Genomic DNA, 55,854 nt, shown 5'->3' with positions numbered 1-55,854 from the left:
GCAGCTTCAAGCCATTCCGAGAAAGCCGTGGCCGGTTGATGCCGGCCCGCCGTCAAGCAGCCTATTCCTTCTCCTGCGTGTGCGCTTCGAGGAACCACAGCAATTTGTCGAGCGAACGCGAATAGGCGGTGAAGATGTCGGCGGTGTCGGCGTCGCCAGCATCCGCTGCCTCGTCGATCGCCGCGCGGGTCAGCTTGGCAGCCGCCGCATAGCGGTCGATCAGCGCCGCCAGATGATCCTTGGTCTTGTGGATGTCAGTCGGATAGGGCTTCAGCTTGGTGGCCCTCGCCACCTCCTGCGACGTGCCATGCGCGGTGCCGCCGAGCTGCGCGGCACGCTCGGCGATAATGTCGACATGGCCGTCGATCTCCTCGCGAAACGTATCCAGCATTTCATGGATGGCGATGAATTGCGGCCCCTTGACGTTCCAGTGCGCCTGCTTGGTGATCAGCGCCAGGTCGATGGCGTCGGCGAGGCGGGCGTTGAGCAGATCGATCGACTCCTTCTTGGCGTCGGATTTCAGATCGTTTTTGGTGACGATGGCGTCCATGACTGGCTCCTGTGGGGGTGAGGTCCGTGTGTGCGGAAGCTGGGCGAAATGATCTCGAATGGCGGTCGCAGGCTGGGCTTGCCATCGCGCGGCCGCCAGAGCCCAAAACGGCATTGGGTGGCTTTCGTTCCGCGAAAGCCACCCACATCGGAACTCGGGTATGATCCCCGCTCACAGCTGCTCCTCGCTTTGTTCGTTTCACAAATGGCCAGGGACAGTGTTTCCTGCGCACCTTTCAACATGGCGGACTTCATCACATGGACATATTGAGAATTGCGGCCTTTTCGGACGGCGACACCGGCGGCAATCCTGCGGGCGTGGTGATAAGCGATGCCGTGCCCGATGCCGCCACAATGCAGCGCGTCGCGGCCGAGGTCGGATTTTCGGAAACCGCCTTTGCCGCTCCCGAGGGCGACGGCTGGCGGGTCCGTTATTTTTCGCCGGAAACCGAGGTTCCCTTTTGCGGTCATGCCACGATCGCACTCGGCGCAGGCCTCGTCCGGCAATTCGGGGACGGGATTTTTGCACTGATCCTGAACCAGGCCAGAATCTCCGTCGAAGGGTTTCGCGACGGTACAAACATCGCCGCCGCGCTGCAGTCTCCGCCGACGCGCAGCAAGCCGGCTCCGCCCGAGCTTATCGCCGAGACGCTGGCGCTGTTCGGCTACGCGGCTGAGGATATCGACCCGGTCATTGCGCCGGCATTGATCCATGGCGGCGCCGACCATCTCGTCCTGGCGCTGAAGTCGCGCGAAGCACTGGCTGCCATGGCTTATGATTTGAAAGCCGGACAAGAACTGATGAGGCGCGAAGGGTTGGTGACGATCCTGCTCGCCTATGCCGAGGCGCCGCGCCTCTTCCATACCCGCAATCCGTTTGCGTCGGGCGGCGTCTACGAGGACCCGGCGACGGGTGCGGCGACCGCTGCCTTCGCCGGTTATCTGCGCGACATTGGCTGGCCGCATGGCAGCGCCATCGATATCGTGCAGGGCGAGGACATGGGCATGCGTTCGCGCCTCCATGCCGATATCCCGCCAACGCCGGGCAGTTCGATCAGGGTCTCCGGAACCGCCCGGATGATGGAGGGCTGAGGCGTTTCACACCGGCCGTTTCAGGCCGAGATGGTCGCGCAAGGTGCGGCCTTCGTATTCCTCCCGGAACAGCCCGCGCTGCTGCAGTTCAGGTACGACGAGCGTGGCAAAGGCATCGAGCTCGCCGGGGAACCAGGATGGCATGACGTTGAAGCCGTCCGCGGCGCCGCCTTCGAAGCGCGCCTGCAATTCATCGGCAATCTGCGCCGGCGTGCCGACGACGCGCCAGTGGCCGCGCGCGCCGGCGAAGTGGCGGGCAAGGTCGCGGATAGAAAGATTGTCGCGGCGCGACTGCTCGATGACCAGGGCCTGCCGGCTCTTCATGCCTTCGCTGGGCGGCAGTTCCGGCAGCGGTCCGTCGATCGGATAGCGCCAGAGATCGGAGATGCTGAGATAGCTGGACAGCAGCGCCACGCCGACATCGTCGGGGATCAGCTCCTGCAATTGCTCATATTTCTCGCGTGCTTCCGCTTCCGTTTCGGACACCACCGGCGCTACGCCGGGCATGATCTTGACGTCGTCCGGCTCGCGTCCATAGGCAGCCAGCCGCCCCTTGAGATCGTCGTAAAAGGCTTTCGCTTCCTCGAATGTCTGTGCTGCGCTGAACACGACATCGGCGGTCCTGGCCGCAAGGTCCTTGCCGTCCTCCGATGCTCCCGCCTGGACCATGACCGGCGCTCCCTGCGGCGAGCGCGGCAGATCGAGCGCGTCCTTGACCGAGAAGCTCTGGCCGTCATGGTTGAGGGCTTCCGCACCGCGCCAGAGGCCAGCGACCACGGCGGCGAATTCACGTGCCCGCTCGTAGCGGTCGGCATGCGGGCGAAGGCCCGTCGAACCGAAATTGGCGGCCTCGATATGGCTCGCCGAGGTGACCAGGTTCCAGCCGGCGCGGCCACTGCTCAGCTGGTCGAGCGAGGCAAAGGTCCGCGCCAAGCCATAGGGCTCGTTGTAGCTGGTCGAGGCCGTCGAGACGAGGCCGATGCGCTCGGTCTGGACGGCGAGTGCGGCCAGCAGGCTGATCGGCTCGAAGCCGATCGAGCGCGAGGTCTGGCTGGCGATGCCGACATTGGCCTCGCGCAGGCCGGCGGCATCCTCGCAGAAGATCATGTCGAGCTTCGCTGCTTCCGCCGTGCGCGCGAGCCTTATGTAGTGGTCGATGTCGATTCCCGCAGTGACATGCGCCTTGGGATGGCGCCAGGCGGCGATGTGGTGCCCCGTCGCCCACAGGAAGAGACCGAGCTTCATCTGTCTTTTGCGCACGGTCATGGCCTGTTGCCTCCGCCAAGTCCGAGATACGCGCGCAGCGTCGAGCCGGTGTAGTCGGGCCGCAGCAGGCCGCGACGGCGCAGTTCCGGCAGGACGCGATCTACGAAATCCTCGAGCGCCGGAACATCCGCCGGCAAAGCCAGGTTGAACCCGTCGCAGCCTTTCGACCCGAACTGCGCTTCGAGGCTGTCGACGGCAAGCTCGGGGGCTGCGGCGACTGACATCAGCACCTTCACGGCGTCCGGGTTGCGTCCGGCGGCAAGCGTCCGCCGTCTCAGATCGTCATGGGCGGCTTTAGCACTCTCAAGCGATTGTTCCTCGATCAGGATGACGTCGGCCACGCGGGCAGCGAAATCACGATCCAACAGGCCAGACATGACAAGCACGGGAGTGTCCTGCGGCGAGCGGGCGATGTTCAGCGGACCGCGCACCGAGAAGAACTCGCCCTTGTGGTCGAGCAGGTGCATCTTTTCCGGATCGTGGAAGCGGCCGCCGACCTTGTCGAACAGCAGCGCATCCGTATCCCAGCCCTTCCACAAGCCCTGCACGATGCCGATGAATTCTTCCGCACGGCGGCGAAAATCGTCTTCGGAAATGCCTTCCGGCCGGCTGAAATTGGCCGCCTCGCGCGGATCCTGGACCATGGTCGCGTTCCAGCCCACTCGGCCATGGCTGATGATGTCGAGGGAAGCAAAACGGCGCGCCAGATTGTAAGGCTGATGGGCAAGCGTTGAAGCGCCCGCAACGAGCCCGATCCTTTCGGTCACTGTCGCCAGTGCCGCCAGAAGCGTGGTCGCCTCGAACGGGCTGCTTGCTTGCTGGCCGCCAGCCGCGGAGTCGGAAATGACGACCATATCCAGCCCGGCCGCTTCCGCCTTCCGCACGAAAGCGGCTATGCGACTGAAATCCAGTTCGGCGGCCTGCCCTGCGGCGGAAGCGATATTGAACGAAACAGCGAGATGCATGACGCGAACCTAAGTTCGCCTCCGTGTAAGGCAAGCCCGTCGAGCGGGCCAGCAGGCCATCACTTGCCGGCCAGCCCTTATTTTCCAGCAAGTAGATCCTTGATCAACCGCTGGCAGCGTTCGGCCATGAAGTCGAGCAGCAGCCGCACTTTCGGGTCCTGCAGCTTCTTGTGCGGATAGACGGCGGCGAACTGAACCGGCGTCGGCGGCGTGCTGGCCAGGATCACCTTCAGCCGCCGGTCGCGGATGAACGGCTCGACTTCGAAGCGTGGCTTGTTGATGATGCCGCGCCCCGACAGCGCCCAACCGGTCAGCACATCGCCGTCGTCGGTGTCGTAGGGGCCGTGCACCTCGAATTTCTGCGGGCCGGTCGGCGTCTGCAGCGTCCACACATATTCGCGCGCGCCGGAATAGCGCAGCATCAGGCAGTCGTGCTTCTTGCCGATCAGTTCCTGCGGCTCGGTCGGTTCGCCGCGCGCCTCCAGATATTTCGGCGCCGCCACCAGAACGCGCTCGCATTCCATGATGCCGCGCATCCTGAGGCTGGAATCCTCGATGATGCCCAAACGGAAGGCGACATCGATGCCTTCCTTCATGATGTCGACATTGTGGTCGGAGAGGCGAAGCCGCACCTCGATATCGGGATATTTGTCGTGAAAATCGGGAATGCCCGACGCCACCAGCCGGCGGCCGAGGCCAAGCGGCGCCGTCACCCTAATGGTGCCGCGCGGCTGGCCGGAGAGCGCCGAGACGGCGGCCTCCGCCTCGGTGATCGCTTCCAGCACCTGTTTGGCGCCGGTGTAGAACACGGTGCCATGCTCGGTCGGCATCAACTGTCGGGTCGTGCGGTTGAACAGGCGGACGCCGAGGTGCTTCTCCAGCTCCTTGATGCGATTGGAGGCTACCGCCGGCGAAATGCGCATGTCGCGGCCCGCCGCCGACAGATTGCCGAGTTCGACGACGCGGACGAAAACGGCGATGTTGTCGAGATAGGCCATGCGGCTTTCGTGACTCTCATGCGGCTGGGTATGTCGACCCTAGTATTTTCCATTTTTTTTTGAAAGTCATCGCGCACCTCGCCTCTTTCCGTTTGCGCGCCACACCGTAAAGTCAGCCGATCGGCAGGGACGACTTCAATGATGGATTTCGCAATTTTCTGGGACTGGCTGAGTTTCGCCGTCCGCTGGCTGCATGTCATCACCGGCATCGCCTGGATCGGCTCGTCCTTCTATTTCGTCGCGCTCGATCTTGGTCTGCGCCAGCGCCCCGGCCTGCCCGCAGGCGCCTTCGGCGAGGAATGGCAGGTGCATGGCGGTGGCTTCTACCATATCCAGAAATATCTGGTGGCGCCGGCCGAAATGCCGGAGCACCTGACCTGGTTCAAATGGGAGTCCTACGCCACCTGGCTGTCGGGCTTCGCCATGCTGTGCGTGGTCTACTATGCCGGCGCCGATCTGTTCCTGATCGATCCGAACGTGCTGCCAATGTCGGTGCCAGTCGGCATCCTGCTGTCGCTGGCGACCATTGGCGTCGGCTGGGTGGTCTATGATCTTCTGTGCCGCTCGCCGCTCGGCAAAAGCGACACCGGCCTGATGCTGGTTCTCTACGGCGTGCTGGTGTTCATCGCCTGGGGGCTGACGCACCTGTTCACGGGCCGTGCGGCTTTCCTGCATCTTGGCGCCATCACCGCGACGATCATGTCGGCCAATGTCTTCATGGTCATCATCCCCAACCAGAAGATCGTCGTCGCCGACCTGATCGCCGGCCGCAAGCCCGACCCGAAATACGGCAAGATCGCCAAGCAGCGCTCGCTGCACAACAACTACCTGACACTGCCCGTCCTGTTCCTGATGCTGTCGAACCACTATCCGCTGGCCTTTGCTACCCAGTTCAACTGGGTCATCGCCTCGCTGGTGTTCATCATCGGTGTGCTGATCCGGCACTATTTCAACAGCATCCATGCGCGCAAGGGCAACCCGACCTGGACCTGGCTCGGCGCCGCCGTGCTGTTCGTCATCATCATCTGGCTGTCGACGGCGCCCAAGGTGCTGACCGGTGAGCCGAAAGCCTCCGCCGCGGCGGAAGTCTACATCGCCTCGGCGCATTTCCCGGCCGTGCGCGATACCGTGCTTGGCCGCTGCTCGATGTGCCATACGCAGGAGCCGGTCTATGAGGGCATCTACCACGCGCCGAAGGGCGTGATGCTGGATACCGACGCCAGCATCGCCGAGCATGCCCGCGAAATCTACCTGCAGGCCGGCCGCAGCCATGCCATGCCGCCCGCCAACGTCACCCAGATCAGCGACAAGGAGCGGGCGCTGCTGGTCGCCTGGTTCGAAGGCGCAGGGAAATAAACATGACCTCTCTCCTTCTGCGCGGCCGCACGCTGTCCTTCCTGCGCTGGCCTGAAAGCATCGACGACCATGCCGCCTGGCGCTACGAGGAGGATGGCGGCCTGCTGATCCGCGACGGCCGGATCGTGGCGGCCGGCGCCTATGCGCAAGTCGAGAAACAGGCCGGCGAAGGCGTCGCAAAAATCGACCATCGGCCGCATCTGCTGTTGCCGGGTTTCATCGACGCGCATGTGCATTTCCCACAGATGCAGGTCATCGCCTCCTATGGCGCCGAGCTGCTCGACTGGCTGAACAAATACACCTTTCCGGAAGAGACGAAGTTTCAGAACGCCCAGCACGGTCGCCGCATCGCCAGGCTGTTTCTGGACGAGATGGTACGGCACGGCACGACTACGGTCGCCGCCTATTGCTCGGTGCACAAGGCTTCCGCCGAAGCGTTCTTCGCCGAGTCACATGACCGCAACATGCTCAACATCGCCGGCAAGGTGATGATGGACCGCAACGCGCCGGATGGTGTGCTCGACACGCCGCAATCCGGCTACGACGACACAAAGGCGCTGATTGCGGAATGGCACGGCAAGGGGCGTCAGCACTACGCCATCACGCCGCGCTTCGCCATCACCTCGTCACCCGAGCAGCTGGAGATGGCCGGCGCACTCTGCCGCGAACACTCCGATTTGCACATGCAGACGCACCTATCGGAAAACCACGCCGAAATCGCCTTCACCCAGGAGCTTTACCCCTGGTCGCGCGACTACACCGACGTCTACGAGCACTACGGGCTGCTGGGGAAAAAGAGCCTGTTCGGCCATTGCATCCATCTGTCGGAACGCGAGGCGGATGCACTTTCGGACAACGGGTCGGTGGCTGTGTTCTGCCCGACCTCGAATCTGTTCCTCGGCTCCGGCCTGTTCAATTATCAGCGCTACCGCACGCGTGACAAAGCCCTTCGCATCGCGGCCGCCACCGATGTCGGCGGCGGCACCAACTATTCGATGCTGCGCACCATGGATGAGGGCTACAAGGTCATCGCGCTGAACGGCGAGAAGCTCAACCCGTTCCAGTCTTTCTGGCAGCTGACGCGCGGCAATGCCGAGGCGCTGTCGGTTGCGGAGAAGGTCGGCACGCTGGATGAGGGGACGGACGCCGATATCGTCGTGCTCGACGCCCGCGCCACGCCTGCCATGCGGCTGAGGATGGAAACGGTGGGGTCGCTGGCCGAGGAACTGTTCCTGCTGCAGACGCTGGGAGACGACCGCACTGTCCGCGAGGTCTATGTGGCGGGGCGGCCGGCCAAGCGCGACATGGCGGTCTGACCTGGTGCGTTCCCCGCTTGACCCGGCGGCAGCCATCGGTCAAAGCGTGCGGCGACATTGACAGGGGAACGACATGGCCGTTGCCGACGACATCGCTCTGATCAAGAAACAGGAAGCGACGCTGGTCTTCCCGACCTTCGACGAGGCCGTCGCCTTCGAGATCGGCGCGGCAATCCGCGATCGGGCGCTGGCCGAGACCATGCCCATCATCGTCGACATCAGGACTTTCGACCGGCCGCTCTTCTACGCTGCGATGCCTGGCTCGAACGCCTCCAATCCGGACTGGGCGCGGCGCAAGATCAATGTGGTGAAGCGGTTCCTGAAAAGCACCTATCGCATGGTGCTGGAGCAGCAGCGCCCGGACCGCACCTTCAAGGTCGGCGAAGGGCTCGACATATCAGACTACGTGCTGGCCGGCGGCGGCTTTCCGGTGACGGTCAAGGGCGCCGGTGTCATCGGCGTGATCGCCGTCTCGGGCCTGCCGGAGCGCGAGGATCACGGCGTCGTGGTCGATGCGATCTGCAAATATCTGCGCATCGACGCAGCCGAACTGGCATTGCCGCCGGAAGCAAAATGACTGAATTCGATCCGAAGACCTTCCTCACCTCGATCTTCAACGCCGCCGTCGCCGCTGCTGACCCGGAACGGACGATCCGGGATCATTTGCCGGCGAAGCCCAAGGGCCGCACGATCGTCGTCGGCGCTGGCAAGGGCTCGGCGCAGATGGCGGCTGCCTTCGAGAAGGTGTGGGACGGACCGATCGAAGGGCTCGTCGTCACGCGCTACGGCTATGGCGCAAAATGCGAGCGCATCGAGATCATCGAAGCGGCGCACCCGGTGCCCGATGCGGCCGGGCTCGAGGCCTCACGGCGATTGCTGGAGAAAGTCCGGGGACTGACCGCTGATGACCTGGTGGTGGCGCTGATTTCGGGCGGCGGCTCAGCGCTGCTGCCCGCGCCGGCCGGAGGCCTGACGCTGGCCGATGAAATTGCCGTAAACGAGGCGCTGCTTGCCTCCGGCGCGCCGATCGCGGCGATGAACACCATCCGCAAGCATCTCTCGACCATCAAGGGCGGCCGGCTGGCCGCTGCGGCCCATCCGGCCAAGGTGGTGTCGCTGGTCGTCTCGGACATTCCCGGCGACAATCCGGCGCTGGTCGCCTCCGGGCCCACCGTTCCCGACACAGGCAGCCGCGAGGACGCACTGGCCTCGATCGCCGCCTATGGCATGAAGCTGCCGGCTTCGGTCATGGCGCATATCAATTCACCCGCAGCCGACGCGCCGCGTCCGGACGATCCGCGCTTTGTCAGTAATGAGGTGCACCTGACCGCCTCGGCCGGCGTATCACTGGAAGCGGCAGGCGCCGAGGCCAGGCGGCAAGGTATAGAGGCCGTCATCCTTTCGGACTCGATCGAGGGCGAGGCGCGTGAGGTCGGCGGCGTCCATGCCGCAATCGCGCGCGCGGTGGCGACGCGCAACCGGCCATTCCAGAAACCCGTACTGATCCTGTCGGGCGGCGAAACCACTGTAACGCTCCGTGCCAAGGGCAAGGGCGGCCGCAACTCGGAATTCCTGCTCGCCTTCGCCATCGGCATCAGCGGCATGGAGGGTGTCCACGCGCTCGCCGCCGACACCGACGGCATCGACGGTTCGGAGGACAATGCCGGCGCCTTTGCCGATGGCTCGACGGTCTCGCGCATGCGCACGGCGGGCGTCGACGCCAAGGCGATGCTGGCCGGCAACAACGCCTGGACCGCCTTCAACGCCGTCGGCGATCTGTTCGTCCCCGGTCCGACCGGCACGAATATCAACGATCTGCGGGCAATCCTGATCCGATAGGATCAGGCGGCCATCAGCCGCTTCACCTGTTTCATATCCTGCAGGAACCGTCCGCGTTCGGCCTCCTTGTCCGCCGCTTCGCGGATGCGCAGGATGAAGGACGGATGGATGGTGATGAAGACGCGCAGGCCGTCGTCACGCTCTATCACCTGACCTCGCATCTTCGTCACTGGTACTGCTTTGCCGAGCAGCGACTGCGCCGCCGTCGCGCCCAGCGCCACGACGACATCCGGTTTGATCAGCCCGATCTCCCTGTCCAGCCACCAGCGGCAAGCCTGGACCTCGCCGGCATTCGGCTTGGAATGAATGCGCCGCTTGCCGCGCGGCTCGAACTTGAAATGCTTGACCGCGTTGGTGACATAGATCTTTTGGCGATCGACACCGGCATCGTTCAGGATGGCATCGAACATCTTGCCCGCCGGCCCGACGAATGGTTTGCCGGCCAAATCCTCCTGATCGCCCGGCTGTTCGCCGACGAAGATAACTTCGGCGCCCTCCGGCCCCTCGCCGAACACTGTCTGGGTGGCGTCGCGCCACAACGGACAGCGGCGGCAGCCCGTAGCTGCCTCGCGCAATTCCGCAATCGAGTTGGCATCGTCCTCATTCGGCGCCAACTCGGCGCGCGGCGCACGTCTGACGGGTGTTTTCGCCTTGTGCTGCAAGCCTAGGGTCGCCATCCTGTGCCTCATCCATTCCCTGATGAAATGGACGGGACAGGCGATGGTTCCTTTCACACCTCGTGCAGATAGAGGTGATAATCCAGCTCGCTGACGGTGCGGGCGACACGCAGATATTCCGATTGCTTGATCGCCACGAACGTCCGATGCAAATCCTCGCCGAGCGCGCCTTTCAGGAACGTCGAAGCCCGTGCGGCCTCGATCGCGGCGCGCCAGTCGACCGGCATCGTCGTTCGCGTGACAGCCGACTCATAGCCGTTGCCGGTGGTTTCCGGGCCAGGATCGAGGCCGTCGTCCAGTCCTTTGACGATACCCGCCAGCACCGTTGCCGCCACCAGATAGGGGTTGGCGTCGACGCCCGACGGCCGGTGCTCGATGCGACGGTTCTTGGCATCGCCTGCCGGCACGCGCAGCGCCACTGAGCGGTTGTTGACGCCCCAGGTCGGGGCCACCGGCGCATAGGACTGCGAGACGAAGCGCCGCCACGAATTGGCGTGCGGCGCAAACACCAGCATCGATTCCGCCATGGTCTGGATGAGGCCGCCGAGACCGCGCAGCAGCGGCAGCGACCAAGTCTCTCCGGCAGCTTCGGCAAAGACGTTCCTGCCGGCATTGTCCAGCAGCGAGACATGGAAATGCATGCCCGAGCCGGCATATTTCTCGATCGGCTTGGCCATGAAGCAGGCGGTGACGCCATGCCGGCGCGCCTGCGCCCGCACCAGCCGTTTCAGCATGACGAGATCGTCGGCTGCCCGCATCACGTCCTTGCGGTAGTTCAGCGTCAGCTCGTACTGGCCCGGCGCATATTCGGAAATGACCGTTTCGGCGGGAATGCCTTGCGCCTTGGCCGCGGCATAGATGTCGGAAAACAGCGGCTCCATGCCGTGCAGATGGTCGACGGAATAGACCTCGGTCTTGCCCGAACTGCGGCCGTCGAGCATGGCGCGTGCCGCCTGCACCTTGCCCTCCGCGTCGCGCTCGTTGGCAAGCAGGAAGAATTCGAGTTCGAAGGCGCCGGCCGGATGCAGGCCTTTGGCCGCCAATATATCCACTTGCCTGGCCAGCGCGAGCCGCGGGTCGGACGACATCGGTTGGCCGTCGAGGTGATACATCGCCATCAGCACCTGGCCGCGCGGCGGACTTGTGCCGTAGAGCGGCACCAGCGTGCCGGGGATCGGCCATGCCCTGAGGTCGCCGTCTCCGGTGGTCCAGATCAGCCCGGTCTCGTGCACGTCCTCGCCGGTGATGTCGAGGCCGAGGATCGAGATCGGCATGTGCCGGCCACCCTCGAAGATGCTCATCAATTCGTGCCGGCGCACGATCTTGCCGCGGCCGACGCCGTTGGCGTCGGTCAGCACGATATCGAAAGCCTCGATCTCGGGATGGGCGTCGAGGAAAGCTTTCGCTTCGCTGGGCGTCGAGCCCGAAGGTGAAGTCGCAACGGCAGTTGAGGTCGGCATGCGCGCTTGTCTCATGCCGCAAGCCTTGCCGCAACCGCGCCGAAGGCGGTGATCAGCCGGTTGACCTGGGCTGCCGTGGTTGCCGGCGAGATCAGCATCATGTTGTGGAAGGGCGCGATCAGCACGCCCTGGTTGACCAGCGCGACATGGATCGCGGCCTCGAGCTCCGGCGCATGCGCTGCCTCGGCCTCGCCGCCATTCCGCAGCGGGCCAGGCGCGCAGATGAACTCGACGCGGGCGCCGATACGGGCGACATGCCAGGGCAGACGGTAACGGTCGATGACCCCGGTAAGTCCGGCGTGGAGCCGCAGCGCCAAACGGCCCATATGGACATAGTTCTCGTCGGTCATCACCTCTTCCAGCGTCGCGCGCATCGTCGCGAACTGTAGCGGGTTGCCCGACAGCGTCGTGCCCATGCCGGAATAACCCGGCTCCTTGGTCAGGTTATAGGCGGCATAGCGCGTGGCGACATCGTCGCTCATGCCCCAGACACTCGCCGGCACGCCGCCGGCGATCGGCTTGCCGAGCACGAACAGATCCGGCTCCAGCCCGTATGTCCTGGTGTAGCCGCCAGATCCCGTCGAGATGGTGTGGGTTTCGTCGATCAAGAGCAGCGTGCCGGCGGCGCGGGTCAGTTTGCGCAGCACGTCGTGAAAGCCGGGGTCAGGCAGTACCATGCAGGAGTTGGTCAGCACCGGTTCGGTGATAACGCAGGCAATATCCTTGCCGCGCAACGCGGCTTCCAGCGCCGGCAAATCATTGAACTCGACAACCCCGGTTTTCTGGGTGAGGTCGCGGAATTCGCCAGCCAGCCCCGGCCGGTTGACCGGCCTGCCGTCGACCAGCCGTACCATCGTCTCGTCGACCGAGCCATGATAGCAGCCGTTGAAGACCAGGATCTTTTCCCGGCCGGTGACGGCGCGGGCGACGCGCAGCGCGAAGCGGTTGGCATCGGTCGCCGTCGTCGCAATCTGCCAGAACGGCAAGCCGAAATGCTGCTGCAACAGCGGGCCGATGGCGAGCGCATCCTCGCTGGGCAGCATGTAGGTCAGGCCGCGCCCGGCCTGGCGGCGGATGGCACGCACGACCGGCGGCGAATGGCCGAACATCGAACCGGTGTCGCCGAGGCAGAAATCGTCGAGCCGGTTGCCGTCGATGTCCGTGATGGTGGCGCCTTTGGCGCTGTCGACCAGGATCGGAAACGGCGTCGGCCAGTCGTTCATCCAATGCATCGGCACACCGCCGAAGAAGCCGGGCAGTCCGTTGCCGATTTTTGCGGCCGATTTCGGCCGCGCCTTGCGGAAAACCTCCGCCTCCGTCTCACGCAGCCTGGCGATGCGGTCACTGCTGATGCCACCGATCGAAGTCCTTGAATGGTCGATTGAATGCATGAGGGCCCTCTGCCGGCCACTGTAGACAATCGCAGTCTCAACCCGCAATTGGCCGCCTGGTTGCTCTGCATTGGCTCAGCGCCACTCGGCTGGCGCTTGACCTCGAGGCAAAATCCGGCGCCAATACTGGCGGGCTTGTGGTTTTGGGGGAGAAAAATGCGGGCAATCATCTGCACTGCGACGTTGCTTCTGTCGGCTGGCGCAGCCTTTGCGAGCGGCGGTATCTGGTGCTCCGCCGACGATGCGGCGGCGATATTCCAGGTCGAAGCCGGCGTCACCAGGGGCATGGGCGGGCCGACCTTCAACTTTCGCGGCGATCTCGAAATTCTCAACAGGCCTGCCGGTGACAGCCTGCGCAAGACCGTGTTCGAGGATTCCAACCTGACGCAGTACTGGCTCGACGGCAAGGAATTGCGGCTGAACATCTATCGCGAGCACGAGGCCGCGCCGACTTACAATTCGGTCGAACTGACGATCCTGACCAAGACCAGCGACGAAGGCGTCTATGACGGGCGCTACACGCTCGCCATCTACGACGCCGCGGCGGATACGGACCAGGACGGCAAGCCGGTTGAAGTCACCGGCAAAGTATCGTGCGGGGCCGAGTAGGGGCGTTCAAGCCGTGATGTCGATGACGCCGCAGTCGCCGGTGGCGCTGCCGAAGGCGACGCGGCGCTCTTCCTTGTCCCACATCATCGAGCTGATGGCGCCCTTGCCTGGGCGGCGCAGAAGCACCTCCTTGGCATCGGCAAAGCGCACCGCCATCACCATGCCGTCGTCATAGCCGACGGCGACGACATCTTGGCTCGGATGGCATGCGACAGTGGTCACCATGGCATTGCCACGCGTGCCGAGCTCCAGCGGCGCCTTGCCCATCGGCCCGTCCTTGCCCGAAAACGGCCAGACGATTGCCGCCGGCGCGCCGGAACTCGCCAGCCATTTGCCCTTGGCGCTCCACGACAGGCTTTTGACCTTGCCGGGATAGCCGCTCATGCGCATGTGCTTGCCGTCGGCCAGCTTCCAGCCATGCAGTGCGTTTTCCTGCATGGTGGTGACGAGGAAGGCGCCATCGGGCGAAAAGGTGATGCCGGTATGGGCGCCGGCCCATTCGAGCTCGACCGGCTTGCCCTCGGCGGCCGGGAAATGCAGCGTCGCGCCATTGTAGCGGGCAACGCCGAAGCGCATGCCCTTGGGTGAAAAGGCCAGCCCCTCGACCGAACGCGGATGCGTGAACACTTTTGTCTTGCCGTCGGCGAAGCGCACATAGGCGGTCTTGCCGGAGGCGAAGGCGATGGCCCCCTGCGGCCCGGCGGCGACGCTGGTGATCCATTTCTTGCCGGCGCTCGCCAGCTCCGCAGCATTGCCGCCGGCGCCAATGGCAAACACCTTGCCGTCCTCGCCGCCGGTGATCAGCCGGTCGTTGGCCGCATCGTGGAAGGCGGCGAGCAGCCCGTCATTGGCCTGTACGGTCTTGTGGCCATGGTCGAGCCGGTGGACGACGCCATCGGCCAGCGCGAAATGCGGCGCGTCGCCGAGGAAGACGGCGGCGACGCAATGGCCTTCGAGATCAAGCGGGGCGACGGTGGGCATGCGGACTGGTCCATTCGAGATTGTCGCTGGTCGTCTACGCCAGCGCGGCTAGGTGCGGCTTCGCCCTTCTCCCCTTGTGGGAGAAGGTGGATTGGCGCGCAGCGCCAAGACGGATGAGGGGTGTTGGACGGATTACCGTCGGCGCCAAGCTGGAACACCCCTCATCCGACCGAGCTTCGCTCGGCCACCTTCTCCCACAAGGGGAGAAGCAAGAAGGGGCAGCGCTAACCCTAAACTGGCCTGGAAATCAAGCGGCCTGGCAGGCGTCAAAGCTCTTCTTCAGCCGTTCGGCATCGAGTTCACGGCCGATGAAGACCAGCCGGCTCTCGTGCTTTTCGCCGTCCTTCCAGGCGCGCTGGTGATCACCTTCGATGATCATGTGGACGCCCTGGATGACATAGCGCTCGTCGTCGCCCTTGAGCGCGATGATGCCCTTCAGCCGCAGGATGTTCGGGCCTTCCATCTGGGTGATCTTTTCGATCCAGGGGAAGAATTTCTTCGGATCCATCTCGCCGCCGCGCAGCGACACCGACTGCACCGTCACATCGTGGATGTCGGAGGGATGGTGATGGTGGTCGTGGTCATGATCATGGTGGTGGTGATCGTGGCCGTCATGGTCATGATGGTCGTGATCATGATCATGCGCCTCGAGGAAATGCGGATCGTTCTCCAGCGCCCGCGAAAGATCGAAGGCGCCGCGGTCGAGCACTTCGGCCAACGCCACGCCGGCGCGCGTCGTGCGATGGATCCTGGCCGCCGGGTTGATGGCGCGGATCGTCGCTTCGACCTTGGCGAGTTCGTCGGGCGTGACGAGATCGGTCTTGTTGAGCACGACGACGTCGGCAAAGGCGATCTGGTCCTCGGCCTCCTTGGAATCCTTCAGCCTGAGCGGCAGGTGCTTGGCGTCGACGAGCGCCACTACCGCGTCGAGCCTGGTCTTGGAGCGCACGTCGTCGTCCATGAAGAAGGTCTGCGCCACCGGCACCGGGTCGGCAAGGCCGGTGGTCTCGACGACGATGGCGTCGAAACGGCCGGGCCGGCGCATCAGGCCCTCGACGACACGGATCAGGTCGCCGCGCACCGTGCAGCAGACGCAGCCATTGTTCATCTCGTAGATTTCCTCGTCGGACTCCACGATCAAATCATTGTCGATGCCGATCTCGCCGAATTCGTTGACGATGACGGCATAGCGCTTGCCGTGGCTTTCCGAGAGGATGCGGTTGAGCAGCGTCGTCTTACCGGCGCCGAGATAGCCTGTCAGGACGGTTACGGGGATCTGCGTCTGTGCATCGCTCATGTGTAGGCCTCGAAAAGGAGATTGTCGGCTCCATATAGGATGTGCGCTTTGCTTTTGCACGTAGCAAACCGCTGGGCCATACTGGCCGCTGCGAGAGGAGCCAGATGTCCGACAAGCCGCCTACCATGTCACTGAACAGGCGTCAGGCGCTGAGCCTCATCGCCGTCACCGCCGGCGGCGGCGCTTTCCTGCCGGCTGCCGCGACGGCGCAGACTTCACCCTATGCCGGGCTTGCCCTGTTCGACGCCGGTGCCGGCGTCTGCACCATCACGCCGGAGGCGACGGAAGGGCCGTTCTATTTCAACCCGAAACTCCAACGCGCCGATGTTACCGAAGGCAAGAAGGGCGTCGGTCTCAATGTGCGGCTGCAGGTGGTCGATACCGCCTGTCGCCCGCTTGCCGGTGCGCGCGTCGATATCTGGCATTGCGATGCGCAAGGCGCCTATTCCGGCTATCCCGGACAGGGCGACGGCCAGGATGTCGACACCTCCGGCCAGACATTCCTGCGCGGCTGGCAGAAGACGGACGAAAGCGGCATCGTCTCCTTCGCCACCATCTATCCCGGCTGGTATCGCGGCCGCACCACCCACATCCACTTCAAGGTCTTCCCCGACGAACGATCGGTGATGACCGGCCAGTTGTTTTTCCCCGACGGCCTGAGCGATCAGATCTTTGCGACCGTCTCGCCCTACAACGACCGTCCCGGCAAACGTGACACCTCGAATGCGCGGGACGGCATAGCGCGACGGGCCGGACCCTTGTCGCAGGCCGCCCTGCGCGAGGCGGCGGATGCCTATCGGGCCCTACTGGTCGTCGCTGTGAAGGCCGGCTGAGCTCCGTTTAGGCCCCGCCCATGGCCACGGGAAAAGTCCCCCGGCCCAAAAAGTCGTTTGTCATCTAACTGAAATAAACATCTGGCATTCACCACGGCGGACATCAATGCTTGCCGGCAAAGCTGTTTTCGCAAGCCGGATTCTTTTTGATCGTCGATTGCCAACCGGCGGGCAGGCTCTATGCTGCCGGCACCGGTTCGGCCGAAGAGGGATGACCATGGCCAAGGCGGACAAAACTGCAACAATGAGCCGGCTGCATTCGGCGGCGCGGCTGGCGCGTACGGCACTTGCCGCGCGGCTTCTGGCGCACGGCTTCTATGCCGGACAGGACCAGATCATGCTGTCGCTCGACCGCGAGGACGGCCAGACACCGGGCAACCTCGCCGGTCGCCTTGGCGTGCGCCCGCCGACCATCACCAAGACCATCAACCGGCTGCAGGCGCAGGGTTTCCTGGAAAAGCGCGCTTCGGTGAACGATGCCCGTCAGGCGCACATCTTCCTCACCGACACCGGCCGCGAGATCATCCACGCCATCGAGAAATCGGTGAAGAAGACCGAGAAGCAGGCGCTGAAGGGCCTCGACAAGAAAGACCAGAAGGCGCTGTTCAAATTGCTTGCCCGCATTGAAGCCAATCTCTCGAATGAGGAATTGGTGCTGATCGACGACGACGCCGATCTCGACGACTAAAGAGCGACGCGTCAGCGTCGTCTCGCCCGAGCGACGCATTGCGCGTCGTCCAAGAGGCGACGCATTCCGCGTCCGGCCTACCCGACCCTACGCTGCCGCCGTCGATGAGCCGCGCACCAGCGCCGACCAGCGTCCAGGCGTCAGGCCGAACGCCTTCTTGAAATGCCGGTTGAAGTGGCTCTGGTCACTGAAGCCGGCGGCAATGGCGATCTCGGCGAGCGCCTCTCCCGCCTCGATCATGCGCCGTGCCCGCTGCAGCCGGCGCATCAAAAGGAAACGGTGCGGGCTCGTGGAATAGGTCGCGCGGAAATGGCGCGAAAGCGCATAGCGGTCGAGGCCGGTCACTGCTTCCAGTTCATCGGACCGCACCGCCCGCTCGACATTCTCTTCCAGATAGTCGCGCGCAAGTGCTGCGGCGCGCCACGCCGTCTTTTCCATCGGCTTTGCCGGCTGCCCGGCATGGCGCCCCAGATTCTGCGCCAGCTGCGCAATGAAATCGGCGACAAACAGCTCGTCCAGTTCCTCATCGAGCGGCGCCAGTGCGGAAAGCAGTGTGCCAAGTAAAGCCGGATCGCTCACCACGGCATCCTCGACGAAAGGCAATGGCGCGCCGCCCAGGCAGTCGAGCAGCAGCGACGGCTCCAGATAGAGAATCCGGTAGTGCAAGCCTTCCTCGGTGCCGGCGCCGCCGTCGTGCAATTCGTCGGGATGCAGAACGATGATCTGGCCAGGCAGGCTATGATGCGCCGCGCCGCGATAGCGGAAGCTCTGTACGCCGTGCAGCGTCACCCCGATCGCGTAGGTATCGTGGCGGTGGAGATCGAAGGCAATGCCATGGAAGCGCGCCTCGATGCGCTCAATGCCGGCCGTGCCTGGCGCCGAGACGATGCCATCCTCGGCCGCATCCCAGCACAAACGTTCAAGACCCTGACGGGCCTCCCGGCCTAGATCGTGCGTCATCGCTTCAACAACACTCTGGAACTGGCGACTGTCTCATGTTCGATACGAAATTTGCAATCGTGCTCAGGCAAGATCTTCCCGTCTGGCAGAAGCTCAACGTCACCGCCTTCCTGACCAGCGGCATCGTCGCGCAGTTTGCCGATATCATCGGCGAGCCCTATCGCGATCGGACCGGCAACATCTACAACCCGCTGTCGATCCAGCCGGTCATCGTGCTTGCAGCCGACAGCGCAACGCTTGGCGCGATCCACCGGCGCGCGCTGGAGCGCAGCGTGACGACGTCGCTCTATGTCGAGGAGATGTTCTCGACGGGCTTTGACGCCGCCAACCGCGCCGTCTTCGCCGAATTCGCGCCCGAGGATGCCAAGGTCGTCGGCATCGCGCTGCGCGCCGAGAAGAAACTGGTCGACAAGATCACCAAGGGCGCCCGCATGCACGCCTGAACGCCTGGGCATTGTTGCACTGGCTTCTTTTGGTCCGGCCACAGCCGACAATTGGCTTGTCGGCCGGCGACGATTGCCGCAAAGGTTGGTGTCTGCCCACCTTCCTTCGGCCTGAAATTGAGCGTTCCCAGAAAACCAGACGAAAGCGCAACGCCGCCGGCGGCGATGCTGCTGATGCTTTCCACCTATGTCTGCTTCACCTTTCTCGACACCAGCAGCAAATACCTGGTGCTGGCCGGCATCTCGGCGCTGATCGTCGCCTGGGCCCGCTTCGTCGTCCATGTGCTGCTGGTCGGCGTCTTTCTGCGCGGCTGGCGCAAGCCATCGCGCTTCCGCGCCAACAATTTACCGGCACACATATTGCGCGGCGCCTTCCTATTCGGATCGACCATGTGCAACATCATGGCGCTGCGCACCTTGCAGCTGGCCGAGACCACTTCGATCTACTTCTTCGGCCCGATGGTGATCACCGCACTTGCCGGTCCGCTGCTCGGCGAATGGGCGGGCTGGCGGCGCTGGATGGCGATCCTGTCCGGCTTTGTCGGTGTGCTGGTCATCACCCGGCCGGGTGTCGGCGTTTTCGGCATAGGCCATCTGTTTGCGCTCGGCTCGATGCTGTCGAACTCCTTCTATGTCATCATGACGCGCCGCATGTCGGCGACGGAGACGTCCGAAAGCCTCATCCTGTTCTCGGCGCTGGCGCCGGCGGTGCTGCTCCTGCCCACACTGCCGTTCTCGCTGTCACTGCCGCAGGACGCCTGGCACTGGTCCGTCCTCTTGATGCTCGGCGTGTTCGGCGCGACCGGCCATTGGCTGCTGGTCCAGGCCTATCGTCTGGCAACGACCACGGCACTCGCCCCCTACCCCTATTCGCAGATGGTGTGGATGATCCTGTCCGGCTGGATCATCTTCCACCAGTTTCCGGACCGCTGGACGCTTGTGGGCGCGGCCATCATCGTCGCCAGCGGCCTCTACATCATCCATCGCGAACACCGGCTTCGCCTGCGCAATCACGCGGCGCTGGACGCGGAGGCGGAAACGCTGGCAAAAAAACTTTGATTTGCTCCCGATCGATGGCATAAGAGCCGCCTTTAAACAGTTTAAATCGCTTCGGGGAGCGCAAGGCGCTGGCACAGAAGATCAAGCTTTCGACGATCGCGGATGCCCTTGGCGTGTCCACGGCCACGGTATCGCTTGCGCTGCGAGACAGCCCGCTGGTCGCCGGCAGCACCCGCGACCGCATCAAGGAACATGCCCGCGCCATCGGCTATATCTACAATCGCCGCGCCGCCAGCCTGCGCACCTCGCGCTCGGGCATCGTCGGCGTCGTCGTGCACGACATCATGAACCCGTTCTTCGCCGAAATCCTGCGTTCGATCGAAAGCGAGCTCGACCGCAGCCGGCAGACCTTCATCCTGTCCAACCACTACGACCAGCTCGAAAAGCAGCGCACCTTCATCGACACGCTGCTGCAGCTCGGCGCCGACGGCGTCATCATGTCGCCGGCCATCGGCACACCGGCCGAAGACATCATCATGGCCGAGGAAAACGGCCTGCCGGCGGTGCTGATTGCGCGCACGGTGGCCGGAGCCGACGTGCCGGTCTTCCGCGGCGACGATTCCTATGGCACCGGCCTTGCCACCAACCACCTGATCTCGCTCGGCCACAAGCGCATCGCCATGATCGGCGGCACCGACCAGACCTCGACCGGCCGCGACCGCTACCAGGGTTATGTCAACGCCATGGAGGCGGCCGGACTGGAGGTCAGGCCGTCCTGGCGCATCGCCGGCCCTCGCACCAAGCAGGCCGGCTTCGAGGCCGCCGGACAGTTTTTGGCGCTGAAAGACAAGCCGACCGCCGCGTGCTGCTGGAATGATCTCGTCGCCATCGGGCTGATGAACGGCATCGCGCGCGCTGGCCTGGTGCCGGGCGTCGACATTTCCGTCACCGGCTATGACGATCTCGAAGAGGCTGCGATCGCAACGCCGGCATTGACCACGGTCTGGAACGGCCAGCGCGAGGTCGGCCGTCGCGCCGCGAGCGCCTTGCTGGACAAGCTGAACGGACAGACGGTGCGGCCGTCGCAGGAACTGATCAAGCCGGAACTGCATGTGCGTCAGTCGACCGGCAAGCCGGTGGAGCGTGCATGACAAAGCCTGAACTTGGAGAGCCGGTCGCCATTCTGGTGCCCGGCCATTTCAACGAGCACGCCATCGGCCGCATCGACCAGGCATTCCAGCGGGTGACGATCGAACAGGCCGACCCGGCTCTTGTCACCGAGGAGATGCGGCGCACGGTGCGCGGCATCGCTTCGTTCGGCGGGATAAATGCCGCCTTGATGGACGCCCTGCCCAATCTCGAGATCATCGCCAATTTCGGCGTCGGCTACGATTCGGTCGACGCCAGCCACGCCGCGCAAAGCGGCATCATGGTCACCAATACGCCCGACGTGCTGACCGAGGAGGTCGCCGACACGGCGATCGGCCTTTTGATCAACACCGTGCGCGAAATGTATGCCGCCGAGAAATGGCTACGCGACGGCAGCTGGGTGAAGAACGGCGCCTATCGCCTGAGCCGGCTTACTTTGCGCGGCCGCAGCGTCGGCATCTTCGGCATGGGCCGCATCGGGCTGGCCATCGCCCGGCGGCTGGAAGCGTTCGGCCTGCCGGTCGCATATCACAACCGCCGCCAGGTCGAGGGCCTGGCCTATCAATACCATCCGACGCTGAAGGGGCTTGCCGAAGCGGTCGACACGCTGATCTCGGTGGCGCCGGGCGGCGCTTCGACGGAGAAGGCCGTCAATGCCGAGGTCCTGTCGGCGCTCGGAGCTAACGGCGTCTTCGTCAACATCGGCCGCGGCAGCACGGTCGACGAGGCTGCCCTTGCCGCGGCGCTTGCCAGCGGCACCATCGCCGCCGCCGGGCTCGACGTCTTTGCCGACGAACCAAATGTGCCGCAGGCGCTGCTGGCCGCTCCCAACACTTCGCTGCTGCCACATGTCGGCTCGGCCTCGGAGCATACCCGCCGCGCCATGGCGGACCTCTGCGTCGACAATCTGGTGTCTTGGTTCGCCGAGCGTCGGCCGCTGACCCCCGTGCCGGAGACGGTGCAGGTCAGGCCGCGCAGCTGACCGGCAGGCCGCCACACTTATTAACGTCGGCTTAACGCTTTGAAATCATTCTGCATACTTCGTTAGGCAAGATTCTTGAAGCGCGTTGCCCCCACGCACTTCAAATGCGCGGAGAAGAAGGGTGAAGGTGCTTCCTGCATTGATTGGGGTTGCCGCACTGGCCGGCGGCGTTCAGCTTTTTCACGGCGGCAGTGGCGCAAGTGTCGCCAGGGAAGCTCAGCCATCCAGCACCTATCGGCTGACAGCCAATGGCGACGAGGCGGCCTGCGCGGTGAAGCGCGGTGCTGAAGTCTCGGAAGGTCTGTCGCTGCTGACGATCGCCTCGACCTGCCGCCGGCTTTTGCCCGGCATCGAGCGCGCGAAATTCTGGCGCGAACGGGAGGACGGGACGGTTGCCTTCAGCGCCAACGGCGTCGATCCGATCGTCACCTTCGCCGTTGCCGATGGCGACGGCTATGAATCCTACGCGCCGGCTTTGCCGCTGCTGTCTCTGGCGGCAGCCGATAATCGAGATTATTCGGCTGCCGGCAACTGATAATCGGGATTATTCAGCCGCGGCGCGCGCGCCCGACTTTGCCGCCGCGTGCAAGCGCACGGCATCGCCGAAGGCACGGAATATCTTTGCCGAAGTATCGTCCGACTTCACCCAGTATTCGGGGTGCCATTGCACGCCGACGGCGAAGGCGCGTGAGTCTCGCACGGAGACCGCCTCGACCGTGCCGTCGTCGGCGACCGCCTCGATCTGCAGCTTCGGACCGAGCTGATCGACCGCCTGGCGATGCACGGAGTTGACCATGATCTCGCCGGCGCCGAACACGCCTGCCAGGCAGCTGCCGGGCTTGATCGTTACTTTCTGGTGGATGGTGAAGCGCTCGTCCTGATTGTCGCTCACCGGCGCGCGGTGGTCGAGCGTGCCCTCGCGCTCCTGGATTTCGGTGCCCAGCGTGCCACCCAGAGCCACGTTCATTTCCTGGATGCCGCGGCAGATGGCGAGCAGCGGCACGCCGCGCTCCACCGCCCGGCGGATCAGCGGCAGCGTCGTGGCGTCGCGCGCCGGATCGTAAGGACCGTTCTTTTCGCTGGCGTCGCCGCCATAGAGCGAGGGATGCACGTTGGACTTCGAACCGGTGACCATGACGCCGTCGACCGACGACAGGAGTTCATCGAAATCGAGCCGCTCGCCGAAGGACGGCACCAGCACCGGGAACACGCCGGCGCCCGAAATCGCCGCCTCCAGATATTGCTGCGGGGCGGCATGCCAGGTGTAGTTGTCGAATTGGCGGACGTCGGTCGAGATGGCGACGAGCGGCTGCTGCATTTTGGTTCCGGTATCCATTGGGAGCTAAGGAATTATTCTGCCTACAAAATAGGCGATCCGAAGGCGCTTTTCCATGACAAGTTTCATCGCGTCGTATGAGCCACGGAATCGCGTCCGGGATTTGGCATTAGACTATAGTTGCAGTCCGTGCGCCGACGCTGCGAATTCCGCGAAAGCGCTGCCGCCAAATCCGGCTGCCGCGCTGGACTCGACCTTTTGCCTGTGTATTGTTTCGCCCCAGGCCAAGCCGGGATATCGAGGATGTTCCCGAAAATCGGTCTGCTGATCCAAAAGGGAGGAACTGCATGGATCGTCGTTCATTCATCCGCAAGGCAGGCGTAACCGGTGTGGGGGCCGCGGCGGCGGCTGCGACGCTTGCCGCGCCCGCTATCGCCCAATCCAATCCGAAAGTGACGTGGCGGCTGGCGTCGTCCTTCCCGAAGTCGCTCGACACGATCTATGGCGGCGCCGAGGTCTTCTCCAAGATGCTGTCGGAAGCGACAGACGGCAACTTCCAGGTCCAGGTTTTCGCCGCCGGCGAGCTCGTCCCCGGTCTGCAGGCCGCCGACGCCACCACCGCCGGTACCGTCGAGGCCTGCCACACGGTGGCATATTATTACTGGGGCAAGGACCCGACCTGGGCGCTGGGCGCGGCGGTGCCGTTCTCGCTCAACGCGCGCGGTATCAATGCCTGGCACTATCATGGCGGCGGCATCGACCTGTTCAACGAGTTCCTCGCCACGCAAGGGCTGTTCGGCCTGCCGGGCGGCAACACCGGCGTGCAGATGGGCGGCTGGTTCCGCAAGGAGATCAACACGGTCGCCGACCTCTCCGGCCTGAAGATGCGCATCGGCGGCTTTGCCGGCAAGGTGGTCGCCAAGCTTGGCGTCGTGCCACAGCAGATCGCCGGCGGCGACATCTATCCGGCGCTGGAAAAGGGCACCATCGACGCCGCCGAATGGGTCGGCCCATATGACGACGAGAAGCTCGGCTTCTACAAGGTCGCGCCCTACTACTACTATCCCGGCTGGTGGGAAGGCGGACCGACGGTCCATCTGATGTTCAACAAGGCGAAGTATGAAGAGCTTTCGCCGGCCTACAAGTCGCTGGTGCACACTGCCGCGCAAGCCGCAGACGCCAACATGCTGCAGAAATACGACTCTCTCAATCCTGCGGCGGTGAGGCGGCTGGTGGCCGGCGGCGCCAAGCTGAAGCCCTTCAGCCAGGAGATCATGGCCGCTTGCTTCGAGAAGGCGAACGAGGTCTATACCGAAATGGAAGCCTCGAACGCGCCGTTCAAGAAGATTTGGGACTCGATCAAGGGCTTCCGCAAGGAGCACTATCTGTGGGCCCAGGTGGCCGAATACAATTACGATACTTTCATGATGGTCCAGCAGCGCAACGGCAAGCTGTAGGCGCCCCACAGCTGTTCATTGAGAGAAGCCCCGGGCGGACAGGCCCGGGGCTTTTTGTCAGGCGTCGAAGGCGCTGACTTCGACCAGGATTCCGCCCGGCGCATGGCAATAGAAGGTGCTCGACCTAGCGCCGCCACGCGTCAACTCCTGCACATCGCCCGGCTCGCGGCCGGCACTGGCAAGCTCGGCATGCTTTGCATGCACGATCTCCGGTTTGCCAACGAGGAAGCCGATATGAAAGCCGCCGGGATAGGTGGCGGCCTCGCCCTTGCCCGGCTTCATCAGGTTGAGGGCGAAGCCATCGCTCCCGCGCAGCACGGCGAAGGCATCCTTGCCGCGAATGTCGAGAAGCTCGAAACCGAAATGGCTGGCGAAGAAATCGCAAGGGCCGGCGACGTCCGTCGTTACGAGATTTGCATGGTTCAGTTTCATGGTCTGTATCCTGTCACGGGTTGAGATGCGGACAGGCTTGGCCGCAAACCACAAACCGGCGGGACCGTGATGTCAGGAGATCCGGACATGCCCCAACCGGCTCGCGGGCTTTCGCCTCGCTTGCCGGCCGCGGGTCCTCTCGCACAAGGCGATGGACGGGCCTCCGCTTGAGAAACGGAAGAGACCGGACTACCGAACCGGTCATGTCTTTTTCGGCGCGATTTGAATAACCGATCGATTGACCGGCGGCAAGCAGCCTGGCCACCAAGCGCAGGCGGCTCAGCCCTGGCCTGGCACCACCAGCACCTTGACCTCGCCGGGGGCAGGCGGATTGGCGATCACCGCCGGCGCCTCTTCGAGCGTCACCTGCCTGGAGATCAGCCTGTCGATCTCGATCGCGCCCGAGGCGATGAGCTGGGCCGCGCGGCCGTGGGTGTAAGGATTGAGGAAGGAGCCCAGTACCTTCAGCTCGCGAAACAACAGGTCGAAGGGCTCGAACGCCACCTTCATGCCTTGCGGCACCACGCCGACGATGATGACCGTGCCGCCGGCTCTCGCCAGCCGCATCGATTGCTCGACGGTGTCGCGCACGCCGGCGCATTCGAACACCACGTCGACGCCGCCGGGCACCAGTCCGGACGGTCCGGCAACGGCATCGATGACATCGGCAGCACCTGGGTCGACCGTTGCCGTCGCGCCGAGATCCTCGGCAAGCGCGCGCCGCGAGGCCTGGCGCGTCGGCAGGATGATGGTGGTCGCTCCGGCGAGCTTCGCCAGTTGCACGGTGAGCAGACCGATCACACCGCCGCCGAGAACGGCGACCGAAGCGCCAGGCTTGATTGCGGCCAGATCGACGCCGTGCAGGCAGCAGGCAAGCGGTTCGCAGAAGGCACCATGCGTCGGCTTGAGATCAGCCGGCAGAAGAAACGCCTGCTTTTGCGGCAGCACGACATAGTCGGCAAAGCCGCCGTCACGGTGGATGCCGATAGCGCTGAGATTGCTGCAGAGATTGACCCGGCCGGCGTGACAATGCTTGCAGCGGCCACAGGCGATGTTGGGATCGCCGGTGACCCGGTCGCCGACGGAAAAGCCCAATACGGCAGCCCCGACCGCTTCGACGATGCCGGAAAATTCATGCCCGGGCGTCACAGGTGGTTTGCAGGGGAACTCGCCGTGGAACAGATGCCGGTCGGTGCCACAGACGCCGCAGGCCTCTATGCGCACCAGCAAGTCGTCCGGCCCGGCTGACGGCTTGCCGACCTCGCGCAGCGCGATGCTGCCCACCGCCTCCAGGCGGACCGCTTTCATGGCTGTCGGGACTCCAGCATCAGTTGAAATTCGGTGGCTGCGAGAGGTCAGTTGCCGGCGGCGCCGGCTTGGCGGGCGGAGCGTCGCCGAAGTTCGGTGGTTGCGACAGGTCGTTGGCTGGTGCCGCCGGTGCGGCGCCGCCATTGGCCGGGGCGCCGCCATCCGCCGGCGGCGTGCCGAGCGGTGACAGACCAGGCATGTCCGGCAGCTGAATGTCGATCGTGCCGGGATCGACCGCCGCGCCCTTGTAGTGCATCACCATTTGCGGGAAGGCGATGGTCAGCCCGATCATGATCACCTGGATGCAGACGAAGGGTACCGCGCCCCAGTAGATCTGGCCGGTGGTGACCGGCGCGATCTGCTTGCCGGTGAGGCGGTCGAGATAGGGCACGCGCGCGGCGACCGAGCGCAGGTAGAACAGCGCGAAGCCGAAGGGCGGGTGCATGAAGCTTGTCTGCATGTTGACACCGAGCAGCACGCCGAACCAGATCAGGTCGATGCCGAGCTTGTCGGCGGCCGGCGCCAGCAGCGGCACGATGATGAAGGCGAGCTCGAAGAAATCGAGGAAGAAGGCGAGCAGGAAGACCAGGATGTTGACGCCGATAAGGAAGCCGACCTCGCCGCCCGGCAGCGACGTCAGCAGATGCTCGACCCAGATGTGGCCGTTGACGCCGTAGAAGGTCAGCGAGAACACGCGCGCGCCGATCAGGATGAACAGCACGAAGGACGACAGCCTGGTCGTCGAGGCCAGCGCCTGCTTGATCACGTCAAGCGACAGCCGGCCCTTCATCGCCGCCATCAATAGCGCGCCGACGGCGCCCATGGCGCCGCCTTCGGTCGGGGTGGCGATACCGAGGAAGATGGTGCCCAGCACCAGGAAGATCAGCGCCAGCGGCGGGATCAGAACGATGATCACCTGCTGCGCCAGCCTGGACATCATGTTGAAGTTCAGCCGCTGGTCGGCGATCGCCACGATGTAGATCAGGACCACGCCGATCGTGGCGCCGAGAATGTCGGCATTGTCGCCATGTGCCGGCGCAAGATAGCGATAGGCCGCATAGGAAACCGCTATTGTCACCAGCAGCGCCGCCAGCAGCGACAACACGCCATGGCCGAGCGTGCGTGCCTCCAGCGGCAGCGCCGGCATCGACTGCGGCCGGACGATCGACATGATCAGGATGTAGAGCATGTAGATGCCGGTCAGCACGAGGCCGGGGATCAGCGCGCCGGCATACATGTCGCCGACGGAGCGGCCGAGCTGGTCGGCCAGCACGATCAGCACCAGCGACGGCGGGATGATCTGGGCGAGCGTGCCAGAAGCAGCGATGACACCGGATGCCAGGCGCCGGTCATAGCCGTAGCGCAGCATGATCGGCAGCGAGATCAGACCCATGGCGATGACTGATGCCGCCACCACGCCCGTCGTGGCTGCCAGCAGCGCACCGACGAAGATCACCGCATAGGCCAGGCCGCCGCGGATCGGCCCGAACAGCTGGCCGATCGTGTCGAGCAGATCCTCGGCCATGCCGGATCGTTCGAGCACGATGCCCATGAAGGTGAAGAAGGGGATCGCCAGCAGCGTGTCGTTGGACATCACCCGGCTGCCGTAAAAATTTTCGGGCAGTGCGTGCAGCAGCGGCCAGGCCAGGTTGATCGACCCGCCCGAATAGGGCGACAGCACGACGCCGATGAAGAAGAACATCAGGCCGTTGGCGGCGAGCGAGAAAGCGACGGGATAGCCGATCAAAAGGAAAATGATCAGCGAAGCGAACATGATCGGCGCCATGTTCTGGGCGATGAACTCGATCATGAGCGCACCTCCTGAGCAAGCGCCTTGGCTTCTTCGGCGAGTGCCTTGGCCTCGAGTTCAGCCTGCTCATGCGCCGATATGAACGGATTGGGATCGTCCATGTCGCCGCGCATGATCGCGATCTTCTTGATGATCTCGGAGATGCCCTGCAGCGCCAGCAGGAAAAAGCCGACCAGCAGGATAGCCTTTGCCGGCCAGATGATCAGGCCGCCGGAATTGTTCGACATTTCGCCGCTGCGGAACGACAGCGACACGTAAGGCACGAAATAGATCACCATCAACGTCACGAATGGCATCAGGAAGAAGAGGTGGCCGAGCAGGTCGATCCAATGCTGCACGCGGCGCGAGAACATGCCGTAGACGATGTCGATGCGGATATGATCGTTCTGCTTCAGCGTATAGGCGGCTGCCAGCATGAAGGCGGCGCCGAACAGGTACCATTGCAGTTCCAGCCAGGCGTTCGACGATATGTCGAAGACCTTGCGGATGATGGCATTGGCGGCGCTCACCAGGATTGCCAGCAGGATCAGCCACGATACCCATTTGCCGATGAACTCGTTCACACGGTCAATCGTTCTGGATAGAGCGAGAAGCCCTGCCATGCATTCCTCCCTGATGTCGGAGGCGCGACGGCTCCCCTTACTTTCCGCCGCGCCACTGTGGCCCAACGGTATGCCGTGCGTGGCTCGGCGGGTCAACACGGCATAGGCAGGCTAAACGCTGTTGTAAGGTGGTGAACGGTGCAAAACCACCAACTCACCACGCGGCATCCAACCAAAGTCGCAGACGCGGCTCAGGCGATCTTCTGCTGGTCTCGGCCGGCGCCGATCAACACCAGCATGGCGACGAGGAAGAGGTACATCCAGGCATCGCGCCATTCGAGGGGGAAATAGCCGGCCCAGAGCGATTCGGCCATGCCGAAGGCGGCCGCGCCAAGCGCCGCCTTGAGCGGCGAGAGATAACCGCCGACAGCGGTCACGAACAGGATCTTCAGCCCGTAGACCAAGCCTGTGCCGAAGCTGATATTGCCGTAGTAGATGCCTGCAAGGATGCCGGCCAGTGCAGCGCACAGACCGCCGAACAGCACCGCCAGCCGAAACACCGCGCGCACGTCGACGCCGCACATCGCGGCGGCCCTGGGATCGTCCGACACCGCTCGCCAGGAGCGGCCGAAGCCCGAGCGGGCGAACACCCAGGCGGTGAGCGCCAGCACGCCTATCACGGCAGCGCAGTCGAGCAACTGGATCAGTGTCAGCGTCGCCTTGAAGCTGGTGCTCTCCGCGAAGATCACCGGCTGGGCCAGCATCGGCGGCAGCCAGAGATCATGGGTGTCGGCGGCGATGCGGCTGGCCTCCGACAGCACCAGCAAGATGCCCAGCGTCGTCACCACGATCGCGTTGGGCGAGCGGTCGGCCAGGGGTTCGAAGACGCTGCGCGACAAGACATGGCTGATCAGCGCCGCATAGAGGAGCGCGGCGACGATGCCTAGCGCGACCGCGGCGTAGAGCGTCAGCCACAGCGCCTGGTAGCCGAAGGCAGCCGTGAGGATCATCGCGTGCCCGCAAAAGGCGAACATGGCGCCATAGGCGAGGTTGGTCCGGTGCAGCAGCCCGTTGGTCAGCACGTAGCCGAAGGCGAGCAAGGCATAGAGCGCGCCCGAATGCAGCCCGTTCAGAACCTGCTGGAAGAAATACAGCATGCAACACCCTTGGGTGACGGTGGCGAAGGCGAACCCACATCCCCAAAGGAACGTTTGCATTCGGAATCTAACTTGTCAAATGCGATTTATCGGTTAGATTTCTGACATGACAGTCTCCTGGACACCGCATCGCTTCACCGGCGGCATCCTCGCGCTCGACGCGGCGAACACGGTCGTTTTGCGGTTCGATCCGGAAAAGACCTTCGACCGCTTCGACAATCCGGCCGAGATCGCCCGCTTTGCCGACGCGGCCAGCGGTTTTCGCGCCACGGAGCTTGGCGGGCGTCGGCTGGAGGCGCAGTCCCCGGCGGAGATTGCGCCGGTCGTGCTGTCGATCCGCGAGACGACTGACCGCCTGTTTCGCCACGCGGTGTCGAAAGGCGCTCTGGCCACCGGCGATCTGCCCGGGTTCCTGCAAGCCTGCGCCCAAGGCCTGGCCGGCAGCCGGACCGAAATCGGCGCGCCGGGACAGCCATTCGGCGACCCGGCGACGCCGATCGCTTTCGAGGCGGCACTTGCCGTCTCGGCGCTGTCGCTGCTGCGCGACGACACGGTCGCCAGGTTGAGAATCTGTCCCAACTGCAGCTGGTTGTTCGTCGACCGCAGCCGCAACTCCAGCCGCCTCTGGTGCGACATGGCGGTCTGCGGCAATCGCCAGAAGGCAAACCGCTACTATCGCCGCCGTACGGCGGCCAGGGAGGTCAGCAATGTCTAGGACATGTTCGCGTTCGATGGTTCTCGGCGCCGCCTTGCTGGCGGCGGCAGTGCTTGGCTCCTGCCGAGACTCCGGCAAGGAGCAGCTGTTCGCCATTTCCGGCAAGCTGTTCGAGTTCAACTACCGGTTGGGCATCGCCACCTATGTCATCACGCTCAACCCGCTGCGGCCGATGGGCGAAGGACAGGTTGCCGTGGTCAGTTTCCAGAACCCGGCCGGCGGCGACCCGATCATCGTCAACCAGAAGATCTGGCCGAAGCTGCCGCACATAACGCTGACCAGCCCGCCGCTGACCTGTGTGGTCAAGGACAAGCCCTATGCGGTGTCGATCCGCATCGAGGATTCCAGCGGCACGCTGTTGCAGAGCTTCGAGACGACGCTGACCTCGTCGCTCGATCAGTCGATCCTGCCCGACCGTCCCCTGGTGGTCGGCCCGGTCTACGAGCTCAACAAGGACATGGTCGGCCATGTCGACGGCAAGCTCCCGGGCGAGCCGAAGCCGGATTGCTCGAAGGCCTGACACGCCCGCGCAGCTGCTGGAACTCTCTTTCCAGACCGCCACGGCGCAATTTTCGTACGCCGTGGAAAGCGTATCGGATCGTTCGTTGCGCGCTGCCTGGCACCTTCGATTTTGTTTGACCTCCCCTGCAAAGGGGAGAAAGACTGCGGCATCCGACTCCTACGTTGGCTGCGCGCTCCAGCGCGGCCTCCGCAGAGGAAATGCCTGATGACGCTGCACGACGTCGCGCTCGACGACAAGTTCGATCTTGGAAAGGAGCGCATCTTCCTCTCCGGCGCGCAGGCCGTCATCCGTATGCTGTTGATGCAGCGCGAGCGCGACCGTCGCGCTGGCCTCAACACCGCCGGCTTCGTTTCCGGCTATCGCGGCTCGCCGCTCGGCGGTCTGGACATGCAATTGTGGAAGGCCAAGAAGCAACTCGCCCAATCCGACATCGTCTTCCAGCCCGGCCTCAACGAAGAGCTTGCCGCCACCGCCTGCTGGGGCACGCAGCAGGCCGAACTTTTGGGCGAAGGCACGCATGACGGCGTCTTTTCGGTCTGGTACGGCAAAGGTCCGGGTGTCGACCGTTCCGGCGACGTGTTCCGCCACGCCAATCTCGCCGGCTCCTCGAAGCATGGCGGCGTGCTTGCCCTGATGGGCGACGACCACATGGCCGAATCCTCGACCAACGCGCATGCCACCGAGTTCCTGTTCGTCGACACGATGGTGCCGATCCTCAATCCGGCCGGCGTCCAGGAGATCATCGATTACGGGCTCTACGGCTTTGCCATGTCGCGCTTCGCCGGCACCTGGGCGGCGATCAAATGCGTCAAGGACAACATCGAATCGACGGCTTCGGTCGATGCCTCGCTCGAGCGGCTGAACATCGTCGTGCCGGAGTTCGAGATGCCGCCCGGCGGCCTCAACATCCGCCACGAGATCGACATGCTCGGCCAAGAAGAGCGGCTGCATGAGTATAAACGCGCCGCCGCGTCCGCCTTCATCCACGCCAACGGGCTGAACCGGATCGTCTATTCGGGCGGCCGCAAGCCGAAGCTCGGCGTCATCACCATCGGCAAGAGCTATCTCGACGTCCGCCAGGCGCTGGAGGATATCGGCATCGACGAGGCTGCCGCCAACCGCATCGGCATCAGGCTATTCAAGGTCGGCTGCCCATGGCCGATCGACCTCCAGCATATCGCCGAGTTTGCCCGCGGCCTCGACACCATCGTCGTGGTCGAGGAGAAGCGTTCGCTGATCGAGGTGCAGCTGCGCGAAAACCTCTACGGCACCGCCACGCAGCCGGTCATCGTCGGCAAGAAGGACGAACGCGGCGACTGGCTGTTCCCGGCCAAGGGTGCGCTCGATCCCAACGAGATTGCGATTGCGCTCGGCGAGCGGATCCTGCGCACCATCGGTCCGTCGGAGGAGATCGCCGCACGGGTGGCGAAATTACGCCAGTTCCAGGCGATGCTCGCCGACACGTCGGACATCGCCTCGCGCACGCCGTTCTTCTGCTCCGGCTGCCCGCACAATTCCTCGACCAAGGTGCCGGACGGCTCGCTGGCCGCCGCCGGCATCGGCTGCCACTTCATGGCGCTGTGGATGGACCGCAACACCGTCGGCTTCACCGCCATGGGTGGCGAGGGCGCGCAATGGATCGGCCAGGCGCCGTTCTCCAAACGCGACCACATCTTCCAGAATCTCGGCGACGGCACCTACAACCACTCCGGTGCGCTGGCGATCCGCTTCGCGCTGTCGACCGACGCCAACATCACCTACAAGATCCTCTACAACGACGCCGTCGCCATGACCGGCGGCCAGCCGCATGAAGGCGGCCTCACCGTCGACATGATCGCCAGGCAGGTGCGCGCCGAGGGCGTCGAGCGGATCGCGGTCGTTACCGACGAGCCGGGAAAATATGCTGGGAAAGCCGAGTTCCCGGCCGGAGTCGCCATCCATCACCGCGACGATCTCGACCTCGTCCAGCGCGAATTGCGGGGGGTCAAGGGCATCTCCGTGCTGCTCTACGACCAGACCTGCGCCGCCGAAAAGCGCCGCCGCCGCAAGCGCGGCACCTTCCCCGACCCCGACAAGCGCGTGTTCATCAACGAACTGGTCTGCGAGGGCTGCGGCGATTGCGGCGTGCAGTCGAACTGCGTCTCGATCCAGCCGGTGGAGACCGAATTCGGCCGCAAGCGCCGGATCGACCAGTCGAGCTGCAACAAGGATTTCTCCTGCGTCAACGGCTTCTGTCCGTCCTTCGTCACCGTGCATGGCGCCAAGATCAGGAAGGCCGAGGGCACCGCCGGCAAGTCCGATCCGCTCGACGGCGTGCCGGCGCCGGCCGAATTCCCGCTCGGCGAGCAAGGCTGGGCGGCGATCATCGACGGTGTCGGCGGCACCGGAGTCGTCACCATCGGCGCGGTGCTCGGCATGGCGGCCCATCTCGAGGACAAGGGCTGCGGCATGATCGACATGGCCGGGCTGGCCCAGAAGGGCGGCTCGGTGTTCACCCATGTGCGCATCGCGCGCACACCGGACGATATCCACGCCATCCGGGTTTCGGCCGGAAAGGCCGATCTGGTGCTCGGCTGCGACCTCGTCGTCTCCGGCGCCCAGAAGGTGCTGGCGGCGGTGCGTGAAGGTCACACCATCTTCCTCGCCAACACCGCCGAGATCATGCCGGGCGAATTCGCACGCTCGGCCGACTTCTCGCTGCCCGTCGAACGGCTGAAAAAGGCCATTCGCTCCGCCGCCGGCGACGACAGGGCGCATTTCTTCGATGCCACCCGCACCGCAACCGCTTTGTTCGGCAACTCGCTTGGCGCCAACATGTTCATGCTCGGCTTTGCCTTCCAGCATGGCGGGCTGCCGCTGTCGGCCGAGGCAGTCGAGAAGGCGATCGAACTCAACGGCCAAGCGGTGGCGATGAACATCGCCGCCTTCCGCTGGGGCCGCCGCGCCGCCCATCAGCCGGATTTCGTGCGTGGTCTCATTGCTCAGCCGGGCAAGGCGGCAAACGCGATCGCCGAGACGCTGGACGACATCATTGCCCGCCGCGTCGCCTTCCTGAGCGCCTATCAGAACGCCGCCTATGGCAAGCGCTATGCTGCCAGGATCGGCGCGCTACGCGCTGCCGAAGCCAAGGCGGTGCCGGGTTCGACCGCGGTGACCGAGGCCGCCGCAAAAAGCCTGTTCAAGCTGATGGCGATCAAGGACGAGTATGAGGTGGCGCGGCTCTACACCGACGGCTCCTTCGCCGCAGAACTCTCAAAACAGTTCCAGAGCTACGAAAAACTCGAATTCCACCTGGCGCCGCCGATCATGGGCCGGCGCGGCAAGGACGGCACGCCCCGCAAGTCGAGCTTCGGCCCGTGGATGATGAAGGGGTTCCGCCTGCTGGCGGCGATGAAAGGCCTGCGCGGCACCGCTTTCGACCTGTTCGGCTACAGCGCGGAAAGGCGCATGGAGCGGCAGCTTCTTGCCCAATACGAGGCTGATCTGGAGCTTGTCACCGCGGCGCTGGCGCCGGGCCGGATCGAGGCCGCCGCCGCGCTGGCCTCGGTGCCGGCGCTTATTCGCGGCTACGGCCATGTCAGGCAGGCGAGCACCGAAAAGGCCGCCGGAGAACGCTCGCGGCTGCTCGAACGCCTGGCAAAAGCCCCTGCAAGGCCCGAACTTCAGGCCGCCGAGTAAGCCGACACGCCTTGTTTACCTGAAGACCAGTTTTGCCCACGGGGAGGATACTTGACGGCAGGGCCTGAAACGGCCTCTCTAAACCTTTCTTAAGGCGAATATCATATGACTGCGGTTCGTGCGACACCGCGGGCCATGCAAGAACACAAAACCGGAGAGATAGGTGAGGACGTCTATGCTGGGTTCGTGCGATCGTTGTTCAACGATCCCGGAATCCTGCTGATCGGCGCTTTTTGCCACGGACTCATCGGCGTTCTAGTCTATTTCACCTCAAAGCATCCGGCCTACCTGGCGTTGGCGGCAATCATGCTTGCCGCCGGCCTTTACCGCTATTACGGCATCCGCAAAGGCCAGCGCGAAGGCAATTTCGACAGCTATGAAGCGGCCAAGACCTGGGAACGCTACTATCTGGTCGGCGGCACCATCCAGGCTTTCTTCATGGGGCTTTTCTGCCTCACGACCATCTACCTCATCCCGGACATGTTCGGAGAAAGTGCCGCGATCGCCGTCATAATGGGCTCGACGGTGACGATCGTCGGCCGCAATTACGGCTCCAAGACCATGGTTGCGGTGCAGGCCTTCACGGTCGTGCTGCCGATCGCGATCGGGCTGATGCTCAAGGGCGACGTGCCCACCTTCATCCTCGGCCTCTATATCGTGCCGTTCATCTTCATCATCACGCGAATGGCCGCACACGTCCGCACCGTGCTTTTCGATGCCATTTCGGAGCGCAAGACCGCGGCCAGGCTGGCAGAGCGCTTCAACCGGGCGCTGAACACCATGTCGCATGGCCTGGTGATGCTTGGTCCCGACGGCAAGGTGGTGGTCGGCAACGCCGAGGCCGCGCATCTGATGTCGCTGAAATCGCCTGACCTATTGCTCGGCCGATCGATCCACTCGCTGCTCCTGCGCGGCGTTGCCGGCGGCATGCTGTCGCCAAAGGACTGCCGCTATGTCGAGGCGCAGCTGACGCGGGCGCTGCGCGAGGGGCGCGACCGCAAGGTGCTGGTTTCCTTCTCCACCGGCCAGCACTACGAGTTTTCGGCACGCGAAGGCAGCCAGGACCTGGGCGTCATCACCTTCGAGGATGTCACGGCGCGCGTCGAGGCCGAGGAAAAAATCCGCTTCATGGCGCGCTACGACAGCCTCACCGGCCTGCCGAACCGCGCCTATTTCCACGAACTGGTCGGCGAATCGATGGCCTCCGGCGACCGCGACCGTCTCTGCGGCCTGGCCGTGCTCGACCTCGACGATTTCAAGAGCGTCAACGACACGCTGGGCCACCCGGTCGGCGACGGCCTGATCTACGCCGTGGCGGAGCGGCTGGCGGCCGTTGCCGGGCAGGGCATCACCGTCAGCCGCTTCGGCGGCGACGAGTTCATGGTCTTCTTCGACCGCATCGAGGACGAAAGCCACCTGACCAGCCTGCTCGACCAGATTTTCGGCGACCTGCAGGGCGAAGTCGACGTCGCCGGACATGGGCTGCGCATCCAGGCAAGCGCCGGCGCGGTGCTGTCCAAGGTCGAGGACACCGATGTCGACGCCATGATCGTCAAGGCGGACCTGGCGCTCTACAAGGCCAAGGAGCTCGGCAAGAACAACTGGCGGCTGTTCGAGGCCGCGATGGACGCCGCCTTCCGCAATCGCCAGCTGATGAAGGCGGACTTGCGCAGCGCGATCGAGAGCAAGGGCCTGCGCGTCGTCTATCAGCCGATCGTCTCGATGAGCACGATGCGCATTGCGAGCTGCGAGGCATTGTGCCGCTGGGACCATCCCGATCTCGGGCCTGTTTCGCCAAGCATCTTCATTCCATTGGCCGAGGAAATGGGCATCATTTCCGAGATCAGCACCTTCGTGCTTCAGGCGGCCTGCGCGGAATGCGCCAAATGGCCCGACCAGACCAGCGTTTCGGTGAACCTTTCCGCCAAGGACTTCCGCAACAGTGACGTCATCCAGAAGGTCCGCGACGCGCTGGCCACGTCCGGGCTCGCGGCCGCCCGCCTGGAGATCGAAGTCACCGAAACCGCGCTGCTCGACGATAAGTCGCTGACGCGCCAGTACATCGAGGAGCTGAAGCAGCTTGGCGTGCGCATCGCGCTCGACGATTTCGGCACCGGCTATTCGAGCCTGAGCTACCTGCACAAGCTGCCGCTCGACAAGATCAAGATCGACCGTTCGTTCCTGATGGACGTCACCCAGAACCCGCGCTCGCTCGACCTGTTGAAGGGCGTCGTCGACCTGACCCGGATTCTCGGCCTGACTGTCACCGTCGAAGGCGTGGAGACCTTCGAACAGCTCAAGATCCTGCTGCATACGGTGAAGCCGGACCTGGTTCAGGGCTTCCTCTTCGGCGCCGCGCTCAGTGCGTCGGGCATCGAGACCATGTCCAACGTGACCTGGCCTTTTGCCGCGGAACTGCGGCCGGTCGCAAAGCGCGCCACCACCTGATCCTCGATCACGTTTCACAAGCCGGCTCAAGAGGAGTTGATTTTTCCGCGCGTTAACCAATTGTTAAGGTTAACCTTCGGTAAACGAAGACGATTGTAGTTTTATCTTCTTGTTCACTCTCTCGTCCGATATTGTTCTCCTGCGGCGGTACGAGGGAAGAATATGGACATGCGTGAGTCAGGTCGGCCTGCGGCGGCTTCGGCTGCCAGATCTCAGCCTCCTTCGCTGTTCGCGCGCAACGTGCTCGACCTTCTGGAGCGCGTCGAGTACCGGCGCTGTGAAAGCGGCGAGGATTTCGAAGCGATCTCCCGGCTGCGCTACAAGGCGTTCCATTCGCACGGCCTGCTTGATACCATCGTCGAGCAGAAGCTTGCCGATCATCTCGACGAAGTCCCAAACTGTTATTGTTTCGGCGTCTTCATGGAAGGCGAGCTTGTCAGCACCGTCAGGCTCCACCACCTGACCCGCGAGACCCCGGAAGCGCCAATCATGACGGTGTTCGGCGACAGGTTGCTGCTGCGCCTGGCGCGGGGCGAGACCTTCATCGATCCCAGCCGGCTGGCGGTCGACCCGCAACTGTCGTCGACCCACCGGGCCCTGCCCTATGTCACGCTGCGGCTTGCGGTTATCGCCAACACGTTCTTCAACGCCACGAGTTGTATCTCGATGATCCGGGAAGAGCACACGGCCTTCTATCATCGCATCTTCGGTTCGGTGCAGGTTGGTGAGCCGCGCATCTATCCGCCTTTCACCATGCCGATCTTCTTCTATGAATCGCTCTGCGAGCAGAACATGGCGCCGACGCTGCGGCGCTTTCCGTTCTTCCACTCGACGGCGCTGGAACGGCGCATGCTGTTCGCGAAAGCGCCGACCGGCGAGCTTGCGCCACTGACCATCCTGCCGACGGCCAAGTATTTCCCCGAAGCCGCCTGAGCCTTCACGGGTTTTGTGATGGTGCCGGCTAGGAGCTTTCCGGCCGTGCCGGCGTTGTCGCGGCGACAGATACCGTCGCTGCATCGGCTGAGGACGGCGGACATCAACTCGAGAAAGGACAAAGAACATGACCATTTCCGCGATCGCGCTCACCCCGCTGATCTCGCTGATTGCCGGTGTGCTGATCCTGGTGATGCCGCGGCTTTTGAACTACATCGTCGCGATCTACCTGATCATCGCCGGCCTGCTCGGGCTGTTCCCGCACCTGGCGGGCTGATATCCGCGGACCCGTCACTCCCCACGAAAGCCAGGGGCAAGCGCCTCGACAGACGGCTTTCAACTTTCCTTTGAGGCTGTTGTCTCCGGCGATGCGGCAATAGCGCCATTGCTCTTGGCCCGGCTTTTCGCTATGTGCCTCAAAGATGTCTTCGAAGGGGTATTCCTATGGCTGAGCACACGCCGTCCGGTCCTGTCGAACTGGGCGCGAAGATGGACTATTCCGAGCACGACCGCACCTATGCGGGCTTCCTGGCGCTGGCCAAATACGGTTCGCTCTTTTGCCTCGCCATAGTTATCGCGATGGCGTTCGGCTTCTTCGTTGGCGGTTTCTTCTCGGCGACCATCCTCTGCGCCCTGATCCTGGCTGCCGGCGCCTTCATTCTCCGATAGACTTTCCGAAATCCTTCGCTAGGGACGCTGCCGGAGGTCCGGCCGGCGTCTTGCGCAACAGGTTCCAGCCGAAAGGATCATGCGGTGGGACAGACGGTTTTCATCCCTCGTGAACTCGACGAGAACGAGCCGCGCGTCGCGGCCTCACCCGACACGGTGAAACGGCTGGCGGCGCTGGGTCTCGACGTGGTCGTCGAGACCGGCGCCGGCACGGCCTCGCGCATTCCCGACGAAGAGTTCGCCAAGGCGGGCGCCGCGATCGGCAAGGCCGGTGATGTCGCCAAGGCCGATGTGGTGCTGAAAGTGCGCCGGCCAACGGATGCGGAGCTGAAGGGCTACAAGTCCGGCGCCGCCGTCATCGCCATTATGGACCCCTATGGCAACGATGCCGCCGTCGCCGCACTTGCCAAGGCAGGCGTCACCGCCTTCTCGATGGAATTCATGCCGCGCATCACCCGCGCGCAGTCGATGGACGTCTTGTCCTCGCAGGCCAATCTCGCCGGCTACCAGGCGGTGGTCGACGCGGCCGCCGAATATGACCGGGCGCTGCCGATGATGATGACGGCGGCTGGCACCGTGCCGGCGGCGAAGGCCTTCATCATGGGCGTCGGCGTCGCCGGCCTGCAGGCGATCGCCACGGCGCGCCGGCTTGGCGCTGTTGTCACCGCCACCGACGTGCGTCCGGCGGTGAAGGAACAGGTGCAGTCACTCGGCGCCAAATTCCTTGCGGTCGAGGACGAGGAGTTCAAGGCGGCCGAGACCGCCGGCGGCTACGCCAAGGAAATGTCGAAGGAATATCAGACCAAGCAAGCGGCACTGACTGCCGAACACATCGCCAAGCAGGACATCGTCATCACCACGGCGCTGATCCCCGGCCGTCCGGCGCCGAAGCTGGTCTCGGCGGCGATGGTCGTGTCGATGAAGCCGGGTTCGGTGCTCGTCGACCTCGCGGTCGAACGCGGCGGCAATGTCGAGGGCGCCGTGCCTGGCAAGGTCGTGACGACCGCCAACGGCGTCAAGATCGTCGGCCATCTCAACGTGCCGGGCCGCGTCGCGGCATCCGCCTCGCTGCTTTATGCCCGCAACCTGTTCGCCTTCGTCGAAACGCTGGTCGACAAGACCACCAGGACGCTGGCCATCAAGCGCGACGACGAACTGGTCAAGGCAACCATGCTGACCGATGCCGGCAAGGTGGTGCACCCGGCCTTCGCCAAGGCGGCGGCAGAGCCGCCAAAGGGCCAGCATGTCGAACCGGCGGCGATCCCGGCGAAAACCATGGTCGCCGATGCGTCGGTCAAGAAAGCCGCGCCGAAAAAGACAGCCGACAAAAAGGCCGCCACGGGCAAGTCCGCTGCCAAGCCGAAGGGGATCGCGTGATGGATCAGACCTTGCAGAAAGCCCTCGACCAGCTCGACCAGGCGACCGCCGCCGTCAAGCTCGCGGTGCAGAACCTGGCCACCGCGCCCGGCACCGAGGCGGCTGGCGACGCCGCGCACGCGCTGTCCGGCGGCGCCATCGATCCGTTCGTCTTCCGCTTCGCCATCTTTGTCCTGGCGATCTTCGTCGGCTACTACGTCGTGTGGTCCGTCACGCCGGCACTTCACACGCCGCTGATGGCCGTCACCAACGCCATCTCCTCGGTGATCGTCGTCGGCGCGCTGCTTGCCGTCGGTATTTCGGCGTCCGGCATTGCCACCGGCTTCGGCTTCGTTGCGCTGATGCTGGTGTCGGTCAACATCTTCGGCGGCTTCCTCGTCACCCAGCGCATGCTGGCGATGTACAAGAAAAAGGACAAGTGACGTGAACGCCAACTTCGCTTCGTTCCTCTACCTTGTCTCCGGCATCCTGTTCATCCTGGCGCTGCGCGGCCTGTCGCATCCGACCACCAGCCGCCAGGGCAATCTCTACGGTATGATCGGCATGGGCATCGCCATTGCCACGACGCTGGCGCTGGCGGTTCCGTCGGCCGGCGGCTTCGGCCTGATCGTGCTCGGGCTGCTGATCGGCGGTTCGGTCGGCGCCGTCACGGCACGGCGCATCGCCATGACCTCCATGCCGCAGCTGGTCGCCGCCTTCCACAGCCTCGTCGGCCTTGCTGCCGTCATGGTGGCGGCCGCCGCGATCTATGCGCCGGAAAGTTTCGGCATCGGCACGGTCGCCGACATCCACGCCCAGGCGCTGATCGAAATGAGCCTTGGCGTTGCCATCGGCGCCATCACCTTCACCGGCTCGGTCATCGCCTTCCTCAAGCTCGACGGCCGCATGTCGGGCAAGCCAATCATGATTGGCGGGCGCCATTTCATCAACATCGCGCTCGGCATCGCCCTCGTCGTGCTGATCGTGCTTTTGGTCACGACCGAATCCAAGCTTGTGTTCTGGCTGATTGTGGCGGCCTCGCTGGTGCTGGGCGTCCTGCTCATCATCCCGATCGGCGGCGCCGACATGCCGGTCGTCGTGTCGATGCTGAACTCCTATTCCGGCTGGGCGGCAGCGGCCCTCGGCTTCACGCTCGGCAACCTGGCGCTGATCATCACCGGCGCACTGGTCGGCTCGTCCGGCGCGATCCTGTCCTACATCATGTGCAAGGGCATGAACCGCTCGTTCATCTCGGTCATCCTCGGCGGCTTCGGCGGCGAGACGGCAGCAGCGGCCGACGACGGCATCGAGCGCACGGTCAAGCAGGGATCGGCCGACGATGCCGCCTATCTGATGATGAACGCGCAGAAGGTCATCATCGTGCCCGGCTACGGCATGGCGGTCGCCCAGGCGCAGCATGCACTGCGCGAGATGGCCGACAAGCTCAAGGCCAATGGCGTCGACGTCAAATACGCGATCCACCCGGTCGCCGGCCGCATGCCCGGCCACATGAACGTACTCTTGGCCGAAGCCAACGTGCCCTATGACGAGGTGTTCGAGCTCGAGGACATCAACTCCGAATTCGCGCAGGCCGACGTCGCCTATGTCATCGGCGCCAACGACGTCACCAACCCGTCCGCGCGGGATGACAAGAGCAGCCCTATCTACGGCATGCCGATCCTCGACGTCGACAAGGCCCGCACCTGCCTGTTCGTCAAGCGCTCGCTTGGCTCCGGCTATGCCGGCATCGACAACACGCTGTTCTACAAGGATGGCACCATGATGCTGCTCGGCGACGCCAAGAAGATGACGGAAGAGATCGTCAAAGCCATGGATCACTGATCCATCGGCCGCTTCCTCAAGAACGCAGCAAAAAGCCCGGTCTCGCGCCGGGCTTTTTCGTAGGCCGTCAAGCGGGCCGGAATTCCTTCACGCCAGCTTGGCCAGTAGCCGCATGAAGGTGGCAGCCTCCTTGGCCGACAGCGGCGCCAGCGTTTCCTCGGTGATGCCACGCGCGAGCGGAATCAGGCGCTCGATCGCATCGCGGCCTTCGGCGGTCAGGTTGACCAGCAGGCGCCGTTTGTCGACCTCGTGCTTGGAAAGCTCGACCAGGCCGCGCGCCTTCAGCCGGTCGATGACGCCCTTCACCGTCGCTGCATCCATGGCGATCAGCGTGCCTAGCTGGTTCTGCGAGGTCTCGCCGACGTCGTGCAATTTGGCCAGCGCCGCGAATTGCGGCGGCGTCAGATCGGCGATATGGGCGGCGAAGATCGCAACATGGCGCTGATGTGCCTTGCGCAGGATGAAGCCGACCTGCTCCTGCAGATGGTAGTCGTTGTCCTCGGGCTCCTCGGCCTCGACCAGCTTGAGCCTGACTTCCTCGCCGGCGCTCACCGCAGCCCATCCCATGCCTTGATGTCCTTGGCCGCCAGACCGCCCATGCGATCGTGGATGCGCGGGCCGCAGGTCATGGCAAGGCAGAACAGGATCTCGTCGGGACGCGGCCCGTCGCTGACACCAACTTCCATGGCGTCGAAATGGCTGCGCACATAGGCGGCGTTGATGTGGCCGAGCGGCACGTCGAGCTTCGCGCCGAAGGCGCCGACCTTCTTTGCCGACGGCACGATCGCCTTGGCGTCGCCGAGCCGCTCGCGCATGGCGTAGCCGCCCGGTACGTGCCAGAGAGCACCATGCTCGAGTTCACCGGCGGAGCCGACGATGGCGCCCTTGCCGTAGCCATCGATCTGCTTCACGTCGCCGCCAAGTGCTGCGATCAGCCGGTCGGCGAGCATCAGCCCGAGCGGCTTCAGATCGTCCATGGCGCTCTGCAGATCCTCGACATAGCGACCGGCAAAGGGGTTCTTCACCAGCGCCAGGGCCGCGGCGCGGCGGCGCGGCTCTTTCGCCGCCGGTCCGCCGTCATGAAAGATTTCCTCGGTCAGAACCGCGATCTTGCGGATCGGAAACTCAGGCATGGGCAACTTCCTTCCCTGGGATTTTCGTGGGCGCTGTAAGCGCCATGGAACCACTGATGCGGGTTTGACCGGCAAGGAAAATCGCCGAAGCTGATATCAGGCCATTTCGGCGAAAATCATCGGCGACAGCGAGCCCGCTGTCCAGTGCAGTGGCGATTTCTACCGGTGAAAGCGGGCCGACCGCCGTCGTCACCAGGCGGTCGCCCAGATCGCTGTCGGGCGCCAGGTCGCGCGCAGGCTCGCGCTTGATGGCGGGGTGATCGGGTAGATCGACGGCGTTGGCAATCAGCGTCGCGGCGGCATCGGCCTCGGCGCCGGTTCTCGCCAGCACGGTGACGGCATCGGCGATGCCCAGCGAAAAGGAGCGGCCACGCCATCCGCTGGTGGCGACACCGCGTACCGCGTCTCCCGCGCGAATGACGATCCGGTCCTGCAGCCCATGCCCCGTGCCGGCAATGGCGAGGGTCATCGACTGGCCGGTGCCGAGGTGGATGGCGCTGTCGCCGCCATTGTTGACATAGGCGCGGTCGAGCTTTCGGCCGGCTAGCAGGGCGGCCAGCATTTCGTCGGCTACCGAGCCCGCGACGGCGGCCATCGGCGTGATGAAGTTTTTTGCCAGCGGCGCGACCGCCGCTTCCATCCGACGAGCCACTGGTCCGGCGAATAGGCGTGGCTTTGTCGAGGCCGGACGGCGCAATTCTGCAAGCTCTTCCACCAGTTCGGTCAGGACGGTCTGGAATCGCGCTACCGCCTGACCATAGGCAGCCCGGCATTCTTCGGCAGGGCCAAATACCCCAATGATCAGGTCGATCGGCCCATGATTGAGATGAAGCCGCCTGCCGTCGTCGAGCCAATGCGCCCGCGGGCCGTTCATCAGGCAACCCCGTTCGCCGCGCGCCGCAGCTGTGCCAGCGGCGGCCAGGGATTGCTGACCGGCGCACCGGTGCCGCGGCGCGGATTGAGGTATTCGCCGCCCTTGGCAAGGATGTCCTCGACGCTGCGTATCTCGGCCTCATAGCCGCCCAGCCTGACATAGTCGTCGCGGCGCAGCGTGAACTCGATCGGCGCCACCAGCGCCGGGGTCGGCACATAGCCGAAGGCACCTTCCGGCACGCGGGTGACATCGACCATCAAAGTGATGCCGCCACCCGGCCAGACATAGACCGGCGCGCCGCCGACCGTCACATAGGTCTTCAGGCCCTGCACCGAGCGGGTGAGGTTGACCGGGTTCTCGGTGACGCCGGCGCGCAACGAGCCGCCGGCACCGCCGATGAACAACACGGTGCACAAGGCCGGCTCGCAATTCTCCTCGATCAGGCCGACCGACTTCTGCAACCGTTCCGGGAACGGCTTTTCGACCGGCTTCAGATCGTCGTCGAGCTCGTAATAGGCGAACTGCTCGCCGGTGGTCGAGACCATCAGCAGCGACAGGCCGGCACGCGCGCCCTTCTTGGCGTTCCAGTCGCCGAGGATCGACAGCGGGTCGGAAATGCTGGTGCCGCCCCAGCCGAGCCCGGGTTCGGACACTTTGAAGTAGCGGCCGGGCGTCGAGCGGCGGCCGATGATTTTTATGCCAGTGTCCTGCCAGCCCAGCACCTTGCCAGCCTGATGCTCGGAGACGACGCCGGTGATGTGGTCGTCGACCACCACCACTTCGTCGACCAGGCCACGCCACTGGGTGGCGAACATGCCGATGGTGGCCGAGCCGCAGCCGACACGCATGCGGTGTTCGATCTTGCCGTCGATGACCGGTGGTTTGCCGGCTTCAACAATCACCGTGGCGCCGCCGTCGATGGTGAGCTCGACCGGCTTGCGGTTGCAGAGGTTGAGCATTGCATCGCAAGTGGCGCGCCCTTCCGCCTTGGAGCCGCCGGTCAGGTGATGCACGCCGCCCAGCGACAGCATCTGCGAGCCGTACTCGCCGGTCGTGACATGGCCGATCGCCTCGCCTTCGGCGCGCACCGTCGCCGTCTCCGGGCCGATGTGACGGTCGGTGTCGATCTTCACCTTGACGCCGCAATAGGAGAAGATGCCCTCCGTCACCACGGTGACCAGATCGACGCCCTCGACCTCCTGACTGACGATAAAGGGGGCCGGCTTGTAGTCGGGATAGGTGGTGCCGGCGCCGATTGCGGTGACGAAGCGGCGGCCGGTGTTGACCAGTTCACCGTTCCACGCCTCGCCCTCGGCAACGAAAGGCACGACCGCGCCGCCGGTTTCGGCCGCGTGGTCGAGGATGGTCAGCGGATCCATACGCACGATGCGGCCGCCGACATTGCCGTAGCGGTCGCAGGCGCCGGTGCGACCGTCGGCGATGTAGCACATGACCGGGCAGGCATCGCAGCGGATCTTTTCCGCCACCTGTTTCTCGCCGAGGTCATGGGATTCGAAACGTTCGGCCAGCTCGCTCATTGGCGTGCCTCCTTGTCGCGGATCGCCGCGCGGATACGGCTCGGCGTCGCCGGCACCTTGGTGACCAGCACGCCGGTGGCGTGTCTGATAGCGTTGAGGATCGCCGGCGCCGTCGGGATCAGCACATGCTCGCCCAGCCCCTTGGCGCCGAACGGTCCTTCCGGGTCCGGAACTTCGACGAGAATGGTCTCGATCGGCGGCACGTCGCCGATCGTCGGGATCAGATAGTCGTGCAGATTCTCGGTCCGGCCGGGGATGTATTCCTCCATCAGCGCCATGCCGATGCCTTGCGCGATGCCGCCCTCGATCTGGCCTTCGACCAGCAACGGATTGATTGCCTTGCCGACATCATGTGCGGCGGTGATCTTGATCAGCTTCACCGTGCCCAGCTCGAGGTCGACCTCGAGTTCGGCGATCTGCGCGCCATAACCGTAGACGGCGTAAGGCTTGCCCTGGCCCTTGGCGTCGAGCGGCAGCGTCGGCGGGTCGTAGGTTTCCGAGGCGACGAAGACGAGCCCATCAGCATCAGCAGCCAGTTGGGAAAGATCGATCCGCCGTGTCGCTTCGCCCTCGCGGATGGTCAGGCTTGCTCCATCCAGCGCAATCGCCGCCTTATCCGAAACGTTGGCAAAGCGCAGGATCGCTTCGCGCAAGGCGCGGCCGGCCTTCTCGGCGGCCTTGCCGGTGACGAAGGTCTGGCGCGAGGCTGATGTTTTGCCGGCATCAGGCGTAATCGCCGTGTCGGCACTCTTCAGCCGGAATTTTTCGAGCGGCAGGCCGATCGCGTCGGCGCAGATCTGGCTGATGACCGTGTTCGATCCCTGTCCGATATCGACAGCGCCCTGATGCAGGACGATTTCGCCCTGGGACGACATGCCGACCTTGATCGTCGACGGATTGGGCAGCGAGGTGTTTCCGCAGCCATACCAGCAGGACGCGATGCCGACGCCGCGCCTTTTTGTGCTGCTGCCGGCGTTGGACAGCTCCGTGTCGGCCAGGGCGCGCGTCCAATGCGGCCGCAGCGCCTCGAGACACTCGGCAATGCCGACACCGGAGTCCAATTTTTGTCCAGTAACCGTTTCGGATCCGTTCCGAAGGCAGTTCTTCAAGCGAAAATCGAGTCTGTCGATCCCCAGCTTGCCGGCCAGCTCGTCGTAGAGCGTCTCCTGCATGATCGTCGCCTGCGGCACACCAAAGCCGCGGAAGGCGCCGGAGATAGGGCCATTGGTGTGGATGGCACGGCCTTCGGCTCGATAGTTCGGCGTTGCATAGGGGCCGGAGGCATGCACCGGGACGCGATTGGCGACGGTCGGGCCCCAGCTGGCATAGGCGCCGGTGTTGAAATCGCCAGCAAAGACCATGCCGGTGACATGGCCTTCGGCATCGGCGCCGATGGTCGCCTGCATCTCGGCCGGATGGCGCTTGGTGGTCGAGATCATCGATTCGTTGCGCGTATAGGCAAGCGCGGCCGGCCGTCCCGTCTTCATCGCCACCAGGCCGATGAGAGGCTGCAGCGAGACGTCGAGCTTTGAGCCAAAGCCGCCGCCGGTGGCGGTCGGCACGATACGTACCTTGTCGACGGCGAGACCCAGCACCTTTGCCGTGTCGTCGCGGTCCATGTAGGGCGCCTGCGTGCAGGCGACGACGACCAGCGTGTCGCCATCCATGTATGCATAGCCGGCTTCCGGCTCGATGTAGGCGTGCTCGACGTAGGAGGTGTCGATGGCGCCCGACACGGTGACGACGGCGCCGGAGAGCGCCGCGTCCGGATCGCCGCGTTCGACAAAACCGGAGGTCAGCAGGTTTGCCGGTCGGTGCTGGTGGATCAGTTCTACGCCGCTAGCCTGTGCCTCGCATGGCTGCAGCACATGCGGCAATTCGGTCCATTCGATTGGGAAATCCGACAAGTCGAGATCAAGGATTGCCTCACGTTCGCCGGCGACCAATGCCACCGCCTCGCCGCGAAAGCGCGAAAAACCTTCAGCGAGAGCCGGCTGGTCAGCGAAGGGGCCGATGACGCCGAAGCAGTTTTTTCCGGGAATATCGGCGGCGGTGAAGACGCCGGCAACGCCGGGACGGGCCCTCGCCCAGGAATCCAGGTCGCCGAAAGTGAACCGGGCGTGATGGTGCGGCGAGCGGATCACCAACACGGCGAGCGCATCGGCCGGGAAGGAATCGCCGCCGAATTGTTCGCCACCGGTGACTTTGGGCAAGCCATCGAGGCGAATCGGCGATGCGCCAACAGCAGAACCGGATTGCGGCATGCGGTGGTCGAGGCTTTCAACGTGGCGCGAGGCATCCATCACCGCCGCGATGATTTTTCGGTAGCCGGTGCACCGGCACAGCACGCCTCCCAACGCATCCTGCGTTTCCACTTCGGTCGGGTTCGACCTCCGATCCAGAAGCGCGGTTGCCGCGACCAGCAGGCCGGGCGTGCAGATGCCGCATTGCGCCGCGCCATGATCGAGGAACGAGGCCTGCAGCGCCGACAGTTTTCCGTTGGCCAGGCCTTCGACCGTGGTTATCGCCGCGCCGGCTGCCGAGGCCGCCGGCATCAGGCAGGCGCAGACCGGTTCGCCGTCGACCAGCACCGTGCAGGCACCGCAATCGCCGGCGTCGCAACCGACCTTGGTGCCGGTCAGCCGCAAATCGTCGCGCAGCACCGAAGAGAGACGGCGCACTGGTGGCACAAAGACGCTGACGGCGGCGCCGTTGACCTCGAAGTCGATGTTGGCGCGCCCCATCCCGGGCTGAGCCTCGCTCATGCCAGGCTGAGCTTTATTCATGTTGGGCTGAGCTTTGCTCATGCCGCCACCTTGCCGCCGGCTGAATGGTCGATGGCGCCAAGCACGGCGCGGGCGACGATCTCGCGTGCCGCGTCCTGCCGATATTCGGCGCTACCGCGGACATCACCGATCGGTGAAAGCTCGTCCATTGGAGCGGACTGCACCGCGGCCGCGAGGGCATGGTTCGCGGGCTGGGCACGCAAGGCGGCTTCGACGCCGGTCAGACGTTTGGCGACCGCCGAGCAGGAACCAACGGCGACGGCGGCTTCACTGACGATGCCATTCTCGACAACGAGGCGCGCCGCCGCCATGGCGATGGAGATGACGAGATAGCGCCGCGCGCCAAGCTTTACGAAGGTGGATGAGCCGGTAGCAGCGGGTTTCGGGATGCGAATGGCGGTGACCATCTCGCCCGGCAGCAAGACCGTGCGACGATTGCCGAGGATGAATTCCTGCAGCGGCAAATAACGTGTTGCTTGTGCCGAGCGCAGTTCGACCTCGGCATCGAGCACCAGCAGTCCCGGCACGCCGTCGGCGGCCGGCGAGGCGTTACAAAGATTGCCGGCAATGGAGGCGACGTTCTGGATCTGCACGGAGCCGACTTCACGCGCGGCCTGCTTCAAGGCATCGAAGGCGGCCGGCAGAGGATATCGGATAAGATCGGTCCAGGTGGTGCGCGCGCCGATCAGCCAGTGAGTGTCAGTCTCGACAATGCCGCGCAACGCGGCCAGACCGTTAATGTCGAGGACATTGTCGCGAAAAGGTTTGCTGCCTTGCGCCGGATAGAAATCAGTGCCGCCGGCAAGAATGCGCCAGCGATCCTCGCCAAGCAAAGCGAGCGCCTCGTCGACCGTGGTGGGTTTCGCGTAACGGATCACGCCCTACCTTCCAAAACAAAAGGGACCTTCCCAGAAAAGGGCCGCCTCGAAAGAGCCTCCCGACGGATCCTGCCGGCGTCCGGACCGGTCAAATTCATTCGTATGCAAATGATATCAAGCCGACAGGAATTGTCAAAGCCAGAGTTTGCATTGCTGCCCGCGTCGTGCGGACCGGCACGCAATTGTTATGGCGCTGGAGGTTGACGCCGCCAGCCATCTGGTCAAGTTTCTGCGTCCGGTCGCGTCAGCGGTGGAGCCTGAGCCGAGACAGAGAAGAAGGAGGCCCCATGGCCGACGAAGCGCTTGTTGTCATCGACCTGCAAAACGACTTCTGTCCGGGCGGCGCGCTGGCGGTCAACGGCGGCGACGAGATCGTGCCTTTAGTCAACGATCTGATCCGGCGAACCGAGCATGTCGTGCTGACCCAGGACTGGCACCCCGCCGGCCATTCGAGCTTTGCCTCCAGCCATCCGGGCTCGCAGCCCTTCACGATGATCGATATGCCCTATGGGCCACAGACATTGTGGCCGGATCATTGCATCCAGGGCAGCCTGGGGTCCGATTTCCATTCGGGCCTGGCCTGGACCAAGGCCGAGCTTGTGATCCGCAAGGGTTTCCGCCCGGCGATCGACAGCTACTCGGCCTTTTTCGAGAACGACCATAAGACGTCGACGGGTCTCGCCGGCTATCTGCGCGAGCGCGGCATCGACACCGTGACCCTGGTGGGCCTGGCGACCGATTTCTGCGTAGCCTTTTCGGCGCTCGATGCGGTCAAGCAAGGCTTCAAGACGACGGTGCGGCTCGACGCCTGCCGCGGCATCGACCTCAACGGCTCCGTCGAGGCTATGCTGAAGCGGATGCGCGAGGCCGGCGTGGTGCTCGAAGACCAGGCCTCGGACTAGACCGTGGGGAACCGGGGGGGCTTCAGACGATTGTCCACGGTTTTGGCGGCTGGCACCTTGGCAGTCGCCGTCCTCCTGTTTCCGGGACTGACCTTCGCGGCGGAAGCCCACGAATTGCCCGGCGCGACCATGTCGCTGTGGTGGGCGCTGCCCTTTGCCGGCCTGCTGCTGTCGATCGCCACCGGGCCGCTGCTCTTCCATCACATCTGGGAACGCCACTATGACAAGATCACCGCACTGTGGGCGGCGCTGGTGGTGGTGCCGCTAGCGATCGCATTCGGTATCCCTTCGGCGAGCGAAGCAGTGCTGCACACGCTGCTCACCGAATACATGTCCTTCATCATCTTGCTGTTTGCGCTCTACACGATCTCGGGCGGCATCCTGCTTGCCGGCAACATCCATGGCACGCCAGCAGTGAATGCCGGCCTCCTTTTGGTTGGCGCCATCCTCGCCTCGGTCATCGGCACCACCGGCGCCTCGATGATCCTGATCCGGCCGATCCTGCGCGCCAACGACAACCGGCCGTTCAACGCCCATGTCGTCATCTTCTTCATCTTCCTGGTTTCCAACATTGGCGGTTCGCTGACGCCGCTTGGCGACCCGCCACTGTTCGTCGGCTTCCTGCGCGGCGTCGATTTCTTCTGGACGACGACCAATCTCTGGCGCGTGACGCTGTTCGTCGGCGGCCTGGTGCTGATCGCCTTCCTGGCGATCGACACCGTCCTGCACCGCCGCGAAGCCGGTGCGGCGAAGATCAAGGATCCGACACCGGATACGACAGTGCGGCTTCGTGGCCTGGCCAATCTGCCGCTGCTGGCCGGCGTGATCGGCGCGATCCTGCTTTCCGCCAGCTGGAAGCCGGGTATCAGCCTTTCCATCCTTGGCGTCAGCCTCGAGCTGCAGAACCTGGTGCGCGACGCCATCATCCTGGCGCTCGCCTTCCTGTCGCTTCGCGTCTCATACAAGAGCCATCGCGAGGCAAACGGCTTCACCTGGGGCCCGATCGCCGAAGTCGCAAAATTGTTTGCCGGCATCTTCATCTGCATCGTGCCGGTCATCGCCATCCTCAGGGCCGGCCATGAGGGCGCGCTTGCACCGCTGGTCGCGCTCGTCACCTCGCCCACGGGCCAGCCCAACGACCTCGCCTATTTCTGGCTGACCGGGGCGCTGTCGTCGTTCCTCGACAACGCGCCAACCTATCTGGTGTTCTTCGAACTCGCCGGCGGCGATGCACAGCATCTGATGACCGAAGCCGCCGCGACGCTGGCGGCGATCTCGACCGGCGCTGTTTTCATGGGCGCCAACACCTATATCGGCAACGCACCGAACTTCATGGTCTTTGCCATCGCCAGGCATCGCGGCGTCAAGATGCCGGGCTTCTTCGGCTACATGGCGTGGTCGGGCCTTGTCCTGATCCCAACATTCTTGATCGCCGGCTTTCTGTTCTTCGGCTGATCAGCCGACGCCGACATAGCGCCGGACGGCAGAAGGATCGGCGCGCAGCTCTTCTACATCGACGGTCTCGCGGTTGCGGCCATTTTCGATGAAGCAGACGCGGTCGGCAACCGACAGCACCGCATCGACGCGCTGCTCGACAAGGATGGTCGAGACGCCGAGCTCGCGCAGCTTGGCCACCGTCTCGCGGATCTTTGCGATCATCGACGGCATCAACCCTTCGGTCGGCTCGTCGAGCAGCAGCACCTGCGGTTCGAGACATAGCGCACGAGCCATGGCCAGCATCTGCTGCTCGCCGCCCGACAAAGTACCTGAGCGTTGTCTCAACCGCTGGCGCAGCAGCGGGAAGAGATCGAGCACGTTCTCGCGGGTCGCCTTGCCCTTGGCGCGCGCCATCAGGCCGATCTCGATGTTTTCGGCCACCGTCATCTCGGCAAACAACCGTCTGCCTTGCGGCACATAGGCGACGCCGGCTTTCGGCACCTCATGCGCCGGCAGGCCGGTCAATTCCTTGCCGTCGAGCCTGATCGAGCCGGCGCTTGCCGGAACCAGGCCCATGATCGCCTTCAGTGTCGTCGTCTTGCCGGCGCCGTTGCGGCCGAACAGGCAAAGCACCTCGCCCTTATTCAGCACGAGGTCGAGGCCGTAGAGCACCTGGACCTCGCCGTAGAAGCAGTCGAGCCCGGAGATGGTCAGCGCCTCAAGCGGTGTTTCGGTCATGGGGTCGTCCCCAGATAGGCTTGCTGCACCTCGGCGTTGGCGCGGATCGCCTCGGGCGTGCCCTCGGCGAGAATCCTGCCGGCGTTGAAGACGGTGATGCGGTCGGCAAGCTGCATGACGACCGGCATGTTGTGCTCGATCAGCAGCACGGTGGCGCTTTTGGCGATCTCGCGCACCAGCTGAATAAAATTGTCGATCTCGCTGTCGGCCAGGCCTTGCGTCGGCTCATCGAGGATCAGCAGGCGCGGCTTCAGCGCCAGACCCATCGCCACTTCGAGCAGGCGCTGATGGCCATAGGAGAGCTGTCCGGCCGGCATGTGGGCGCGGGCGGCGAGGCCGGTGCGCTCGAGCGCCGCCATGACGCCGGTTCGGACCGCACCCTTCGAACGGCCATCGGTCAGCGTGCGCTGGACCGGCAGCGCGACATTGTCGTAGGCAGAAAGGTTGGCGAAGACACTGGTGATCTGGAAGGTGTAGGCGATGCCGAGCCGAACCCTGGCGTAGGCCGGCAGGTTGGTGATGTCGGCGCCATCGAAGACGATCATGCCTGACGAGGGCTGGATGCGGCCGCTGACCAGGCTGACGAAGGTGGTCTTGCCGGCGCCGTTGGGACCGATGACGGCGCGGATCTCGCCCTGCATCAGCGCGAAGTCGACGCCGTCGACGGCACGCAGACCGCCGAAACTGCGCGACAGGCCCTTGGTCGTCAGCAGCGGCATCATGGCAGCCACCCAAGCCAGCGCTGGCGTATGCTGCCCAGAATGCCTTTCGGGAAGAACAGCACCAGCAAGATGAGCGCGATGCCGACGATCAGCAGATAGGCGGAGGTGAAGCCGCTGGTGATGTCGATGACATAGTACATGAACAGCGTGCCGATCAACGGACCGAGCGTGGTGGCGGCACCGCCCAAGAGCACCCAGAGCAGCGGCAGGATGGAATATTGCACCGAGGCGAAGCTCGAGCCGACATAGCCGAACAGCAGCACATAGGCGGCGCCCGAGGCCGCGCAGATGGTGCCGGAGACGATAACGGCGATGAGCTTGTTGGAGAAGGTGTCGTAGCCCAGCATCTTCGTCCGCTCCTCGTTCTCGCGGATGGCGACCAGCACGCGGCCATATCTGGAGCGAACGATGGCAAGCGTGACCAGCAGCACGATCGAAAACAATGCCAGCGCGCTCATGTAGCGCACGGTCGGGTTGGTCAGGTCGAGCGACGCTGAGCCGAGGACAAGGACGCGCGCCGCTTGCTGAACGACCAGACCCTGGTCGCCGCCGGTCCATGACGCGAAATAGAGGATGACCAGGTAAAACACCTGCGCGAACATCATGGTGACGATCATGAAGGCGACACCCGTGGTGCGCAGCGCCAGCAGGCCGATCACCAGCGCCAGAAGCGCGCCGCAGGCAAGGCCGGCGGCAAAGGCGGCAGGCACGTTCCATCCCAGATGATAGACGGTTAGCCCGGCGCCATAGAGCCCGGCGGAAAAGAACATGGCGTGGCCGAGGCTGAGCAGCCCGACATAGCCGAACAGCATGTTGTAGCCCATGGCGAAGACCGCCAGCACCATGATGCGGGCAAGCAGGCCGTGGTGATAGTCCGGCAAAACGAAGCTGAGCGCAAAGAGCAGGGCGATGACGCCGAGATGCAGCGCATAGGGCTTTGCCGGCGAAGCTTCGGTCATCGAGATGCCGTCCCGAACAGACCCTGCGGCCGGAACACCAGCACCATGGCGACCAGGAAAGTGGCGATGATCTTGGCCAGCGTCGGCGAGAAGTACACCGAGATGATGCCGTCCGACAGGCCGATCAGCACGGCGGCGACGACGGTGCCGCGCAGCGAGCCGAGGCCGCCGATGATGACGACGATGAAGGATAGCAGCAGCGGGTCCTGGCCCATCAGGTAGTGCGCCTGGCTGATCGGCACGATCAGCACCGCGGCGATGGCCGCCAGCATGGCGCCGAGCGCGAAGACGCCGCCATAGACGCGGTCGACCGGAATGCCGAAGGCCTGCGCCGTCTCGCTGTCATACTGCGTGGCGCGCATGACAAGGCCGATCTTCGTGCGTGTCAGCACCAGCCATGTCGCGACGAGCAGAAGTGCCGAGGCCACGATGACCGACAGCTTGTAGCCGGAGTAGCCGAACCACGGCAGAAGGATGCGATAGGTGAAAGGCGGCTCCACGGGGCGCGCCTCCGGACCGTAGAAGGTCAGTGCCAGTTGCTGGATGATGTAGAGCATGCCGATGGTGGCGACGATGGTGGCTTCGGGATTGTAATTGAGCCGGCGCAGCACCAGTCGTTCCGCGACCAGCGCTATTGCGCCGACGATCAATGGCGCCAGCACCAGCGCGGCCAGGAAGCCGATCGCCGGGTGGCCCGAAATCGCCGTCGAGATCGCCCAGGCCAGCACCGCGCCCAGCATGAAGAACTCGCCATGGGCGACGTTGACGACGCGCATGACGCCGAACACCAGCGACAGGCCAAGCGCCGTCAGCGCCAGCACGGCGGAGGTGACGAGGCCTTCGAGGGCGGCAAGGAGGAGATGGGGTCCGAAGTGCATTGGCTAAGCACCGGCGGATGCGCGAAGCACCCCCCTCTGTCCTGCCGGACATCTCCCCCTCAAGGGGGGAGATTGGCAGTTCCTGCGAAGGCGGCCACCTACCAGCCTTGGCGATTGGCGAAAGTGATGAAGACAGCCAATCTCCCCCCTTGAGGGGGAGATGTCCGGCAGGACAGAGGGGGGCGGCCTGGCGCTCACGCTTGCTAGAGCAGCCTACAGCGCCTGCGTCGTGTAATCCCCCTCCGGCTCGTAAAGACCGTCCTCGATCTTGGTCTTGTGGACGACCTTCAGCTTGCCGCCTTCGACCTTGGAGATGTTCTGGATACCAAAACACTGGTGGATCTTGCCGTTGAAGGTTTTCGGCCCCTGCGGGTGCTCGGGTCCCTCGGCGAACTCGGTCAGCGCCTCGGTCGCCTCAACCAGCTTGGCGCGATCTTCCGGACCTTTGTAGCCGGCATCTTCCATCGCCTTCTTGACGATGTAGAGCGTTTCCCAGCAGCCGAACATGTGCGACGCGGTGGAGACATCCTTGGGATCGCCTACAGCCGCGCCATTGTCGTCGATGCCGACGGCAGCGCGGTAGGCCTTCTGCGCGGCGGAATCGTCCGGCTGCGCATAGCGCGGCGAGCCTTCCCAGAAATGGCTGCCATCGAGGAATTCCAGCCCGGGGCTGTTGATGTCGGTGGCTTCCAGCGAATCCATGAAGCCGAACAGCTGCGGCCGGTTGGAGCCGTAGAACTCGCCGAGCTCCTTGACGAAGGTGAGCACCGCCGGACCGACCATGACGTGGTAAATCACCTCGGTTTCTGCCGGAATCTGCGGGAAGTATTTGGTGAAGGAGGACTCCGTCGGCGGAATCGCGATCTGGGCGATGACATCCGCGCCTTGAGCCTTCAGTGCCGGCGGCAGGTAATCGCGGTGGTCGTAGCCGAAGGCGAAGTCGGGGAATATCTGCGTCACCTTCTTGCCGGCATTGGCGGCGATCCACGGCGCCATCGACTGGATCTGGCTCT

The 55,854-nt window shown here is 64.3% G+C and carries 54 protein-coding genes (2 of these 54 only partly in view); 27 read left to right on the top strand and 27 right to left on the bottom strand.

Going from position 1 to position 55,854, the window contains the following annotated elements; translation table 11 throughout:
• A protein-coding gene (gene xdhC, locus AC04SI_RS00555) for a xanthine dehydrogenase accessory protein XdhC (protein ID WP_488473780.1) crosses the window boundary here: on the top strand, positions 1-39 show its 3' portion. 858 nt of this gene lie to the left of the window's left edge; only the last 39 of its 897 coding nucleotides appear in the window; its start codon lies beyond the left edge, outside the window; it ends in the stop codon at positions 37-39.
• Positions 40-61: 22 nt separating this feature from the next.
• Here xdhC and dps read toward each other — a convergent pair whose 3' ends face one another.
• Positions 62-550, bottom strand: coding sequence for a DNA starvation/stationary phase protection protein Dps (gene dps / locus AC04SI_RS00550; RefSeq protein ID WP_006202364.1), 489 nt, complete (start codon positions 548-550; stop codon positions 62-64).
• Between the two features lie 257 nt (positions 551-807).
• Between dps and AC04SI_RS00545 the strand changes: the two genes are divergently transcribed.
• On the top strand, positions 808-1,641 hold the full coding sequence (locus AC04SI_RS00545; RefSeq protein ID WP_488473779.1) for a PhzF family phenazine biosynthesis protein: 834 nt from the start codon (positions 808-810) through the stop codon (positions 1,639-1,641).
• A gap of 6 nt (positions 1,642-1,647) precedes the next feature.
• On the opposite strand, the gene AC04SI_RS00540 is transcribed toward AC04SI_RS00545, so the two are convergent.
• The 3 genes from AC04SI_RS00540 to AC04SI_RS00530 all read right to left on the bottom strand — a co-directional run bounded on the left by AC04SI_RS00540 (position 1,648) and on the right by AC04SI_RS00530 (position 4,870).
• Entirely contained in the window at positions 1,648-2,907 is a 1,260-nt protein-coding gene (locus tag AC04SI_RS00540; RefSeq protein ID WP_404274811.1) for an LLM class flavin-dependent oxidoreductase, read from the bottom strand.
• Positions 2,904-3,872, bottom strand: coding sequence for an LLM class flavin-dependent oxidoreductase (locus AC04SI_RS00535; protein WP_488473778.1), 969 nt, complete (start codon positions 3,870-3,872; stop codon positions 2,904-2,906). The genes AC04SI_RS00540 and AC04SI_RS00535 overlap by 4 nt, the downstream gene beginning before the upstream one ends.
• 77 nt (positions 3,873-3,949) lie before the next feature.
• A complete protein-coding gene (locus AC04SI_RS00530; RefSeq protein ID WP_404274807.1) occupies positions 3,950-4,870 on the bottom strand; it encodes a LysR family transcriptional regulator in 921 nt (306 codons plus the stop codon).
• A gap of 138 nt (positions 4,871-5,008) precedes the next feature.
• Here AC04SI_RS00530 and AC04SI_RS00525 point away from each other — a divergent pair, with 138 nt between their 5' ends.
• From AC04SI_RS00525 to AC04SI_RS00510, 4 genes are all read left to right on the top strand, one after another.
• Positions 5,009-6,226, top strand: coding sequence for a urate hydroxylase PuuD (locus AC04SI_RS00525; RefSeq protein WP_488473777.1), 1,218 nt, complete (start codon positions 5,009-5,011; stop codon positions 6,224-6,226).
• Between the two features lie 2 nt (positions 6,227-6,228).
• Entirely contained in the window at positions 6,229-7,542 is a 1,314-nt protein-coding gene (gene guaD, locus AC04SI_RS00520; protein WP_404274805.1) for a guanine deaminase, read from the top strand.
• A 73-nt stretch (positions 7,543-7,615) separates the two neighbouring features.
• Positions 7,616-8,119: a heme-degrading domain-containing protein gene (locus AC04SI_RS00515; RefSeq protein WP_404274803.1), complete on the top strand. Its 504-nt coding sequence runs from the start codon at positions 7,616-7,618 to the stop codon at positions 8,117-8,119.
• Positions 8,116-9,381: a glycerate kinase type-2 family protein gene (locus AC04SI_RS00510; RefSeq protein ID WP_404274801.1), complete on the top strand. Its 1,266-nt coding sequence runs from the start codon at positions 8,116-8,118 to the stop codon at positions 9,379-9,381. The genes AC04SI_RS00515 and AC04SI_RS00510 overlap by 4 nt, the downstream gene beginning before the upstream one ends.
• 2 nt (positions 9,382-9,383) lie before the next feature.
• Here the strand turns inward: AC04SI_RS00510 and AC04SI_RS00505 are convergent, their stop codons facing one another.
• Genes AC04SI_RS00505 through AC04SI_RS00495 form a run of 3 tightly spaced genes read right to left on the bottom strand, consistent with a single transcriptional unit; the run spans position 9,384 to position 12,909 of the window.
• On the bottom strand, positions 9,384-10,058 hold the full coding sequence (locus tag AC04SI_RS00505; protein WP_404274799.1) for a UdgX family uracil-DNA binding protein: 675 nt from the start codon (positions 10,056-10,058) through the stop codon (positions 9,384-9,386).
• Positions 10,059-10,111: 53 nt separating this feature from the next.
• Positions 10,112-11,533: a glutamine synthetase family protein gene (locus AC04SI_RS00500; protein ID WP_404274798.1), complete on the bottom strand. Its 1,422-nt coding sequence runs from the start codon at positions 11,531-11,533 to the stop codon at positions 10,112-10,114.
• A complete protein-coding gene (locus tag AC04SI_RS00495) occupies positions 11,530-12,909 on the bottom strand; it encodes an aspartate aminotransferase family protein (RefSeq protein ID WP_488473776.1) in 1,380 nt (459 codons plus the stop codon). Before AC04SI_RS00495 ends, AC04SI_RS00500 begins: the two co-directional genes overlap by 4 nt.
• A 156-nt stretch (positions 12,910-13,065) precedes the next feature.
• On the opposite strand from AC04SI_RS00495, the gene AC04SI_RS00490 reads away from it, so the two are divergent.
• Positions 13,066-13,518 carry a hypothetical protein gene (locus tag AC04SI_RS00490; RefSeq protein ID WP_404274795.1) on the top strand — a complete coding sequence of 151 codons (453 nt, stop codon included), beginning with the start codon at positions 13,066-13,068 and terminating at the stop codon, positions 13,516-13,518.
• 6 nt (positions 13,519-13,524) lie between these two features.
• Here AC04SI_RS00490 and AC04SI_RS00485 read toward each other — a convergent pair whose 3' ends face one another.
• The gene (locus AC04SI_RS00485; protein ID WP_404274794.1) at positions 13,525-14,499 is read right to left on the bottom strand and encodes a WD40 repeat domain-containing protein; all 975 of its coding nucleotides are present in this window, start codon (positions 14,497-14,499) and stop codon (positions 13,525-13,527) included.
• Positions 14,500-14,746: 247 nt separating this feature from the next.
• Complete coding sequence (locus AC04SI_RS00480) at positions 14,747-15,796, bottom strand: CobW family GTP-binding protein (RefSeq protein ID WP_488473775.1); 1,050 nt, start codon at positions 15,794-15,796, stop codon at positions 14,747-14,749.
• 104 nt (positions 15,797-15,900) lie between these two features.
• Here AC04SI_RS00480 and AC04SI_RS00475 point away from each other — a divergent pair, with 104 nt between their 5' ends.
• Both AC04SI_RS00475 and AC04SI_RS00470 read left to right on the top strand, forming a co-directional pair.
• On the top strand, positions 15,901-16,629 hold the full coding sequence (locus tag AC04SI_RS00475; protein ID WP_404274791.1) for an intradiol ring-cleavage dioxygenase: 729 nt from the start codon (positions 15,901-15,903) through the stop codon (positions 16,627-16,629).
• 217 nt (positions 16,630-16,846) lie between these two features.
• A complete protein-coding gene (locus tag AC04SI_RS00470; RefSeq protein ID WP_192179240.1) occupies positions 16,847-17,317 on the top strand; it encodes a MarR family winged helix-turn-helix transcriptional regulator in 471 nt (156 codons plus the stop codon).
• Between the two features lie 87 nt (positions 17,318-17,404).
• On the opposite strand, the gene AC04SI_RS00465 is transcribed toward AC04SI_RS00470, so the two are convergent.
• Positions 17,405-18,277, bottom strand: a complete 873-nt coding sequence (locus AC04SI_RS00465) for an AraC family transcriptional regulator (RefSeq protein WP_488473774.1) — start codon at positions 18,275-18,277, stop codon at positions 17,405-17,407.
• Positions 18,278-18,312: 35 nt separating this feature from the next.
• Here AC04SI_RS00465 and AC04SI_RS00460 point away from each other — a divergent pair, with 35 nt between their 5' ends.
• The 5 genes from AC04SI_RS00460 to AC04SI_RS00440 all read left to right on the top strand — a co-directional run bounded on the left by AC04SI_RS00460 (position 18,313) and on the right by AC04SI_RS00440 (position 22,385).
• Complete coding sequence (locus tag AC04SI_RS00460) at positions 18,313-18,720, top strand: DUF2000 family protein (RefSeq protein ID WP_404274787.1); 408 nt, start codon at positions 18,313-18,315, stop codon at positions 18,718-18,720.
• A gap of 174 nt (positions 18,721-18,894) precedes the next feature.
• On the top strand, positions 18,895-19,779 hold the full coding sequence (locus tag AC04SI_RS00455; protein WP_404274785.1) for a DMT family transporter: 885 nt from the start codon (positions 18,895-18,897) through the stop codon (positions 19,777-19,779).
• A gap of 68 nt (positions 19,780-19,847) precedes the next feature.
• Entirely contained in the window at positions 19,848-20,870 is a 1,023-nt protein-coding gene (locus tag AC04SI_RS00450) for a LacI family DNA-binding transcriptional regulator (RefSeq protein ID WP_081482146.1), read from the top strand.
• Positions 20,867-21,850, top strand: coding sequence for a 2-hydroxyacid dehydrogenase (locus AC04SI_RS00445; RefSeq protein ID WP_404274784.1), 984 nt, complete (start codon positions 20,867-20,869; stop codon positions 21,848-21,850). Before AC04SI_RS00450 ends, AC04SI_RS00445 begins: the two co-directional genes overlap by 4 nt.
• A gap of 121 nt (positions 21,851-21,971) precedes the next feature.
• Complete coding sequence (locus AC04SI_RS00440) at positions 21,972-22,385, top strand: hypothetical protein (RefSeq protein ID WP_488473773.1); 414 nt, start codon at positions 21,972-21,974, stop codon at positions 22,383-22,385.
• Between the two features lie 9 nt (positions 22,386-22,394).
• Here the strand turns inward: AC04SI_RS00440 and AC04SI_RS00435 are convergent, their stop codons facing one another.
• Positions 22,395-23,168 carry a gamma-glutamyl-gamma-aminobutyrate hydrolase family protein gene (locus AC04SI_RS00435; protein ID WP_404274782.1) on the bottom strand — a complete coding sequence of 258 codons (774 nt, stop codon included), beginning with the start codon at positions 23,166-23,168 and terminating at the stop codon, positions 22,395-22,397.
• Between the two features lie 305 nt (positions 23,169-23,473).
• On the opposite strand from AC04SI_RS00435, the gene AC04SI_RS00430 reads away from it, so the two are divergent.
• Positions 23,474-24,583 carry a TRAP transporter substrate-binding protein gene (locus AC04SI_RS00430; RefSeq protein ID WP_192179234.1) on the top strand — a complete coding sequence of 370 codons (1,110 nt, stop codon included), beginning with the start codon at positions 23,474-23,476 and terminating at the stop codon, positions 24,581-24,583.
• A 57-nt stretch (positions 24,584-24,640) separates the two neighbouring features.
• Here the strand turns inward: AC04SI_RS00430 and AC04SI_RS00425 are convergent, their stop codons facing one another.
• From AC04SI_RS00425 to AC04SI_RS00405, 5 genes are all read right to left on the bottom strand, one after another.
• Positions 24,641-25,015 carry a VOC family protein gene (locus AC04SI_RS00425; RefSeq protein ID WP_488473772.1) on the bottom strand — a complete coding sequence of 125 codons (375 nt, stop codon included), beginning with the start codon at positions 25,013-25,015 and terminating at the stop codon, positions 24,641-24,643.
• Positions 25,016-25,294: 279 nt separating this feature from the next.
• On the bottom strand, positions 25,295-26,323 hold the full coding sequence (locus tag AC04SI_RS00420) for a zinc-dependent alcohol dehydrogenase family protein (protein WP_488473771.1): 1,029 nt from the start codon (positions 26,321-26,323) through the stop codon (positions 25,295-25,297).
• A 19-nt stretch (positions 26,324-26,342) separates the two neighbouring features.
• On the bottom strand, positions 26,343-28,133 hold the full coding sequence (locus tag AC04SI_RS00415; protein ID WP_488473770.1) for a TRAP transporter large permease: 1,791 nt from the start codon (positions 28,131-28,133) through the stop codon (positions 26,343-26,345).
• Entirely contained in the window at positions 28,130-28,735 is a 606-nt protein-coding gene (locus AC04SI_RS00410; protein WP_404274775.1) for a TRAP transporter small permease subunit, read from the bottom strand. Before AC04SI_RS00410 ends, AC04SI_RS00415 begins: the two co-directional genes overlap by 4 nt.
• A gap of 191 nt (positions 28,736-28,926) precedes the next feature.
• Positions 28,927-29,832 carry a branched-chain amino acid ABC transporter permease gene (locus tag AC04SI_RS00405; RefSeq protein WP_404274774.1) on the bottom strand — a complete coding sequence of 302 codons (906 nt, stop codon included), beginning with the start codon at positions 29,830-29,832 and terminating at the stop codon, positions 28,927-28,929.
• A 106-nt stretch (positions 29,833-29,938) separates the two neighbouring features.
• Between AC04SI_RS00405 and AC04SI_RS00400 the strand changes: the two genes are divergently transcribed.
• The 10 genes from AC04SI_RS00400 to AC04SI_RS00355 all read left to right on the top strand — a co-directional run bounded on the left by AC04SI_RS00400 (position 29,939) and on the right by AC04SI_RS00355 (position 41,996).
• The gene (locus AC04SI_RS00400) at positions 29,939-30,547 is read left to right on the top strand and encodes a CGNR zinc finger domain-containing protein (protein WP_404274773.1); all 609 of its coding nucleotides are present in this window, start codon (positions 29,939-29,941) and stop codon (positions 30,545-30,547) included.
• Positions 30,540-31,067 carry a hypothetical protein gene (locus AC04SI_RS00395; protein WP_404274771.1) on the top strand — a complete coding sequence of 176 codons (528 nt, stop codon included), beginning with the start codon at positions 30,540-30,542 and terminating at the stop codon, positions 31,065-31,067. The genes AC04SI_RS00400 and AC04SI_RS00395 overlap by 8 nt, the downstream gene beginning before the upstream one ends.
• Positions 31,068-31,274: 207 nt before the next feature.
• The gene (locus AC04SI_RS00390) at positions 31,275-34,748 is read left to right on the top strand and encodes an indolepyruvate ferredoxin oxidoreductase family protein (protein WP_404274769.1); all 3,474 of its coding nucleotides are present in this window, start codon (positions 31,275-31,277) and stop codon (positions 34,746-34,748) included.
• A gap of 135 nt (positions 34,749-34,883) precedes the next feature.
• Positions 34,884-37,196: a putative bifunctional diguanylate cyclase/phosphodiesterase gene (locus AC04SI_RS00385; protein WP_404274768.1), complete on the top strand. Its 2,313-nt coding sequence runs from the start codon at positions 34,884-34,886 to the stop codon at positions 37,194-37,196.
• Positions 37,197-37,364: 168 nt separating this feature from the next.
• Positions 37,365-38,129, top strand: coding sequence for an N-acyl amino acid synthase FeeM domain-containing protein (locus AC04SI_RS00380; RefSeq protein ID WP_404274766.1), 765 nt, complete (start codon positions 37,365-37,367; stop codon positions 38,127-38,129).
• Positions 38,130-38,256: 127 nt separating this feature from the next.
• A complete protein-coding gene (locus tag AC04SI_RS00375; RefSeq protein ID WP_006202401.1) occupies positions 38,257-38,406 on the top strand; it encodes a DUF3096 domain-containing protein in 150 nt (49 codons plus the stop codon).
• 167 nt (positions 38,407-38,573) lie between these two features.
• Positions 38,574-38,798 carry an aa3-type cytochrome c oxidase subunit IV gene (locus tag AC04SI_RS00370; protein ID WP_192179223.1) on the top strand — a complete coding sequence of 75 codons (225 nt, stop codon included), beginning with the start codon at positions 38,574-38,576 and terminating at the stop codon, positions 38,796-38,798.
• An 84-nt stretch (positions 38,799-38,882) separates the two neighbouring features.
• Positions 38,883-40,175 (top strand): Re/Si-specific NAD(P)(+) transhydrogenase subunit alpha, encoded by a 1,293-nt coding sequence (locus AC04SI_RS00365; RefSeq protein WP_404274764.1) that lies wholly within the window; start codon positions 38,883-38,885, stop codon positions 40,173-40,175.
• The gene (locus AC04SI_RS00360; RefSeq protein ID WP_404274762.1) at positions 40,175-40,597 is read left to right on the top strand and encodes an NAD(P) transhydrogenase subunit alpha part 2; all 423 of its coding nucleotides are present in this window, start codon (positions 40,175-40,177) and stop codon (positions 40,595-40,597) included. The genes AC04SI_RS00365 and AC04SI_RS00360 overlap by 1 nt, the downstream gene beginning before the upstream one ends.
• A gap of 1 nt (position 40,598) precedes the next feature.
• On the top strand, positions 40,599-41,996 hold the full coding sequence (locus AC04SI_RS00355) for an NAD(P)(+) transhydrogenase (Re/Si-specific) subunit beta (protein WP_404274761.1): 1,398 nt from the start codon (positions 40,599-40,601) through the stop codon (positions 41,994-41,996).
• An 87-nt stretch (positions 41,997-42,083) separates the two neighbouring features.
• On the opposite strand, the gene AC04SI_RS00350 is transcribed toward AC04SI_RS00355, so the two are convergent.
• From AC04SI_RS00350 to AC04SI_RS00325, 6 genes are read right to left on the bottom strand one after another with little or no spacing between them, the layout of a single operon-like run.
• A complete protein-coding gene (locus AC04SI_RS00350; protein ID WP_192178227.1) occupies positions 42,084-42,563 on the bottom strand; it encodes a MarR family winged helix-turn-helix transcriptional regulator in 480 nt (159 codons plus the stop codon).
• Positions 42,545-43,129: an amino acid synthesis family protein gene (locus AC04SI_RS00345; protein ID WP_192178228.1), complete on the bottom strand. Its 585-nt coding sequence runs from the start codon at positions 43,127-43,129 to the stop codon at positions 42,545-42,547. The genes AC04SI_RS00350 and AC04SI_RS00345 overlap by 19 nt, the downstream gene beginning before the upstream one ends.
• Complete coding sequence (locus AC04SI_RS00340) at positions 43,122-44,003, bottom strand: UPF0280 family protein (protein WP_488473769.1); 882 nt, start codon at positions 44,001-44,003, stop codon at positions 43,122-43,124. Before AC04SI_RS00340 ends, AC04SI_RS00345 begins: the two co-directional genes overlap by 8 nt.
• A complete protein-coding gene (locus tag AC04SI_RS00335; RefSeq protein WP_404274758.1) occupies positions 44,003-45,541 on the bottom strand; it encodes a 6-hydroxynicotinate reductase in 1,539 nt (512 codons plus the stop codon). The genes AC04SI_RS00340 and AC04SI_RS00335 overlap by 1 nt, the downstream gene beginning before the upstream one ends.
• A complete protein-coding gene (locus AC04SI_RS00330; protein ID WP_488473888.1) occupies positions 45,538-48,306 on the bottom strand; it encodes a molybdopterin-dependent oxidoreductase in 2,769 nt (922 codons plus the stop codon). Before AC04SI_RS00330 ends, AC04SI_RS00335 begins: the two co-directional genes overlap by 4 nt.
• Positions 48,307-48,344: 38 nt before the next feature.
• A complete protein-coding gene (locus AC04SI_RS00325; protein ID WP_404274757.1) occupies positions 48,345-49,205 on the bottom strand; it encodes an FAD binding domain-containing protein in 861 nt (286 codons plus the stop codon).
• A gap of 287 nt (positions 49,206-49,492) precedes the next feature.
• Between AC04SI_RS00325 and pncA the strand changes: the two genes are divergently transcribed.
• Both pncA and AC04SI_RS00315 read left to right on the top strand, forming a co-directional pair.
• Positions 49,493-50,107 carry a bifunctional nicotinamidase/pyrazinamidase gene (pncA, locus tag AC04SI_RS00320; RefSeq protein ID WP_404274756.1) on the top strand — a complete coding sequence of 205 codons (615 nt, stop codon included), beginning with the start codon at positions 49,493-49,495 and terminating at the stop codon, positions 50,105-50,107.
• A 129-nt stretch (positions 50,108-50,236) separates the two neighbouring features.
• Positions 50,237-51,562, top strand: a complete 1,326-nt coding sequence (locus AC04SI_RS00315) for a sodium:proton antiporter (protein ID WP_404275346.1) — start codon at positions 50,237-50,239, stop codon at positions 51,560-51,562.
• On the opposite strand, the gene AC04SI_RS00310 is transcribed toward AC04SI_RS00315, so the two are convergent.
• From AC04SI_RS00310 to AC04SI_RS00290, 5 genes are all read right to left on the bottom strand, one after another.
• Entirely contained in the window at positions 51,563-52,282 is a 720-nt protein-coding gene (locus AC04SI_RS00310; RefSeq protein ID WP_404274755.1) for an ABC transporter ATP-binding protein, read from the bottom strand.
• On the bottom strand, positions 52,279-53,004 hold the full coding sequence (locus AC04SI_RS00305; protein WP_404274753.1) for an ABC transporter ATP-binding protein: 726 nt from the start codon (positions 53,002-53,004) through the stop codon (positions 52,279-52,281). The genes AC04SI_RS00310 and AC04SI_RS00305 overlap by 4 nt, the downstream gene beginning before the upstream one ends.
• A complete protein-coding gene (locus AC04SI_RS00300) occupies positions 53,001-53,963 on the bottom strand; it encodes a branched-chain amino acid ABC transporter permease (RefSeq protein ID WP_404274752.1) in 963 nt (320 codons plus the stop codon). Before AC04SI_RS00300 ends, AC04SI_RS00305 begins: the two co-directional genes overlap by 4 nt.
• Positions 53,960-54,841, bottom strand: coding sequence for a branched-chain amino acid ABC transporter permease (locus AC04SI_RS00295; RefSeq protein WP_488473768.1), 882 nt, complete (start codon positions 54,839-54,841; stop codon positions 53,960-53,962). Before AC04SI_RS00295 ends, AC04SI_RS00300 begins: the two co-directional genes overlap by 4 nt.
• 213 nt (positions 54,842-55,054) lie before the next feature.
• On the bottom strand, positions 55,055-55,854 hold the 3' portion of the coding sequence (locus AC04SI_RS00290) for an ABC transporter substrate-binding protein (protein WP_404274748.1). Its footprint extends 505 nt past the window's final position; the window shows 800 of its 1,305 coding nt (coding positions 506-1,305); its start codon lies beyond the right edge, outside the window; the stop codon is at positions 55,055-55,057.

It is taken from the genome of Mesorhizobium sp. CNPSo 4689 (genome assembly GCF_057784325.1).
This window is presented reverse-complemented; position numbering and strand designations above follow the sequence as displayed.

Excerpts from the sequence above, each read along its gene's own strand:
- dps (WP_006202364.1), bottom strand. The coding sequence starts at position 550 with ATGGACGCCATCGTCACCAAAAACGATCTGAAATCCGACGCCAAGAAG.
- AC04SI_RS00545 (WP_488473779.1), top strand. The coding sequence starts at position 808 with ATGGACATATTGAGAATTGCGGCCTTTTCGGACGGCGACACCGGCGGC.
- AC04SI_RS00540 (WP_404274811.1), bottom strand. The coding sequence starts at position 2,907 with ATGACCGTGCGCAAAAGACAGATGAAGCTCGGTCTCTTCCTGTGGGCG.
- AC04SI_RS00535 (WP_488473778.1), bottom strand. The coding sequence starts at position 3,872 with ATGCATCTCGCTGTTTCGTTCAATATCGCTTCCGCCGCAGGGCAGGCC.
- AC04SI_RS00530 (WP_404274807.1), bottom strand. The coding sequence starts at position 4,870 with ATGGCCTATCTCGACAACATCGCCGTTTTCGTCCGCGTCGTCGAACTC.
- AC04SI_RS00525 (WP_488473777.1), top strand. The coding sequence starts at position 5,009 with ATGATGGATTTCGCAATTTTCTGGGACTGGCTGAGTTTCGCCGTCCGC.
- guaD (WP_404274805.1), top strand. The coding sequence starts at position 6,229 with ATGACCTCTCTCCTTCTGCGCGGCCGCACGCTGTCCTTCCTGCGCTGG.
- AC04SI_RS00515 (WP_404274803.1), top strand. The coding sequence starts at position 7,616 with ATGGCCGTTGCCGACGACATCGCTCTGATCAAGAAACAGGAAGCGACG.
- AC04SI_RS00510 (WP_404274801.1), top strand. The coding sequence starts at position 8,116 with ATGACTGAATTCGATCCGAAGACCTTCCTCACCTCGATCTTCAACGCC.
- AC04SI_RS00505 (WP_404274799.1), bottom strand. The coding sequence starts at position 10,058 with ATGGCGACCCTAGGCTTGCAGCACAAGGCGAAAACACCCGTCAGACGT.
- AC04SI_RS00500 (WP_404274798.1), bottom strand. The coding sequence starts at position 11,533 with ATGAGACAAGCGCGCATGCCGACCTCAACTGCCGTTGCGACTTCACCT.
- AC04SI_RS00495 (WP_488473776.1), bottom strand. The coding sequence starts at position 12,909 with ATGCATTCAATCGACCATTCAAGGACTTCGATCGGTGGCATCAGCAGT.
- AC04SI_RS00490 (WP_404274795.1), top strand. The coding sequence starts at position 13,066 with ATGCGGGCAATCATCTGCACTGCGACGTTGCTTCTGTCGGCTGGCGCA.
- AC04SI_RS00485 (WP_404274794.1), bottom strand. The coding sequence starts at position 14,499 with ATGCCCACCGTCGCCCCGCTTGATCTCGAAGGCCATTGCGTCGCCGCC.
- AC04SI_RS00480 (WP_488473775.1), bottom strand. The coding sequence starts at position 15,796 with ATGAGCGATGCACAGACGCAGATCCCCGTAACCGTCCTGACAGGCTAT.
- AC04SI_RS00475 (WP_404274791.1), top strand. The coding sequence starts at position 15,901 with ATGTCCGACAAGCCGCCTACCATGTCACTGAACAGGCGTCAGGCGCTG.
- AC04SI_RS00470 (WP_192179240.1), top strand. The coding sequence starts at position 16,847 with ATGGCCAAGGCGGACAAAACTGCAACAATGAGCCGGCTGCATTCGGCG.
- AC04SI_RS00465 (WP_488473774.1), bottom strand. The coding sequence starts at position 18,277 with ATGACGCACGATCTAGGCCGGGAGGCCCGTCAGGGTCTTGAACGTTTG.
- AC04SI_RS00460 (WP_404274787.1), top strand. The coding sequence starts at position 18,313 with ATGTTCGATACGAAATTTGCAATCGTGCTCAGGCAAGATCTTCCCGTC.
- AC04SI_RS00455 (WP_404274785.1), top strand. The coding sequence starts at position 18,895 with ATGCTTTCCACCTATGTCTGCTTCACCTTTCTCGACACCAGCAGCAAA.
- AC04SI_RS00445 (WP_404274784.1), top strand. The coding sequence starts at position 20,867 with ATGACAAAGCCTGAACTTGGAGAGCCGGTCGCCATTCTGGTGCCCGGC.
- AC04SI_RS00435 (WP_404274782.1), bottom strand. The coding sequence starts at position 23,168 with ATGCAGCAGCCGCTCGTCGCCATCTCGACCGACGTCCGCCAATTCGAC.
- AC04SI_RS00430 (WP_192179234.1), top strand. The coding sequence starts at position 23,474 with ATGGATCGTCGTTCATTCATCCGCAAGGCAGGCGTAACCGGTGTGGGG.
- AC04SI_RS00425 (WP_488473772.1), bottom strand. The coding sequence starts at position 25,015 with ATGAAACTGAACCATGCAAATCTCGTAACGACGGACGTCGCCGGCCCT.
- AC04SI_RS00420 (WP_488473771.1), bottom strand. The coding sequence starts at position 26,323 with ATGAAAGCGGTCCGCCTGGAGGCGGTGGGCAGCATCGCGCTGCGCGAG.
- AC04SI_RS00415 (WP_488473770.1), bottom strand. The coding sequence starts at position 28,133 with ATGATCGAGTTCATCGCCCAGAACATGGCGCCGATCATGTTCGCTTCG.
- AC04SI_RS00410 (WP_404274775.1), bottom strand. The coding sequence starts at position 28,735 with ATGGCAGGGCTTCTCGCTCTATCCAGAACGATTGACCGTGTGAACGAG.
- AC04SI_RS00405 (WP_404274774.1), bottom strand. The coding sequence starts at position 29,832 with ATGCTGTATTTCTTCCAGCAGGTTCTGAACGGGCTGCATTCGGGCGCG.
- AC04SI_RS00400 (WP_404274773.1), top strand. The coding sequence starts at position 29,939 with ATGACAGTCTCCTGGACACCGCATCGCTTCACCGGCGGCATCCTCGCG.
- AC04SI_RS00395 (WP_404274771.1), top strand. The coding sequence starts at position 30,540 with ATGTCTAGGACATGTTCGCGTTCGATGGTTCTCGGCGCCGCCTTGCTG.
- AC04SI_RS00390 (WP_404274769.1), top strand. The coding sequence starts at position 31,275 with ATGACGCTGCACGACGTCGCGCTCGACGACAAGTTCGATCTTGGAAAG.
- AC04SI_RS00385 (WP_404274768.1), top strand. The coding sequence starts at position 34,884 with ATGCAAGAACACAAAACCGGAGAGATAGGTGAGGACGTCTATGCTGGG.
- AC04SI_RS00380 (WP_404274766.1), top strand. The coding sequence starts at position 37,365 with ATGCGTGAGTCAGGTCGGCCTGCGGCGGCTTCGGCTGCCAGATCTCAG.
- AC04SI_RS00375 (WP_006202401.1), top strand. The coding sequence starts at position 38,257 with ATGACCATTTCCGCGATCGCGCTCACCCCGCTGATCTCGCTGATTGCC.
- AC04SI_RS00370 (WP_192179223.1), top strand. The coding sequence starts at position 38,574 with ATGGCTGAGCACACGCCGTCCGGTCCTGTCGAACTGGGCGCGAAGATG.
- AC04SI_RS00360 (WP_404274762.1), top strand. The coding sequence starts at position 40,175 with ATGGATCAGACCTTGCAGAAAGCCCTCGACCAGCTCGACCAGGCGACC.
- AC04SI_RS00350 (WP_192178227.1), bottom strand. The coding sequence starts at position 42,563 with ATGGGATGGGCTGCGGTGAGCGCCGGCGAGGAAGTCAGGCTCAAGCTG.
- AC04SI_RS00345 (WP_192178228.1), bottom strand. The coding sequence starts at position 43,129 with ATGCCTGAGTTTCCGATCCGCAAGATCGCGGTTCTGACCGAGGAAATC.
- AC04SI_RS00340 (WP_488473769.1), bottom strand. The coding sequence starts at position 44,003 with ATGAACGGCCCGCGGGCGCATTGGCTCGACGACGGCAGGCGGCTTCAT.
- AC04SI_RS00335 (WP_404274758.1), bottom strand. The coding sequence starts at position 45,541 with ATGAGCGAGCTGGCCGAACGTTTCGAATCCCATGACCTCGGCGAGAAA.
- AC04SI_RS00330 (WP_488473888.1), bottom strand. The coding sequence starts at position 48,306 with ATGAGCGAGGCTCAGCCCGGGATGGGGCGCGCCAACATCGACTTCGAG.
- pncA (WP_404274756.1), top strand. The coding sequence starts at position 49,493 with ATGGCCGACGAAGCGCTTGTTGTCATCGACCTGCAAAACGACTTCTGT.
- AC04SI_RS00315 (WP_404275346.1), top strand. The coding sequence starts at position 50,237 with ATGTCGCTGTGGTGGGCGCTGCCCTTTGCCGGCCTGCTGCTGTCGATC.
- AC04SI_RS00310 (WP_404274755.1), bottom strand. The coding sequence starts at position 52,282 with ATGACCGAAACACCGCTTGAGGCGCTGACCATCTCCGGGCTCGACTGC.
- AC04SI_RS00305 (WP_404274753.1), bottom strand. The coding sequence starts at position 53,004 with ATGATGCCGCTGCTGACGACCAAGGGCCTGTCGCGCAGTTTCGGCGGT.
- AC04SI_RS00300 (WP_404274752.1), bottom strand. The coding sequence starts at position 53,963 with ATGACCGAAGCTTCGCCGGCAAAGCCCTATGCGCTGCATCTCGGCGTC.
- AC04SI_RS00295 (WP_488473768.1), bottom strand. The coding sequence starts at position 54,841 with ATGCACTTCGGACCCCATCTCCTCCTTGCCGCCCTCGAAGGCCTCGTC.